This window comes from Parachlamydiales bacterium, from assembly GCA_041671045.1.
GTDB lineage: Bacteria > Chlamydiota > Chlamydiia > Chlamydiales > JABDDJ01 > JABDDJ01.
Genome location: JBAZCF010000002.1, coordinates 1 through 57,671, shown reverse-complemented (window position 1 = coordinate 57,671; position 57,671 = coordinate 1). Strand labels below are relative to the sequence as shown.

54 protein-coding genes and 1 tRNA gene (1 of these 55 running past the window's edge) are annotated in these 57,671 nt (G+C 41.2%); 32 read left to right on the top strand and 23 right to left on the bottom strand.

Annotation, left to right across the window (positions count from 1 at the left end; translation table 11 throughout):
• Both dusB and WC222_03415 read left to right on the top strand, forming a co-directional pair.
• Nucleotides 1-561: the 3' portion of a tRNA dihydrouridine synthase DusB gene (gene dusB / locus WC222_03420; GenBank protein MFA6915421.1), read on the top strand. 462 nt of this gene lie to the left of the window's left edge; only the last 561 of its 1,023 coding nucleotides appear in the window; its start codon lies beyond the left edge, outside the window; it ends in the stop codon at nucleotides 559-561.
• The gene (locus tag WC222_03415) at nucleotides 554-838 is read left to right on the top strand and encodes an acylphosphatase (GenBank protein ID MFA6915420.1); all 285 of its coding nucleotides are present in this window, start codon (nucleotides 554-556) and stop codon (nucleotides 836-838) included. The genes dusB and WC222_03415 overlap by 8 nt, the downstream gene beginning before the upstream one ends.
• 10 nt (nucleotides 839-848) lie before the next feature.
• Here WC222_03415 and WC222_03410 read toward each other — a convergent pair whose 3' ends face one another.
• The 4 genes from WC222_03410 to WC222_03395 all read right to left on the bottom strand — a co-directional run bounded on the left by WC222_03410 (nucleotide 849) and on the right by WC222_03395 (nucleotide 7,376).
• Nucleotides 849-2,432 (bottom strand): protein kinase, encoded by a 1,584-nt coding sequence (locus tag WC222_03410; GenBank protein MFA6915419.1) that lies wholly within the window; start codon nucleotides 2,430-2,432, stop codon nucleotides 849-851.
• Between the two features lie 49 nt (nucleotides 2,433-2,481).
• Nucleotides 2,482-4,659, bottom strand: coding sequence for a hypothetical protein (locus WC222_03405; GenBank protein ID MFA6915418.1), 2,178 nt, complete (start codon nucleotides 4,657-4,659; stop codon nucleotides 2,482-2,484).
• A gap of 17 nt (nucleotides 4,660-4,676) precedes the next feature.
• A complete protein-coding gene (locus WC222_03400) occupies nucleotides 4,677-6,656 on the bottom strand; it encodes a hypothetical protein (protein ID MFA6915417.1) in 1,980 nt (659 codons plus the stop codon).
• A 165-nt stretch (nucleotides 6,657-6,821) separates the two neighbouring features.
• On the bottom strand, nucleotides 6,822-7,376 hold the full coding sequence (locus tag WC222_03395; GenBank protein ID MFA6915416.1) for an HD domain-containing protein: 555 nt from the start codon (nucleotides 7,374-7,376) through the stop codon (nucleotides 6,822-6,824).
• A 78-nt stretch (nucleotides 7,377-7,454) separates the two neighbouring features.
• On the opposite strand from WC222_03395, the gene WC222_03390 reads away from it, so the two are divergent.
• From WC222_03390 to WC222_03315, 16 genes are all read left to right on the top strand, one after another.
• Nucleotides 7,455-8,909: a TolC family protein gene (locus WC222_03390; GenBank protein ID MFA6915415.1), complete on the top strand. Its 1,455-nt coding sequence runs from the start codon at nucleotides 7,455-7,457 to the stop codon at nucleotides 8,907-8,909.
• Nucleotides 8,900-10,381 (top strand): efflux RND transporter periplasmic adaptor subunit, encoded by a 1,482-nt coding sequence (locus tag WC222_03385; GenBank protein MFA6915414.1) that lies wholly within the window; start codon nucleotides 8,900-8,902, stop codon nucleotides 10,379-10,381. The genes WC222_03390 and WC222_03385 overlap by 10 nt, the downstream gene beginning before the upstream one ends.
• Entirely contained in the window at nucleotides 10,378-11,082 is a 705-nt protein-coding gene (locus WC222_03380; GenBank protein ID MFA6915413.1) for an ABC transporter ATP-binding protein, read from the top strand. The genes WC222_03385 and WC222_03380 overlap by 4 nt, the downstream gene beginning before the upstream one ends.
• Complete coding sequence (locus WC222_03375) at nucleotides 11,079-12,317, top strand: ABC transporter permease (GenBank protein ID MFA6915412.1); 1,239 nt, start codon at nucleotides 11,079-11,081, stop codon at nucleotides 12,315-12,317. The genes WC222_03380 and WC222_03375 overlap by 4 nt, the downstream gene beginning before the upstream one ends.
• 80 nt (nucleotides 12,318-12,397) lie before the next feature.
• Nucleotides 12,398-13,531 carry a hypothetical protein gene (locus tag WC222_03370; protein MFA6915411.1) on the top strand — a complete coding sequence of 378 codons (1,134 nt, stop codon included), beginning with the start codon at nucleotides 12,398-12,400 and terminating at the stop codon, nucleotides 13,529-13,531.
• Between the two features lie 179 nt (nucleotides 13,532-13,710).
• Nucleotides 13,711-17,262 carry a leucine-rich repeat domain-containing protein gene (locus WC222_03365; protein ID MFA6915410.1) on the top strand — a complete coding sequence of 1,184 codons (3,552 nt, stop codon included), beginning with the start codon at nucleotides 13,711-13,713 and terminating at the stop codon, nucleotides 17,260-17,262.
• Between the two features lie 85 nt (nucleotides 17,263-17,347).
• A complete protein-coding gene (locus tag WC222_03360) occupies nucleotides 17,348-17,587 on the top strand; it encodes a hypothetical protein (protein MFA6915409.1) in 240 nt (79 codons plus the stop codon).
• Nucleotides 17,588-17,754: 167 nt separating this feature from the next.
• Nucleotides 17,755-19,593 carry an FAD-dependent oxidoreductase gene (locus WC222_03355; protein ID MFA6915408.1) on the top strand — a complete coding sequence of 613 codons (1,839 nt, stop codon included), beginning with the start codon at nucleotides 17,755-17,757 and terminating at the stop codon, nucleotides 19,591-19,593.
• Nucleotide 19,594: 1 nt separating this feature from the next.
• A complete protein-coding gene (locus WC222_03350; protein MFA6915407.1) occupies nucleotides 19,595-19,741 on the top strand; it encodes a cbb3-type cytochrome oxidase assembly protein CcoS in 147 nt (48 codons plus the stop codon).
• A 6-nt stretch (nucleotides 19,742-19,747) separates the two neighbouring features.
• Entirely contained in the window at nucleotides 19,748-20,260 is a 513-nt protein-coding gene (locus WC222_03345) for a Rieske 2Fe-2S domain-containing protein (protein MFA6915406.1), read from the top strand.
• A gap of 18 nt (nucleotides 20,261-20,278) precedes the next feature.
• Complete coding sequence (locus WC222_03340; protein MFA6915405.1) at nucleotides 20,279-21,604, top strand: cytochrome b N-terminal domain-containing protein; 1,326 nt, start codon at nucleotides 20,279-20,281, stop codon at nucleotides 21,602-21,604.
• A gap of 26 nt (nucleotides 21,605-21,630) precedes the next feature.
• The gene (locus WC222_03335) at nucleotides 21,631-25,638 is read left to right on the top strand and encodes a c-type cytochrome (protein MFA6915404.1); all 4,008 of its coding nucleotides are present in this window, start codon (nucleotides 21,631-21,633) and stop codon (nucleotides 25,636-25,638) included.
• Between the two features lie 2 nt (nucleotides 25,639-25,640).
• Entirely contained in the window at nucleotides 25,641-27,101 is a 1,461-nt protein-coding gene (locus tag WC222_03330; protein MFA6915403.1) for a cbb3-type cytochrome c oxidase subunit I, read from the top strand.
• A complete protein-coding gene (locus WC222_03325) occupies nucleotides 27,098-28,357 on the top strand; it encodes a cbb3-type cytochrome c oxidase subunit II (protein MFA6915402.1) in 1,260 nt (419 codons plus the stop codon). Before WC222_03330 ends, WC222_03325 begins: the two co-directional genes overlap by 4 nt.
• The gene (locus WC222_03320) at nucleotides 28,357-28,539 is read left to right on the top strand and encodes a hypothetical protein (GenBank protein ID MFA6915401.1); all 183 of its coding nucleotides are present in this window, start codon (nucleotides 28,357-28,359) and stop codon (nucleotides 28,537-28,539) included. Before WC222_03325 ends, WC222_03320 begins: the two co-directional genes overlap by 1 nt.
• Entirely contained in the window at nucleotides 28,515-28,775 is a 261-nt protein-coding gene (locus WC222_03315; protein ID MFA6915400.1) for a hypothetical protein, read from the top strand. The genes WC222_03320 and WC222_03315 overlap by 25 nt, the downstream gene beginning before the upstream one ends.
• Before the next feature lie 31 nt (nucleotides 28,776-28,806).
• Here the strand turns inward: WC222_03315 and WC222_03310 are convergent, their stop codons facing one another.
• Both WC222_03310 and WC222_03305 read right to left on the bottom strand, forming a co-directional pair.
• On the bottom strand, nucleotides 28,807-30,225 hold the full coding sequence (locus tag WC222_03310; GenBank protein MFA6915399.1) for a hypothetical protein: 1,419 nt from the start codon (nucleotides 30,223-30,225) through the stop codon (nucleotides 28,807-28,809).
• Nucleotides 30,226-30,511: 286 nt separating this feature from the next.
• Nucleotides 30,512-31,183 (bottom strand): UDP-N-acetylglucosamine diphosphorylase, encoded by a 672-nt coding sequence (locus tag WC222_03305; GenBank protein MFA6915398.1) that lies wholly within the window; start codon nucleotides 31,181-31,183, stop codon nucleotides 30,512-30,514.
• 218 nt (nucleotides 31,184-31,401) lie between these two features.
• On the opposite strand from WC222_03305, the gene WC222_03300 reads away from it, so the two are divergent.
• The 7 genes from WC222_03300 to WC222_03270 all read left to right on the top strand — a co-directional run bounded on the left by WC222_03300 (nucleotide 31,402) and on the right by WC222_03270 (nucleotide 37,055).
• A complete protein-coding gene (locus WC222_03300) occupies nucleotides 31,402-31,665 on the top strand; it encodes a helix-hairpin-helix domain-containing protein (protein ID MFA6915397.1) in 264 nt (87 codons plus the stop codon).
• A 99-nt stretch (nucleotides 31,666-31,764) separates the two neighbouring features.
• Nucleotides 31,765-32,094, top strand: a complete 330-nt coding sequence (locus WC222_03295; protein MFA6915396.1) for a hypothetical protein — start codon at nucleotides 31,765-31,767, stop codon at nucleotides 32,092-32,094.
• Entirely contained in the window at nucleotides 32,087-33,169 is a 1,083-nt protein-coding gene (locus WC222_03290; protein ID MFA6915395.1) for an ImmA/IrrE family metallo-endopeptidase, read from the top strand. Before WC222_03295 ends, WC222_03290 begins: the two co-directional genes overlap by 8 nt.
• A gap of 181 nt (nucleotides 33,170-33,350) precedes the next feature.
• Nucleotides 33,351-34,235 (top strand): hypothetical protein, encoded by an 885-nt coding sequence (locus WC222_03285; GenBank protein ID MFA6915394.1) that lies wholly within the window; start codon nucleotides 33,351-33,353, stop codon nucleotides 34,233-34,235.
• Nucleotides 34,232-35,167, top strand: a complete 936-nt coding sequence (locus WC222_03280; GenBank protein ID MFA6915393.1) for a hypothetical protein — start codon at nucleotides 34,232-34,234, stop codon at nucleotides 35,165-35,167. Before WC222_03285 ends, WC222_03280 begins: the two co-directional genes overlap by 4 nt.
• Nucleotides 35,155-36,315 (top strand): hypothetical protein, encoded by a 1,161-nt coding sequence (locus tag WC222_03275; protein ID MFA6915392.1) that lies wholly within the window; start codon nucleotides 35,155-35,157, stop codon nucleotides 36,313-36,315. Before WC222_03280 ends, WC222_03275 begins: the two co-directional genes overlap by 13 nt.
• Nucleotides 36,316-36,329: 14 nt before the next feature.
• Nucleotides 36,330-37,055: an SDR family oxidoreductase gene (locus tag WC222_03270; protein MFA6915391.1), complete on the top strand. Its 726-nt coding sequence runs from the start codon at nucleotides 36,330-36,332 to the stop codon at nucleotides 37,053-37,055.
• A 9-nt stretch (nucleotides 37,056-37,064) separates the two neighbouring features.
• Here WC222_03270 and WC222_03265 read toward each other — a convergent pair whose 3' ends face one another.
• From WC222_03265 to WC222_03255, 3 genes are all read right to left on the bottom strand, one after another.
• A complete protein-coding gene (locus WC222_03265) occupies nucleotides 37,065-38,315 on the bottom strand; it encodes an MFS transporter (GenBank protein ID MFA6915390.1) in 1,251 nt (416 codons plus the stop codon).
• A 69-nt stretch (nucleotides 38,316-38,384) separates the two neighbouring features.
• Nucleotides 38,385-39,113: an HAD family phosphatase gene (locus WC222_03260; GenBank protein ID MFA6915389.1), complete on the bottom strand. Its 729-nt coding sequence runs from the start codon at nucleotides 39,111-39,113 to the stop codon at nucleotides 38,385-38,387.
• A gap of 164 nt (nucleotides 39,114-39,277) precedes the next feature.
• Nucleotides 39,278-40,159 carry a hypothetical protein gene (locus WC222_03255; protein ID MFA6915388.1) on the bottom strand — a complete coding sequence of 294 codons (882 nt, stop codon included), beginning with the start codon at nucleotides 40,157-40,159 and terminating at the stop codon, nucleotides 39,278-39,280.
• Between the two features lie 263 nt (nucleotides 40,160-40,422).
• On the opposite strand from WC222_03255, the gene WC222_03250 reads away from it, so the two are divergent.
• A complete protein-coding gene (locus tag WC222_03250; GenBank protein ID MFA6915387.1) occupies nucleotides 40,423-40,863 on the top strand; it encodes an HIT domain-containing protein in 441 nt (146 codons plus the stop codon).
• A 386-nt stretch (nucleotides 40,864-41,249) separates the two neighbouring features.
• On the opposite strand, the gene WC222_03245 is transcribed toward WC222_03250, so the two are convergent.
• The 6 genes from WC222_03245 to WC222_03220 form a co-directional block, all read right to left on the bottom strand.
• Nucleotides 41,250-42,245 (bottom strand): aldo/keto reductase, encoded by a 996-nt coding sequence (locus tag WC222_03245; GenBank protein ID MFA6915386.1) that lies wholly within the window; start codon nucleotides 42,243-42,245, stop codon nucleotides 41,250-41,252.
• A complete protein-coding gene (locus WC222_03240; protein ID MFA6915385.1) occupies nucleotides 42,238-42,582 on the bottom strand; it encodes a TIGR04076 family protein in 345 nt (114 codons plus the stop codon). Before WC222_03240 ends, WC222_03245 begins: the two co-directional genes overlap by 8 nt.
• A complete protein-coding gene (locus WC222_03235) occupies nucleotides 42,540-43,781 on the bottom strand; it encodes an MFS transporter (GenBank protein MFA6915384.1) in 1,242 nt (413 codons plus the stop codon). The genes WC222_03240 and WC222_03235 overlap by 43 nt, the downstream gene beginning before the upstream one ends.
• The gene (locus tag WC222_03230; protein ID MFA6915383.1) at nucleotides 43,771-45,138 is read right to left on the bottom strand and encodes an FAD-dependent monooxygenase; all 1,368 of its coding nucleotides are present in this window, start codon (nucleotides 45,136-45,138) and stop codon (nucleotides 43,771-43,773) included. Before WC222_03230 ends, WC222_03235 begins: the two co-directional genes overlap by 11 nt.
• Nucleotides 45,139-45,778: 640 nt before the next feature.
• Complete coding sequence (locus WC222_03225) at nucleotides 45,779-46,948, bottom strand: hypothetical protein (GenBank protein ID MFA6915382.1); 1,170 nt, start codon at nucleotides 46,946-46,948, stop codon at nucleotides 45,779-45,781.
• A 15-nt stretch (nucleotides 46,949-46,963) separates the two neighbouring features.
• A complete protein-coding gene (locus tag WC222_03220) occupies nucleotides 46,964-47,713 on the bottom strand; it encodes an SDR family oxidoreductase (protein ID MFA6915381.1) in 750 nt (249 codons plus the stop codon).
• A gap of 91 nt (nucleotides 47,714-47,804) precedes the next feature.
• Between WC222_03220 and WC222_03215 the strand changes: the two genes are divergently transcribed.
• Both WC222_03215 and WC222_03210 read left to right on the top strand, forming a co-directional pair.
• The gene (locus tag WC222_03215) at nucleotides 47,805-48,260 is read left to right on the top strand and encodes a DUF5681 domain-containing protein (GenBank protein MFA6915380.1); all 456 of its coding nucleotides are present in this window, start codon (nucleotides 47,805-47,807) and stop codon (nucleotides 48,258-48,260) included.
• Entirely contained in the window at nucleotides 48,257-48,460 is a 204-nt protein-coding gene (locus WC222_03210; GenBank protein ID MFA6915379.1) for a hypothetical protein, read from the top strand. Before WC222_03215 ends, WC222_03210 begins: the two co-directional genes overlap by 4 nt.
• A gap of 7 nt (nucleotides 48,461-48,467) precedes the next feature.
• On the opposite strand, the gene WC222_03205 is transcribed toward WC222_03210, so the two are convergent.
• The gene (locus WC222_03205) at nucleotides 48,468-50,054 is read right to left on the bottom strand and encodes an RNA-binding domain-containing protein (GenBank protein ID MFA6915378.1); all 1,587 of its coding nucleotides are present in this window, start codon (nucleotides 50,052-50,054) and stop codon (nucleotides 48,468-48,470) included.
• 59 nt (nucleotides 50,055-50,113) lie between these two features.
• Complete coding sequence (locus tag WC222_03200; GenBank protein MFA6915377.1) at nucleotides 50,114-50,350, bottom strand: helix-turn-helix transcriptional regulator; 237 nt, start codon at nucleotides 50,348-50,350, stop codon at nucleotides 50,114-50,116.
• Nucleotides 50,351-50,442: 92 nt separating this feature from the next.
• On the opposite strand from WC222_03200, the gene WC222_03195 reads away from it, so the two are divergent.
• The gene (locus WC222_03195; GenBank protein MFA6915376.1) at nucleotides 50,443-52,404 is read left to right on the top strand and encodes a zinc-ribbon domain-containing protein; all 1,962 of its coding nucleotides are present in this window, start codon (nucleotides 50,443-50,445) and stop codon (nucleotides 52,402-52,404) included.
• 33 nt (nucleotides 52,405-52,437) lie between these two features.
• Here WC222_03195 and WC222_03190 read toward each other — a convergent pair whose 3' ends face one another.
• From WC222_03190 to WC222_03180, 3 genes are all read right to left on the bottom strand, one after another.
• The gene (locus WC222_03190) at nucleotides 52,438-53,127 is read right to left on the bottom strand and encodes a hypothetical protein (GenBank protein MFA6915375.1); all 690 of its coding nucleotides are present in this window, start codon (nucleotides 53,125-53,127) and stop codon (nucleotides 52,438-52,440) included.
• Between the two features lie 174 nt (nucleotides 53,128-53,301).
• A tRNA-Pro gene (locus WC222_03185) sits at nucleotides 53,302-53,376 on the bottom strand.
• A gap of 8 nt (nucleotides 53,377-53,384) precedes the next feature.
• Nucleotides 53,385-53,660 carry a hypothetical protein gene (locus tag WC222_03180; GenBank protein ID MFA6915374.1) on the bottom strand — a complete coding sequence of 92 codons (276 nt, stop codon included), beginning with the start codon at nucleotides 53,658-53,660 and terminating at the stop codon, nucleotides 53,385-53,387.
• 83 nt (nucleotides 53,661-53,743) lie between these two features.
• Here WC222_03180 and ung point away from each other — a divergent pair, with 83 nt between their 5' ends.
• Both ung and WC222_03170 read left to right on the top strand, forming a co-directional pair.
• The gene (ung, locus tag WC222_03175) at nucleotides 53,744-54,424 is read left to right on the top strand and encodes a uracil-DNA glycosylase (GenBank protein MFA6915373.1); all 681 of its coding nucleotides are present in this window, start codon (nucleotides 53,744-53,746) and stop codon (nucleotides 54,422-54,424) included.
• A 129-nt stretch (nucleotides 54,425-54,553) separates the two neighbouring features.
• Complete coding sequence (locus tag WC222_03170; GenBank protein MFA6915372.1) at nucleotides 54,554-54,892, top strand: hypothetical protein; 339 nt, start codon at nucleotides 54,554-54,556, stop codon at nucleotides 54,890-54,892.
• Here the strand turns inward: WC222_03170 and WC222_03165 are convergent.
• Nucleotides 54,852-55,745, bottom strand: a complete 894-nt coding sequence (locus WC222_03165; GenBank protein MFA6915371.1) for a glycosyltransferase family 92 protein — start codon at nucleotides 55,743-55,745, stop codon at nucleotides 54,852-54,854. The genes WC222_03170 and WC222_03165 overlap by 41 nt on opposite strands.
• Nucleotides 55,746-55,910: 165 nt before the next feature.
• The gene (locus WC222_03160; GenBank protein ID MFA6915370.1) at nucleotides 55,911-56,309 is read right to left on the bottom strand and encodes a hypothetical protein; all 399 of its coding nucleotides are present in this window, start codon (nucleotides 56,307-56,309) and stop codon (nucleotides 55,911-55,913) included.
• A 137-nt stretch (nucleotides 56,310-56,446) separates the two neighbouring features.
• On the opposite strand from WC222_03160, the gene WC222_03155 reads away from it, so the two are divergent.
• The gene (locus WC222_03155) at nucleotides 56,447-56,863 is read left to right on the top strand and encodes a hypothetical protein (GenBank protein ID MFA6915369.1); all 417 of its coding nucleotides are present in this window, start codon (nucleotides 56,447-56,449) and stop codon (nucleotides 56,861-56,863) included.
• Here the strand turns inward: WC222_03155 and WC222_03150 are convergent.
• On the bottom strand, nucleotides 56,860-57,671 hold an 812-nt coding region (locus tag WC222_03150), incomplete at its 5' end, for a twin-arginine translocase subunit TatC (protein ID MFA6915368.1). The genes WC222_03155 and WC222_03150 overlap by 4 nt on opposite strands.

Below are 57,671 nucleotides of genomic sequence, written 5' to 3'. Positions count from 1 at the left end.
GACTCTATTAATTGTGCTGAAATTGCAAAAATTGCTTATGAAGCAGGTGCTCATGCCATCACTGTCCATGGAAGGACAAGACAGCAAGGCTACCGCGGTCCAGCTAACTGGGACCACATCCGCGCTGTAAGGGAAGCCGCGCCTAATATGGTAGTTATTGGAAATGGCGATGTTTTCTCTCCTCGTGCAGCCCTAGATATGGTAGAAAGAACAGGCTGCGATGCCATTCTCGTTGCGCGTGGAACAATGGGAGCACCTTGGATCGCGCAAGACATACTCCAATTTGAAAGAGGCGAAGAAATTCCAGTAAGAGGCGTTGACGATATTCGGCAAGCCCTCTACCGCCATTTTGAATATACCTTGAAACATCAAAGCTTACGACATGCCATACTAGACATGCGCCGCGTTGGCTGCTGGTACTTTAAAAAAGCTGCCGGAACAAAATCCTTCCGCGAACAAATGAGTCATGCCACAGATGCAGGAGTCATTCGCAAACTTATCCTGGAATACCCCTTTGAAATTGCTGATGATGCATGCGAAGATGGAAGTTGCGATGAGTGAGACAAATCCCGTCTATCACCTTATCGTGTCCGGAGATGTGCAGGGAGTAGGATATAGAGCCACTGTACGGCGTCATGCGCAGCAACAGCATGTCACCGGGACAGTACGTAACTTGCAGGATGGCAATGTGGAAATCATAGCCCAAGGTACATCGGATCAGCTTGAAAAGTTTTTCAGAAAAATCGAGCATGAACCCGGTGGCGGCAACGTAAAAGAAATCCAAAAGAATAAGCTAAACGCATCCATTTCGTATGATGTGTTTAAAATAGAATATTAGCCTACCAAGCTTAAGCTTTGACGCTTCTCAACCCTCGGAAGAAATTTTTGGCTTCCTTCGCTGTTGAAAACCTTTTTGACGGATCAGGGTGGGATAACTTCCAGATCCCCCAATCGTAGGAATCTCTGTCCTTGGGCTCAGGGACAAGCCTCTCATAGTCCTTTTGGAATTTTTCTATGACCCGCGCTCCTTCCCTATTCTCCGGATAACTTTTCCAGTGATTTAGATCGTTTGTGCCCCGCAGGGTTATTCCTACAGAATATAAGTCTGATCTTTCAGTGGGCACAGGGTTATGGGTCCCTATATAAAAGGTTTTTAGATCTTCAGGAGCTATATATCCATTTGTTCCTACAATAGAAATTTCGCCGGAGTCGGGAGCTATAGAGTTTTTGTGCTTGGATAAATCATAGTCAGCGATTGTCACTTCAAAACGTTTATTTTTGATCCTGACAAATATATTATCCGGCTTAATATCGAGATGAAGGATACCCATTGCATGAAGATTTTCCAGCCCTTGTAAGATTTGGATCGTAACCTTAACGCGTGTTTTTTCACTAATCCCAAACTTCAGTAATCCGGAAAGATTACCTGAGTATAAAGTCATATCAATTTTGGTTTTGCTCTTTATTCCCTCAGCCTTCTCAAAAATGGAGGTAGCGACACTTTTATGCTTGCTAAGGTGTTTTCTTGCCTTTTTAGGATGACTTTGTATTTCTGAGCTGATCTCAATCTCTTTTTTTAGTGTGTCCTCCGCTCCTACAGGTAGTTTTACATAGGTACTAGCACCTAATCTATTTTTCTCATAACGTAGAACAGAATAGGCCTTCTTTGTTGCTCCGGAGCCTAGAAAATGAAATCGAACATCTATGCGGCCTAACTTCTCGACTTTTTGCCGGTTAGAAGGAAAAATTTCTATCCGAACATCACCTACACCCGCGATAAATACCTTTTTCTCAATCCATGAGCCTTTTTCTTCGGCTTCTTGCAGCCATTCTTTTTTATTCTGTTCTATCTCAGTCACAAGTTGCAATTTTTGGGATTTATCTAACGCAACAGTCTTTTTTTCATTGTTTTCAAGTACCCATTCACCCCCTAGGTCATTTCCTAAACTGGTGGCGACATTCTTGGGTGTGACTTTAATGTCCAGCTTCTCCAATTCGGTAACTTTGAAAAAAACCGCTTTAGATAGTTCTAAAGATTGATGTGATTGAATTTTCATGACTTCGCTAAAAAGCGCATCTTGCTTTGAAAAAGTCGCGAAGGTTGTCCATCCCGGTAAAAGTGGGAAAAGCCTGTCCTTAAATGCTGAATTTCCCAACTGGATAGTATTCACACGCAAAAAAAGTTTTTGCTTAGTTTCCTGTAGTTCACGGTCCAATGTTTGGGATATTGTGAGGACTTCTACTTCGACAACGTTATCAAAATAGTTGCCAAAATAGCTTTTATTGGCTAATTCTTCTGCAGATAAGACTTCTGCATGGATGATTTCACGTCCTAGAGAATCTGTAACGGTTAGCTCTTTCCCTTTCCCTCCATTTTCGATAACACTGCCTACTAAATGAGGAGTAGGGCTAGAGCCGCTTACAAATCCCATAATAACTCCCTAGATGTATTTAGCTACAAAATCCGGGGTAATTTTCTTCTCAAGTGAGAACACTTTCTTCCAGTTGTTTGGTTTGGGAAAATTTATGCATTGCCATATCCAGCTCCATTGTCGTTTTTCCCTTCCTTGCTTCAGCAATTTTGTCATTTAAATTCTGATGATGTTTTTCTAACTTTCGAATGACTTCATTCATTTTGGAAGGCAAAGTTCCGCCCCTGCTAGCAATAAACTTAATTTGGAACTCCACACTGTCCCTTAAATCAATATATTGCTGGATAGAATTTTCTAGTTCTGGCCCTCTAATGGCTCTGCTAGCACCATATTTGATGATACGTCTTAGATTATCCGTGAATAATACGCTTAAATTCTTCTCAAACGCCTCCAAATTACTGCTTACAACCGAATTTCTAAGCTGAAGTTGGGGGTTATCTTTTAGCTGCTTTTGTATTGAGTGATATGAATTGGAGAGCTTTGCGGTTGTGGAAAGGAACTCACGGTCAGAAATAGATCCTTTCTTAACTCTTTCTGCAACGGTCTTACTTAATTCTGCAGCTTCATTGATGCTTTCATCTAGTTTTTTCTGCTTATATTCCGGAGTGCTTGAGATCTGAATTTCTCGTTCATTATTAATGTACTCATCATTGACAAGTGCAACAACTTCACCTTTGCTGGTTCTGTCTGCATTTTCATTTAAGAAGGACACTTGAGCGATCACTTCTTTTCTTAACGACTCTAATTCTGTTCTTTTAGCTTCTAGGGTGTTTCCTTTGATCAGTGCTTTTGGTCCCTTTTCAGCTATAAAATTAAGATTATAGGTAAATAATACCTTCATATTATCTTGAACCCTACCCAAGTTTTTAGCATTCACCTGGAAGCCATTTTTCTGAGCATCGTGAACGCGCTTTTCAAGTTCCATATAATCGCGTGTTAATGCTGAAATCTTAGTAAGGTATTCTTCTTGAGTAATTTTCTTAGATTTGAACTTTTCAATGGTGCTGTGACTATCATGGCGAAGTGCAATAAGAGTATTATCATAATTTTGCTGTGTTGCGGCAACTGTGAAGGTGGATTGTGAGTTAAAATTGTTTGCCAGCTGTTTTCTTGCCTTCATTTCTGGAATATTTAAATTATTAGTGACTGATTGTTGTTGAATAATGTTATAGCGAGCAAGTAGGGGTTTAACTTTCTCAAAGGATCGACGAACTTCTTTTAATAAATTGTCTTCTTTGGAAGTTACACGTGTTAATACTCTATTGAGAAGAAGTGACGTACTCACGTTAAGGCTTGTCGTTCCACTGCTAGAACTAGATGTACTATGTTTATTTTTTTCTTCCGTCGTCCCAAATTTAGTAATCAGTTCATCTGAAATACTTCCCATATGCAGCATAGATTCGGAACGTCCGTTAAGTTCACGAAGAATATCAATAGACGTTTTAGAGAGAACCGAGCTTTTTTCAGTTTCAAACAATTTATTGATATTCTCAATTTCATTATAGATCTTATCAAACACCTTATCCTTAGCAAAAATATACTCGTGTTCTGAAATCTCGCCATTTTTGAACTTATTCATTAAACCTTGGACTTCTTTATCTGCATTTTCAATTTTGTTATTCAATTTTTCTGTAAATGACTTGGAGAGTTTATTTAGTTCTCTTACCTGAACTTTGAATTTCGTATTTTGCTTCTTAATAGATTCAAGGGTGTAATTGGTATTATTTTTAGCATTAAACTCAGCTAGGATGGCTTTTGCTCTTCGAGGATTTTTTTCTATGATCTTTTCAACAATCGCAGCCCTTTCCGATAAAGGAGTGAGAGCTTTACTTTGGAAGCTTTCCTCAAATTCGAGATAGGAAAAAATTGCTGTTCTTTTTCCTCTTAAAACGCTATCCATCTCTTTATGAATTGAATTTAACTCCGTGAGAATATCTTCTTTAATTTGTTCTGTATGACTTTGATTCACTACCTTTTGGAAGGAAACACGTTGAACAGATGCCTTAGGAGGATTGGGTTGAGGACGAAGAATTCTTCTGCTTGTTGTGGCCTCTGGCAAGGGTTGTGGTTTAGGAAAGGGCCCGGTAGGAGCTCTCTGAACAACAGATGTTCCTATCATTGCCCCGCTTAAAGGTGTGGCAACTTTAGACTGGGGTCTATCTTTTCCACTAGCGGTACTTGGACCCTCTGCAGGAGGTTGTGTAGGAGTAAATTTTGAAATAACCATAATTCTCTCCCTTAAAATTACTTAGCTTTTAATATTTCCTGAGTGCTTTCGAACTCTTTTTTAAATAGATATTTGATATCGATGGGTTTCTTCAAATCGTCTAGGACCTTTTTAGATTTGATACGGTCGTTAATTTTTCGAAGAGACTTTTTCACCTCTCCTAAAGCTTTGTTGTATGCATCAGGAGGCAGCAAACCGGGGCTCTTTTTATTGACTGTCGTTAGGTAGCTATGAAGGCTTAATAGGTGCTTCCAAGAAGACTTTTCTTCATCCTTCACTATACCGTCCACACCCTTCTTCAAAATATGATCGATAAGCATTTGGGCAAACTTGACGTCAATAGTGTCTCCTTTATCTTTGGATTCGTCAAAATGAACGAGAAATTTACGTATATCTGAAAGATCGTGCGGAGAAAATTGGCTTTGCCTAGACAAGGCGCGTACATGGAGCCGTGGATCAAAACTATTCATTTTCATGAGTTTATCATTTAACTCAGTCAAATACTGCTGAGCCTTGGATTTATTTGGCTCGGGCATCTTTCCAACAATCGGATCAAAAAGGCTTCTATAACGTGAAGTGGCGCTTGTCACCTGGATAAAATCGGTGTTAGGGCTGCTAGAGATATTTTTGGCAAGGACTTTAGTATCATCATTATAAAGAAAATTCTGCATATCAATGTAATGGGCATGATTAGCAATGGAATTCACAGGAGTGAAAATAGTATCCTTATGCTTGGAAAAGACGCCCAATAATTCTAAAACAATGGCATCCGTCATATATTTATCAGAAGTGATTCCATGTTTATTTAAGACGGCAAAGAGATCTTTGTTGAGTGCAGATAAGGCTTTTTCAAGGACAGTAATCTGCACTAAAAAATGATTTAAATCTGCAATGTGCAAGTTACCACTATTAGCCTCATTAAATTTATCCAACATAGCATTTTGAAGCGGTTCAGGAAGTTTCAGTATTTGTTCAATAACCTGCTTCGAATTGCTCATCTGCCTTTGAAATTGGATGTTAGTGGTAATAAATCCAAAGACTTGACTGTCTCTATAATTAGCAGCTACATCTACTTCACGCGGAATAATCTTCAAATTTTCATGCGTATAATTTGTTTGAAGTAGCGTTTCAAAGGTATAAGGCGCAGGCTTTGATGCAGAGCTAGTTGAAGGAAGCGGCCGTGCAACAGCTCCTGCAGGGGCAGGTCTAAAGGGAGGACTTTTCAGGGGCTGCGATGTTACGGCAACTTTTTGCTGAGAAAGCGGCTTGCTTACTTGCTGTGGTGGAGCTCCGGAAGGTACAATATGTGGAGGCACGGTACTCATCGGCTTTTGTGGAGTAGGTAATGCACGTGCAACAGGGGTAGTCCCGTCCGTCTTTGGTAATGGACGTAATGGTTGAGCAGGAGATCTTTGTAGCTGAGGTGTAGGGCGTAAAGGCTGAGGTGATGCAGGTGTAGGAGGAAGCGGCCCTCTTGGTAACGGCTGTGCCGGAGCAGATCTTTGCAAGGGTGGTGCAGCTCTTAGCTGCTGGGAAGAAGAAGCAGGTGTTGGTGGCAAGGGTCCTCTAACTCCTGGTTGCGCTGCTGGTTTTGAAAAGGTTTGAGGCCCTCGGATAGGTTGTGAGGGAGGTGATCCTAATCCGGGTGCTGGGGGGAGGGGACGTCCAACCTGAACACCGCCAGGACGAACAGAAGGCGAAAGCGGCCCTTTTACTTGTGCAGGAGGTAATGCAGGTAATTGTTTTTTTGCAATGACACCCGGGGAACCGGGAAGCGCTCTAGTCATCGGAGGGGAAGCAACGGCTTTTTTAATGGGAGGGCTTAAAGGAGCAGGTACTGAAGGTGTAATAAATTTCTTTAGTTCTGGATTAGATTCCAAACCTTTTTTTTCTTTATTCCAGGCTGCTCCCTTTCCTACAACTTGATGCGCAGGTTTGCGAGGTAAGTAAGGCTCTGGCCTAGGATGGGAAGATGCTGAATTTAAACCATTTGTCATAACAAATACCCAAATAAAGTTATTATCTTACAATATTATTATATGAATTAAATTGTAAAGTTACAATTCTATTAATATTAATTTTATGTAAATAGTAACTATTACTCAGTATAGTAAATAATAATAAAAAAGATTTTTTGCCCTAATAGTGACTTTGATCAGAAACTAGACAAGTCTCTGCCACCAAGAATCATAAGATGTTGTTCTTAAAACAGTTGCCAAATCTTTGGCCTCCGCAGTAGCTAGACGTTGCTCCACTTTATTAAACCAGCGTTCCGCTGCTTTATTTCCTAAATCCCATTCCTTCTTTAGCACACAAAGCAACTCCAACTGATCTGCATCGTGCGCTATTTTAGCTTCGATTGTCTCTCCTTCATCGTATTCTTTTAATAAAGCAATGATTTCCTGGCTAAAAGGGAGCTCATTTTGATAATCTCCATAAAGCTTTGACTCGTCGACCCGTAAATAGCGTTTATTCACATAATTATGATCTGCGGTACGCGCTTCCGGAAAATCATGATGCAAACAAAGCAATAGGAGCTTTTCTCTATTCACCGGAGCTTTACTCCATTTAGCCAAATAATAGGCTATCATCGTCATTCTATAGCTATGTTCAGCAACAGATTGCTGGCTTGATCCAAGGAAAGCAAATCCTGAGCGCGGAGTGTCAGATAACATCCCAATTTCTTGAAATAAGTGGACAAGATTTAATTTTTCCATAGAAAGATGCCTATAAAAATATTTCTTTGTGTATAAGACACCCTATAATCTTTTCCATTGTGAAAAATGAGTATAAGAATGCGTCTTCTCATAGTACTATTATTCAGTTTTACGTCGATTTATTCCTCTCTATTCTCACAAGATTGCATCGAAGTAAACCAGTGGGACATCCAAAGCGCTGTTACCCGTGCAATGGAAGCTAATCGCAATCTCATCAATAGTATCGATTCCGTTGCCCGAGCTAATATCAATCTTGAATATGAATATACCGAATTCAATTGGCAATACGGACCTAACGGCCGCGGTGGCGTTGCCGGCGGCGGCGGCCGAGGCGGGGGATTAAGTACAACCCTAGGCTATGACTTTAATAAACGCTGGACAACCGGAACCAGGGTAAACTTAAGCCCGGGCATAAGTTTAGAACGAAAAAAAGTTTCTTTTGCATTAGGGGCTTTTATCAGCCAGCCCCTTTTTAGAGGCAGCGGCTATTGGTATAATACCAGCCGTATTCAGGCTGCAGCCTTCACACAGCGCGGTGCTATCCGGTCTCTTTATAGCGCACAAACCAAGCTCATGGTGCGCGTTATTGCCGCCATGTATGAAATTGTTAAACAAGAAGAAATCGTGCGGTTTAACCGCGAATCCTTTGAAAGGATCAAAGGTTACGCACAAGCAGCAAAACTCAAAGAAAAGATCGGGCTTTCAGATAGCTTGGATGTCTATCGTGCTGAAACAGAGCTCCGCCATGCAGAAGATAATTTGACAGGAGCGGAAGAAAGGCTGGAAGAAGCCTACGACATTTTCCGTGAGCTTCTGGCTCTCCCCATGGATTTGCCTGTCAATGTCTCAGTGCCCATGATGTACACAGACATTGAATTCACCGGTGAAGAAGCCGTAGCTGCTGCTCTAGATCGTAGAATAGAATTAGATCAAGCGCAGGATATTATTTGGGAAAGTAAAAGGCAGCTCAACTATGCAAAAGAAAATATGCTGCCCGATATTAGCTTATTTTTTGACCATAAAGCCTGGCTCGGCCGTGTCGTTCAATCCTATCGTGATACGGACCCCGCGTTAGTCAATGGATATGCACCCTACGGCAGAGAAATCCTTTCTTATGAATGGAGCAATACCAATACCTGGGGCGTAGGTCTTTTAGCGAATAGTAATCTATGCCGGTATTCCGAGAAAAACTTCTATGAAAATGCCCTGATGAATTTGGATGCTTCCTATCGTAATTTGGAGCAGTCAGAAACCATCATCACAATGGAAGTTAGGAGAAGTATCCGCATCCTCAATCAGGCAAAAAAAAGAATACTCCTGCAGGAAGAACAGATAAAGAATGCCGAAGGGGAATTATACCTTTCCCAAATCAAGTTTGACCGCGGATTTGCCAATAACTTTGATGTCATACAAGCCGAAAGAAATCTAAGAAACGCACATATCGCATATCTCTCCGCTCTTGTGGAACACATCAATGGAGAATATATTTTTACTAATAACCTTGGGGTACTGGCGGAGAAACCATGTTTTTAAAGAATAAACTGAGGCGTTTTATCCTGTGGTCAGGACTATTTACCTTAACCCTTTTCCTGATAGTTAACTCTCGAACGTACTTTAACCAAGATAAAGACCCTGGCGAAGATATTGTCTTGCTTTCAGAAGCCCAGCCTAGAAGCTTTGCCGTAGAAGTTCCCACAGTAGGGGAATTAGAAGCCGCACGTTCCACTATTATAGCCTCTTCAATCAGAGGCGACCAAGGTAAAGTTATCTATCTTATTCCCGATGGCATCACGGTCGAACCCCATCAGATCTTAGTTAAAATGGATCCGACACCCTTCGAAGAAAAAATCGCTGAGCTCAAAACTAAAATCAACGACCAGTCAGCGATCATCAGTATGCAAATTCAAACGCTTGAATGGGAGAAAAACCAAGCGGATGTCGAAGAGAAAACTTGCGAATATGAAATCGAATCAGCCAACTTAGAACTGCAGAAAACTGTAAAAGGGGATGGCCCCCTGGAACTTTTCCGTCTGGAATCTGCGATGCAGAAATCTTGGTCAAAATACGAAGAGCTGAGCGCATATTCCGATGACCTCATCAAAATGGAAGAAGCAGGCTATATCAATCATGCCGAAAGGAAACAGGCCGAAAAAAAGCTGCAGGAAGAACGGGAAGCTTATGAGAACGCCAAGCTCCAATACGAGACATATAGCGAACATGTCCACCCCATGATCGTAAAAAAAGCTGAAACTGCACTCAGAAGATGCCAACTGCGTCAAGATGAAGTTATCAAAGGGGGGCAATATAAAATAGAAAAAGCCCAAGCTGCCCTACAACAAGCTGAACATGTCAAAAAAGACCTTCTCTCACAATTGCATGCAGCGCAAATGGAGCTGGCCCAAACAGAAATACGCGCCCCTACTCATGGAATGATTGTCCACCGTGAAGAATACCGTACAGGACAAAAGCGCAAGCCGCGTGTGGGCGATATCCTCGTACGCAACCAGCCCATTTTAGATCTTCCCGATCTAAATACTATGATTGTTAAAACAAAAGTACGCGAAGTAGACTTATATAAGGTACAAATCGGTAAATCTGTATTAATTGAAGTCGATGCCTATCCCCAAGTCTTCTTTAAAGGTAATGTCCAATCCATCGGTGTCCTCGCTTTAGCCGACATGGCCCGCAACGGTGTAGAAAAATACTTTGAAGTAAAGATAGCCATGAGCAATACAGACGAAAAACTACGTCCCGGCATGACTGCAAGGGCTACTATCTTAACCGATAAACTTGAAAATACCCTCACTGTACCTGTTTCAGCAGTTTTTGTAGAAAATAAAAAATCCTGCTGCTATGTGGCACGGCAAAATTCATTTGTAGTTACGCCCATAAGGATAGGTGCACATAACGACCAGTGGATTGAAATTACTGAAGGCCTCCAGTCCGGCGATCAAGTCGCATTAACAACGCCCTCTCCAGAATACATACTTCCAGGTTCACCATGAGTCAACCTGCTGACCTTCCTCTGGTAGATATACGCAAGCTCAGCAAGTTTTACCGCATGGGCGACACTACCGTTGAGGCCCTTAAAGAAGTAGATTTAACTATTCGCAAAGGGGAATCTGTTGCTATCATGGGCCCCTCCGGATCAGGCAAGTCAACGCTCATGCACCTCTTGGGGTGCCTGGATAAGCCCTCACAAGGAGAATATTATTTAGAAGGCCAAAATATTGCCGATTTGGATGACACTTCGCTCTCCTCTCTCCGCGCTTCTAGCATAGGGTTTGTCTTTCAATCGTTCAATTTAATCCATCAGCTGAACGTATATGAAAATGTTGAAGTCCCTTTCCTATACCAAAAACAAAAAAGAGCTAACTCTCATCAACGCATCCTCGAAAGTATCGATCGTGTCGGCCTTTCTAAAAGGCTTCACCATGTTCCAAAAGAACTTTCCGGCGGCGAAATGCAAAGGGTTGCCATTGCTCGCGCGCTAGCCATTGACCCCCTAATGATATTTGCGGATGAACCCACCGGAAACCTGGATAGCGCAACAGGGGAAAACATTTTACAACTTTTCCAAGAACTCAATAGCCAAGGCGTGACCATCCTAATGGTAACCCACGACAAAACCGTAGGCAACCACTGCAAAAGACTTGTACAAATGAAAGACGGACGAATTATCAGTGACAGCGCACAGGTAATATGAATATTTGGAATTCTCTAAGCAAAAGCTTCCGCACATTAATGATGCGCCGCCTCCGCACTTTACTAAGTACATTAGGCGTTCTATTCGGCGTCGTGGCTGTGATTGCTATGCTTTCCATAGGCGAAGGAGCCAAACAGGAAACTTTAGAGCAAATTGAACAACTAGGCATGAACAGTATTATCGTCCGCCAAATCGACTTAACAGACGAACAACAGCAGAAGGCCCACGAAAAACGCTCCCAAGGCCTGAGCCCCAAGGATGGCATTGCGATTGCTCAAGCCTACAAAGAAATCAAACACGTTGCTCCCGTAAAGGTCATAGAAGGAATGATAACCGGCGCTTCGACAGAAGTTGTTCCGGAACTTCTCGCCGTCACAGGCTCTTTCGCCGAAATTAAAGGTCTCATTCCGCAAGAAGGCCGCAACCTCTGCAACCTGGATGTGGATAGAAAACAGCAAGTATGCGTCCTCGGACACTCCATCGCCCAAGCCCTTGGCCTTCAAGGTCATGTAGGCCAAACTATCCGCATTGAAAATACGCAGTTTAAAGTTGTAGGCATCCTAGCGCCAAAACAATGGAGCCAAGGCAAATCCAACACCCTTTCCTCAAGAAACCTAAACACCTGCGTCCTTATTCCTTTAGGGTGCGAATCTTCCCTTCCCGCACGCCCCACCTCTCTCCCTAAAAATACTTTGAATGAACTTATCGTCCAACTCTCACATAGCGACCATATAATAAAGGGTAGCCGCGTCACCCGGAGGGTTCTGGAACAAACACACTACGGGGTTGAAGACTATCAAATGGTTATTCCTCTAGAGCTTATGCAGCAAGCCCACCGTACTCAGCAGACTTTTAATCTTGTACTCGGCAGTATCGCAGCCATCTCCCTACTGGTTGGGGGAATTGGTATCATGAATATTATGCTAGCCACTGTCTCTGAAAGAACACGGGAAATTGGCATCCGACGTGCCGTAGGAGCTAATAAAAGGCATATCCTAGTTCAATTCCTCTTAGAAACACTCCTTCTTACTCTCACAGGCGCACTTTTGGGCATCGTGATCGGAATATTTTTTTCTTGGGGCATCAGCGCCATCGCCGGATGGCAAACAATTGTCAAACCTTGGTCCATTTTGCTGTCTTTGGGAATGGCTTCCGGAGTCGGCATTTTTTCAGGGCTTTACCCAGCGATTAAGGCTTCTTCGATGAATCCAATTACCGCACTTCGACACGAATAACGTAAAAAATATTTTACTTAAATTTATTGTTTGCCACATAGTTCGAAAATGAACTTATTACAACGTAATCGAGGTATATCATGAAACGCTTGCATTGGTGCCGATCCCTGGTGGGAATCTTTGCCGCAGCATGTTTTACATTATCAACATGGTCCCCAGAAAGCGCTCTACAAGCAGGCTATTATTATGATGCCTGCGGTACAGCATATTTCCATGACGACAGTTCTAGTAATCGCCCTGTAGTAGTTGCCTCCGGTGGCGGTGACTGCGGATGCAGCATTGATTGGTGCACATTCCTTGGCGCTGCAATAATCGGAGCCATTGCAGGCGGTATCGCCGGTGCATGCTCAGCCCATGACGGCAAAAGAGGCCACAGAGGTGAAGAAGGACCCACTGGTCCTCAAGGCCTTCAAGGTCCTTTCGGTCCTCCAGGCCCTGCTGGCCCAGCCGGTCAAAACGGACAAAACGGTGTTGCAGGTCCTGCCGGCCCATCCGGTGCTCCAGGTGCAGCAGGCCCAGCCGGTCCAGGCGGCGCTCCAGGTTCAGCCGGCCCATCCGGATCTAACGGTACAAACGGAACTAACGGTACTGATGGCGCTCCAGGTGCCCCAGGTGCTGCAGGACCAGGCGGCGCTCCAGGTGCTCCAGGTGCTGCAGGTGCTTCAGGTCCAGGTGGATCTAACGGTGCTCCAGGTGCTTCAGGTGCTGCAGGCCCAGCCGGTCCAGGCGGCGCTAACGGTGCTAACGGCGGAGCAGGTCCAGGCGGCGCAGCGGGTGCTTCAGGTGCGGCAGGCCCAGCCGGCCCAGCAGGTCCAGCAGGTGGCTCTCCAGGTTCACCCGGTTCTCCAGGTTCACCCGGTGCAAGCATTGAAGCTCCAGAAACTGTTGTGACTATCAACTTTGAAGGCACTTCAGTAGATAACGCAATGGGAACATGGCGCGGAATCGTTATTTCTCCTGACCATCAGATCTTGTCCAGCGCACCGATTCAAATTGGTCCAATGGGTAATAAAACTGAGACAGTCAGCTTCACAGCTCCTGTATCCGGAAGTTATAAAGTTATCTTTATGGTAGATGAACAAAGCGGCATGGGTTCAACCCTTGGTAGCGCTTCCATCTCCTCGAAAGATGGCGCAGTTCAACACTTTGCCCCCACATCTGCGCTTCATGGTGCCGGTGAGCAAGTGGGCTTTGAGTTCGAATTAAGCAAATAAGCCTTCCTCACAAATCCTAGCCTTTGCAAAAGGGCTAGGATTTTTTTATCCCTCAATTTTTTCTAAGTTATACTTCATATACTAAAATTATAAAATTAATATTTTATTTTTTAAATAAAAAGCTACAAAACAATTACTAACATTAGTATAATGATTGTAATTAATTTAATAGTTAGCTTATGTCTTATATTTTGCCTCGTTTAACAACATCACAAGATCCATCCTTTGACAATATTTCATCCCCAGCAGATGACCTTGTAGAAAGTTTATTGGAGGATACTCACCTCCTTCAAGAGGCAATACTTCAAGAAATACGTAGTGATATCCTACCAAAACCCTTATTAAATAGAGTTTGTCATTTATGTGAAAAATCCCTGGATTCAATATTTCATGAAAAAATAGATTCAGTATGCAGAAATATACTTGGAGCTATTCAATCAAATGAGGATATAAATAAAATAGAAATATTGGGGATATTAAAGTTAGCTATCGCGAATAAATCCGAAAATACAATTAATGAGTGCACAAGAAAATTAAATAAAATTAATAATGACCTCAACAGACCGTTAATGTATTGTTTTGATAAGGATACCTTATTTGTATATTTTACTAATGAAGTACTCCCTCGACACGTCAAATCTGATTTAAGATTAATTGGCGATCAGATACCCGTTGAATTATTTCTTTCTATTAAAAAGTACAATCCCCCCGAAGTTCAAGCGCTACTATCTGAGGTTGGAGAGAAAATTTCAGCCCTGCATATTAATTCATGTAACACGAATGACTTAAAAAACGCTCTTATTCTCTGTCCCAATTTATATTATCTGGATATTTCTAAATGCAGTAAATTTTCTTTAGCGGACATTCCCTCATTAAAGAAACTAAAGGAACTCTTTATATCAGATTGCGAAGATATTGAATCCTTTCCTGATTTTTCTCAAATGGTTAAATTAGAACAACTTGCAATTATTAATTGTCCCGATTTTAAAATTGAACATTTAACTTCTTTGCCATCTCTATTAGAATTATCACTATCCGAGCTGAAGATCACAGCTCTTCCTGACTTCAGTCATTTCCCCTCGTTAAAAAAACTATTCATACAATCATGCAAGATTACTGAATTGGATATCACTTATCTACAAAAGCTGACCCATTTATCACTTAAAAAATGTAATAAAATTAAAACGTTTCCTGATTTCAATCAGCTTATCGACCTAGAAGAGTTAGATTTGAGCAAGACTAAAATTACCTCACTAAACATACCGGATTTAAAAAAACTTACGATTCTTTTACTTGCATCTTGTGAGAAATTGACGCAATTTCCAGAATTCCAAGCATTGACTCAACTTAAAGAATTAAATCTAAAATGGACTCAAGTTAAAAAAGTAGAATTAAGTGGTTTGATTCACCTTGAAAAGTTAAATCTTTCTCGATGCAAACATCTTCTAAGTCTTAATTGCTCACCCTGTTTGAATCTTAAAAAATTAAAGTTGGCAGGATGTCTTTTCGAATATATAAATTTAAAAGGATTGAATCGACTTTCTTATCTTGATCTTTCTTACAGTAAAATAAAAATAAAGTTTAATTCTTCTCATTGCCCAAATTTAAAGAAGCTAAACCTTGAAGAGTGCCTTATTGAATCTCTTGAACTTGTCGATTTTATGAAGTTAAAGAAATTACAATCATGGGGTTGTCCAAACTTGAAAAGCGTAGTGTTGGAAAATTTGCAGCAGCTTTCCGATGTTTCCCTGGGTTGTAGTCCCTTGGAAACCCTACGCTTTGCCAACCTACCTAATCTATTGGATCTAAACATTCAGGTTCTTTCTTGTTTGATTAGGATTGAGTTCAAAAATTTGCTTTTCTTAAAAAGCCTAAGAATTTCGAATTGCCCTCAACTTCTTCAATTACCAAATTTGCAAGAAACACCCCGACTGAAAATTTTAGATTTAAAGGAATTAAATCTGCCTACTCTGAAAATTGAAAATCTATCAAGTTTATCCCATCTCAGATTGAATGATTTTGAAACAAGCAATCTGTCAATCGCAAATCTACCAAAATTATCCGGACTTAATATTAGAAATTTGCACTGTGGAAACGACTATTCAGGCTTAAGGAACTTACCTTCTTTAGCTGAATTAAGAATTGTAAAATCAGGCCTTGAGAATCAAAATTTAAGCTTTTTATCTCAATTTCCAACGCTTAAATTGTTAGATTTATCTTATAACTGGCTTACATATTTACCTCACGAATTAGCTGAGCTAACTCGCCTCCAGGTATTAGATTTAGATTTTAACCAAATCGTTTCAAGTACTCTGTCGAACCAAATATGGGCATATCTCTCCGGTATGTTCAGTTCAACCCCCTCTAGACCGCAGCTCTCTCACCTTAGAAATTTGAGACAATTGTCACTGCGTGGAAATGAATTAACGTCTGTTCCTGAAGGAATAGAAAATTTAACAGAGTTATACTATTTGGATCTTAGTAAAAATCAAATCACTTCTCTTCCCCAAGAAATGATCTTACTTCAAAGGGTCTCCACACTCCGTGATGAGCTTTTAGATACTCTTCTCAAAGATTTACGAGGTGCTTATATGCTAGCTGCAAATAAGGGTAAAACTCTAAAAATAAAGCTGGCCAGAGAAGACTTCGAAACAAAACGTTATGATCTTATTACAGAATTAGCATCGACCCTTACAGAGGAACATTCAAAACTGAAGATAACCTATGAAAATGAAATAGGGGATGACATGTCGGGTCTTTCCAAGGATTATTTCGCACAGTTGTTTCATGCCTTTGCGGAAAAATGCCTCAATCAAGGGTATCCTTCCTGGTCATTGGCTTCAAAATTAGGCGATCCGGAAAAATTATTTTTATCTATTGGAACCATTCTGGCGTTTGTATTTAGGACTGAGGGACGTTACCCCATCGGTGATAAATTTTCTGAAGGACTTTTCAACAGTATAAAAAATTGCACAAATGAAATCATCGACACTCCTTATGAAAATCTATCGGTACAGCAGTTAGATGCATTAGCACACCCTGAGCTTAAAAAGGCTGTGAATATGCCAGCCCTCCTAAAATTTCTGGATGTGGAAGATAAAGAGGAAGGCAAACAATACATTTCCGTGGTGAAAAATTTACTAGACTCCTCAGGAGAGGAGGTTCCTGACGAAATCAAAAGCTACTTTGGCTACGAATTAAAGCCTGAAGTGTTGGAAATTGAGGAAGAAGTATTTTATGTTTTCAAAATGCAAGCGGATTTAGAGAGCATTAAAAAGTATGTCTTAGATGGATTAAGAAACTACTGTGAAGATGAATTAAAAGCTGTTCATGCAATTATTCGCGGGTTCAGAGAGATGAAACCTGTATGGGATGCACGCCCTAAGTTCACCGTTGAGCTACTGCAAAGCACTATTCAGGGCAATTCAAAACGGGAAACGATCCTGGCAAGCTTAAATTGCAAAAAGGTCAAACCTAAGTATCAAAAATGGATTAGAAAATGGATTAAGAATGCGAGTCCAGCGCAACTACAGTCCTTTTTAATATACACTGTCGGTTCCACAAGCTTAAAAGCAGGGCAACAAATTAAAGTGAAGGTAAGGCCTGGTCTAGGAATGGCATCACGTACTTGCAGCGATACTTTGGAGATTCCCCCCAAAATGAAAAAAGACATGCTTTACTTCTATTTAAACGGACTAAAGGGTGAAAAACAAACATTCACCATAGTGTAACTGAATTTAGATCCTCTTGCCCAAACAGAATTCCTCGCTATGTATTTTCCACCAAACGCCTACCTGAAATCTTTATAACGCGCTAATGATCCGTTGGCTTGAAGACGCTGATACAACACGCCTGCAATCCTTCCTAATGTATACTGTCGGCTCTCCTTCTTTAAAGGCGGAACAAAAGATCCATGTTAAATACTTAAAAGGGGAGGGAATGGCCTCGCACACCTGTTTTAATACTCTTGAAATTCCCCGCGAAATGGATATGAATATGTTCAATATCTATCTTGATGGCCTTAAGGGAGAAAAACAAATATTCGACATTGTTTAAGTACACTTGTCGCAATTTTTTATAGCCCCCTCTCCAAGGGCATATTCTTTCTAATAATGTTGGCCGTAAATCCCGCTAAATTCTCTTTGTTATTCATCACCTGCAAACGTTAATTGATAATTTTTATTTGACTCTGTAAGATTTATTTTATTCCGGAGACAAAACTAATGTCCTATGACGAAGATATTCCACCTCCTTATCGCGAGCTTTACGATGTCGTCATCCCTGACTTAGACTACTATTTACGGCAAATCGATTGCCGCGACGGATGTCCCGTGAATACAGACCCTCGCGGCTATATGATCGCCCTCCATGCCGGAAATTTAATGGAAGGCTACAAAATTGCGCGCGGCCCTAATCCATTTGCTTCTATCTGCGGGATGATCTGTGGCGCCCCCTGCGAATCCACCTGCCGCCGCGACCGTGTAGATAAAACCCTGACTATCCGCGCCCAAAAACGATACCTGGACGAATGGTTCGGACTAGGTAAGGAGGCGCATATACGCTCCCTAGAGATGAGCTATGCACGCGGTTCAACCAACCCCGCTCCGAATGGGTTAAAAGTCGCTTGCATTGGGGCAGGTGTTGCTTCGCTCACCTGTGCGCACGATCTGCTCCGTCTAGGCTATGCTGTCGATGTCTACGAGATGATGCGGATGCCGGGAGGTATGCTCACCTATGGAGTTCCTACCTACAGGTTGAAAAATACTGTCGCCCTAAACGAGATAGCTGCCATTGAACATCTAGGGGCTAAAATCTATTATAACATGAAAGTCGGCCGCGATATTACGCTGAATCAAATGGAAGAGCAGTATGACGCTATTTTTATCGGAGTAGGTTTATGGAAGAGCCGCGAACTGCCCATTCCCGGGGCTGACGGGCCCGACATTATCCGCGGCATCGAATACCTCCGCGTCTTGTGCGCTGAGCAAAAATGGAAAATTAAAGACAACATGGTGGTGGTTGGCGGTGGAAACGTAGCTTTCGACGTTGCCCGCTCTTCGCGACGTAACGGTGCAACCAAAGTCACGATGGTGTGCCTAGAATCACGGGATGAACAAACCGCTGATGAATTTGAAATTGAAGATGGCATTGAAGAGGGGATTGAGCTGATCAATCGCTTGTCTCCTATTGCTGTGGAGAGAGATGAATATGGCAATATCACAGGATTGCGAGTGCAGCGTATTTCCTCCCTATTCGACCATAACGGCCGGTTTATGCCTAAGCTGATTCCGGACACCCAATTCGTCATTCCTTGCAACACGGTAGCGTTAGCCATTGGACAAGCCACCGATACCAGTTTTATGAACGGCTGGGACAACAAAGATAAATTGGTGCTAGATCGAGGCATCATCAAAACCGAGCGAGGATCGGGCCGTACTACTGTTCCCAAAGTCTATGCCGGTGGCGATGCTGCCTTTGGCCCTGCGTTATTCATCACAGGGATCAGACACGGCCAGGAAGCCGCGCGCGCGATAGACTCCGACTTACGAAATACACAGCCCTACCAAGAGTTTGTGGGGGAATTTACCGAGTTAACACCTATACGTGATAAAGAATACCTACGCACTCAATGGTCTCTCCCTCAAATGCAGCCTGCAAATGAAAGAGTCAATAATTGGGATATGGTTGAACGCAACTATACCTCCGAAGAAGCGCATCAACAATCAAACCGTTGCTTACAATGTCATGTCAGTCCTGTTTTTGATGGAACTCTATGTATTAAATGCAATGGCTGCGTGGATGTCTGCCCTACCAACTGCCTTAAGCTTGTCCCTATTGAAAAATTGAATGTCGACTATGGCGAGGCTGTACTTAGACAGGCCGTAGATAATTTCTACGGGGTGGATTCAGCATCAATGAGTGATGAGGAATTGCATAAAATGGGCTCTGCCATGCTAAAGGATGAGGATTTATGCATCCGCTGCGGGTTATGTGCTGAAAAATGCCCAACACAAGCTGTGACCATGGATTCGATGAATTATTCTTTCCGCTGGATCGGTTGATATGCTGTGGTTTTTAGGCACATCTTTAGCTATGGCGGGCATCGGAATCATTGTATATTGCTATTTTCACTCTAAAGGGCAGTTTGACGACAACGAAGATGTAAAATACATCCTATTTAGGGATGAAGAAAACGAAAGAAAAGGTTAGTTACTGATGCCAAAATACCGCAACTCACTCAATGTCGACCCTGATGATAAAGACCCGGCCATATCGCGGCGCTCATTTCTAGCTTTAATGGGAGTAGGGGCCTGCATTCTCGGTGCCGGGCAATTATTTGGAGCCTCCTTCTTAGGGTTTCTGTATCCGAATGCAATGAAAATTCCCCCTAGCGTATTTGCCATCGGCAGACCGGATGAGGTTCTGGCATTAGAAGGGAAGGTATTTAACCCGCAGCAAAAAGTTTTTATTGAGACGCAGGCGGGGAAAATCCGTGTGCAAACAGCTGTCTGCACTCACTTAGGCTGCACAGTGAATATGGTAGCTACAGGGTATGCCTGCCCTTGCCACGGATCAACATATGATCAATACGGCAGAAACACAGGCGGTCCTGCACCCTTACCATTGGTCTATTTCAAGGTATTCTTAGGTGCTTCAGGCGATATTATGGTAGATAAGTCAAAGACAACACTGGATTGGGCCGACGCTTGGTTCTCTCCCATAGCTTAACGATTAGGATAGTTTAATATGGCAGCATTTCAAGGTAAAAAAAGAGAATCCTGGGGAGAATATCTTCTCAATCTACCCTCTCTATTCGTTAGGTCCATCTTCCGGCATAACTACCCTAACAACGATGTGGATCGGTCAGAGATAGTATTTAAAAACTTCTTCCTCCATTTCCATCCTGTCAAATGTCATAAGCATTCCTTGGACCCCTTTTACACCTTAGGATTGGGCGCGATCACTACCAGTCTTTTCCTACTTTTGACTATCACCGGCGTTATTTTGATGTTCTTCTATATTCCGACTGAAGACCGCGCGTACGACATCATGAAAGATTGGCAAACCACGACACCGTTTGCGATGATGTACCGCAACATGCACCGCTGGTCAGCCCACTTAATGGTTTTGTTTGTTTTTCTGCATATGTCCCGAGTGTTTTATACGGGATCCTATAAAAATACACGCCGCTTTAACTGGGTCATCGGGTGCACTTTGATGGTGCTGACTTTACTCCTTTCATTCACCGGATACCTGTTGCCTTGGGATCAATTAGCTTTCTGGGCGATTACCGTGGGATCGAATATTGCAGGCTATGCGCCTAACCTTCCGGGTTTTGAATATAACGTCAATAGGGTCATGCTCTTAGCGTCTACAAATGTCGGCCAAGATGCTTTGATCCGCTTCTACGTATTGCATGTGGCTTTCCTGCCCCTTTTAGCAGGAATCCTCATCGGTGTGCATTTTTGGCGCATCAGAAAAGACGGCGGACTCTCCCGTCCACCCGATAAATTACGTCCGGATCCATTACGGGTCATCCAAAGATCAGACACAAAAGAATCTTTTGCCCCGGGAGTAAAAAGAACCTATGGCTTGATGGAACTTGTGCGCGGCACCTGTCCCACTGTCGATAAGGGACCTTACAACTTTGTTTTCACTTGGCCGCACCTGCTACGGGCTGAGATGATCTGCTTTTTGTTGACGACAGCGCTTATACTAGGGCTATCATTTATTGATGCTCCCTTGGAAGAGCCGGCCAACCCTACAAAACCGCCCAACCCTTCTAAAGCCCCTTGGTATTTCTTAGGACTGCAAGAAATGGTTGCATACAATGCATTTTGGGGTGGTGTAGGCATTCCGGGATTAATGGTGTTGGGCTTGATGGCGATTCCTTACCTCGACCGCAACCCTAAGGGCGAGGGAGTATGGTTTCACCGCAGCCGTTACCTAGCCATCTTCCTTTACACACTTTTTATGATATCACAAGCCCTTCTGATTATTATCGGTACATATTTCAGAGGCGCAAACTGGGGCTGGATATGGCCATGGACAGAGAATTTTGCACGACACTAAGACACCTAGGTAAGGAATATTAATACATGCGATTGCGATCGAATACATCCCAATGGATCCTCATAGCTTCAGGAGTGCTTGTCACTGCACTTTTTGCAGGTTTTTTGTTGAAAGAGCTTTTTCCTGAATATAAAATCTATCAAGATGCCTATGTCGAACTTGAAAATTTCCGTGCTGAATACTCACATCAACCTCCACCGGATTTTGCCTTAGGGATCAAACAAATTGTGATGGAAAAAGCGGATAAGGGAAATCCAAATATCGATCGCTGCATTTCCTGTCACGTCGCTTTGCAGTTTACCCACTTCTCTCCCACCAAAATCGCTAAAGATATCAACGGCAATACTATCTATAACGCTGACGGTACGCCTCTACTCGTTCCTAATGAAGAATACGTCTGGGGTCATTTAGATGCAGCCATCGCAGAGTTGACCGATAGCAAAAAAAACGAGCAGTTGAATGCTACCGGCGAATCAGCCCAAGTTACACAACGGCTAAAACAAGCTGAAACCTATCTAAAATTAAAAACGACTACGGTAGGTGAACATACCTACGATATGACTAAAGTCCTTGCCATGCACCCCTTGATCGGCAAGGAAACACGCCCTTTTGAATTCCACTCTTTGGATGATTACGGGTGTACGTCATGCCACAGCGGAAACGGTCGCGGCCTGACAACCGTAAGCGCCCACGGCCCTGTATTTGATGGCACTTACGAAGAACAATACCTTGGACCCGAGCCGGATTTTTTAGAGAAAGATCCCCAGAACGACCCCAAATTTGCTTATGTATTTAATCACAAACCAGGTCACGACCTATTATACCAGACAACACCCTTGTTTCCGGGTGGACTGATCGAAGCAAAATGCGTCCAATGCCACCAGCCCTCATCACAGGCGCTGCAAGCATTAACAAATACTGCCGGATCCTTAGCTCAAAATAGGTCAAAGATTGCTAAATCGATCCAAAAAGCATTGTCCAATGAAGAGCAGGAAACACTTTCCCTCCTGACATTGTTGAACAGTCTGGAAAAAAAGGGATTAGATACTACATTAAAAGACCTTCAGCTTAGCGTCCAGGATTACTCCCAATCTCCTGAACAGCAGCAATTTAAAACAGCTCAGCTAAGCTCTTTAAAGCATATTGTAGATGCTAATCCTAGTAGCGGATTAGAATCTACAACCCTATTCTTACAAAACAGGCTAATACAAATTCTAGGGAATGAAAAGCTCATTGTATCTCTTAATAAGGCCATTGCCAAAAATCAAACCCTAGAAGAATTCATTGCAGCAACCCGTAGCAACTCCGATGCTAAAGGATCTTTATATCAAAAATGGGATGCTGTCCAATATGAAAAAGACCTCGTCAAACATGCCGGATTAGCTGACCTGTCATTTAGACAAACTGTTCAAAATACGGAAACAGCCGAGGCCCTTTCATCTGATATCGATGCCCTGTTAAATACCTACAATAAAGGCTATTCCCTCTACTTAACCCAAGCTTGCTATGCCTGCCACCGTATTGCCGGTATGGCCCGCGGAGGCGTGGGTCCCGAACTAACCTATGCAGGCTCATCCTATCCCTGGTTTGTTAAAGAATCTATCGTATGGCCCCAAGCTGACCTGAAAACCTCAACGATGCCGAACTTCCATCTCGACCATAATGAACTAGAAGCATTGGTAACATTCTTATTGGGGCAAAATGGACGTAATAAAACCGTTTCTGATGCTGCCTACAAGATAGCCATACAGCAGTGGGAAGCCGGAAAAAAACTGGATTGGGAAAAACCTGTTTCACCCGAAAAAATCCAAGATGTGCGTTATGGAATGAAAGTCTTTGCAACAGAAGGATGTTCTGCCTGCCATCGCCTGGAAGGGTTTGATTCCAACGTAGGATACGCCGTACAAAAAGACGAAAAAGTCCCTTTCGAAAAGGTTTATGCCGAACAAAAATGGTTTCGCTCTCTCTTTCCAGAGGTTATTACAGGAAAAAAACTCATAGAAGTTGTGGAGGCCTATTCTGCAGAGATCGATAAGCACATCGTCGATAATGTCCGTAAAAACGGCATCATTGAAGAGATCGAAGCATCCTCACCCGGAACAATAGAAGCTCTCTACCCCTCTTTCATCTTTGCTTCACGCGCAAAAAACAATGAATACCTCGATAAGGGTACCGACAGTGAAAAAGAACTCCATGCATGGAAAGACCGTATCCACCGCGTCTTAATGGTTTATATCCAAGAATATGGTCTAGGAAGATTGATAGGACCGCGTCCCAACTGGTCGGGTGTATACCGCTCCGATACTTGGCTCATGGAACACTTCCGCAATCCTTCCTCTTTGGTTGCTAAATCGATCATGCCCGTCTTTCCTTTTGACGATACTAAATTTTACACTCTAACTTACATGTTGGATGCTCTTGGACGTAAAAACAGAGACGCCGTCCACGCTATCTGGAATGCCACCGGGTTTAATCCTGAACTAGCCTACGACCTGCATTGCTCGCAATGCCACGGAACCTATAGGCAGGGTAATGGCCCCGTTGCGGAGTGGATCTACCCCATTCCCAAAAACCTCCGCAACCCCGAATTTATGCGTAATTTAACTCCTAAACGGGCTAAAGAATCTATCCGACTCGGAATACTTGGAACGCCGATGCCGTCTTGGGGTGAAACACCCAAGGACAAACTTGGTTACGATGGTATACCTGTACTGAATGAACAGCAGATCTCGCTACTTGTTGATTGGATGTTCAACCAACTGCCGGGGGGCACAGTAATCCAAAATGAACAGGATACGCCTAAGTGGGAATACTCCCCTCAAGATGTCATAAAAGAGCTGAAAGACGAAGGCGGCCAAAAGAAGATAGAGCCTAAGCAAAGTCAACTGAGCGCCAAGCAGCCTATTGATACGCGCTACCTGTTTGCGGCCTTAACGCCCTCTGCCGGTAAAGTACAAGAAGACAATTCCATCGCTCAATATTTCGACACCCTTCCTAATGATCCACATAAAGCAGACGCTGAAAGCTATTATATTAAGAAAAAATTCTATACTCCCCAGAATCTAGAGGAAGGAAAACGATTCTACGAAATCCATTGCGCTATCTGCCACGGACGTGATGCTGACGGCAGCGGCATCCGCGCAGCTATAATGACAGAAGCGAAACCACGTATGCTTAACAACTTAAACTGGCTGCACACCCGCGACGACCTGCGTCTGTTACGGTCCATTAAGTATGGCGTCCCGGGTACTGCTATGACGCCCTGGGGTGATCAGACAACATCTTTACTGCGGATGCAATTAGTAATGTATATCCGGACCCTAAGTGAACAGGCAGACCACCGCTCCGAGTTACTATCAGCTTTGTATCATACGTATGATAGATCTATCCAAACTGTCACCCTTGCGCGAAAAGACAGTTCTGAAAAACTGTCCCAAACAGAAAAAACCTATTACAAATTACTTACTGCGCGGCGGGAAGCCAATCAATCCGTAGCAGAAGGCAAACTTAGCCCTGAACAGGCAGCAGAAATATACAAAACAGAACTGCAAGCCCTTAGTCAGCTGAACTCACTAAGAAATGTCGACAAGACCTATGAAGACATACGCCTTAGCCTTCTTAAACAAAAAGATATGATGCTTAATCTCGGCAGCAAAATTATTAACAACCTTCAGACCATTCCTTTATTAGAGACATACATTAAAGCGATCCACCTAGGCTCTGATAACTTCACTTTAACCAAGAACGGCTTAGTTGTGGAATTAGGGGACGACGCAGAGAAAAGAGAACAGTATAAAAATGAAATTATCGCTTTTATCGACCAAAAAATTAGTGGCTTTCTGAAAAAAGCAGAGGAATTAGAAAAATTACCTGAGGAACCGGAAACTCAGAAAAACCTGCATGCACTTAAAGCCGACCAAGATAACTTACTCAAAATTAAATATAGGGTGATTAGTGACTTTGCTGAACTTAACCGCATGGATATTCAACAAGTTCAACTGTACCAATCACTCTTTAATAAAAAGGCCCCCTGACTATGACCGCAACTACGGCTCCTACAAACTACTCGCAATACGAGGATACGCCTGTTAAATGGATGGTCTATCCTGCAATCCTCTTCATGATCCTAGGAATGTCCGTGGGCGTTTTCATGGCATTCAACTCTTTTGTTTTTCCTGACTACTTCTCCGGTGAATATATTCATTTTGGCCGCGTCCGCCCGGTACACGTAGGCAACGTATTATTTCTTTGGCTTTTGTCCGCAGATATCGGCCTGCTCTACTTCCTTGTTCCCCGCCTTTGTGGTGTGCCGCTATGGAGCCCACGTTTAGGAGTTGCCTCTGCCATATTATGGTGGGTGACGCTTATCCCTACAATCTACTCTTATCCTCTCGGAACTAACTCCGGATGGGAATATGCTGAATTTCCTGATTATCTTTGGATATATCCTGTGAAAGTAGGGTTTGTCGCTTCCTGGATGATGGCTGTAGTCAACCTAAGCATGACTATCGTGACAAGGCGCTTCCCCAAGCTCTACGTCTCCCTTTGGTATGCTATGGGAACTATGCTGTGGACGACGATTACAGTTATCCTTGGCTTCTGGGCTATCTGGATGGTTCCCGGCGGCATGTCGCGCGTCAACCTTAACTTCTTTTATGTCCACAACCTTGTAGGACTAATTTTTACACCTATGGGATTAGCTCAGGCTTATTATTTCCTACCCAAATTTGCCAATACACCTATTTACAGCCATAAGCTTTCCATGATTGGTTTTTGGACGATCGCCTTCACCTATGCATGGGTAGGCTCACACCACATCCTCCATGGTCCCATGTCCCAATGGCTTCAGACGACTGCTATCGTCTTCTCCATCTGGCTATTTATCCCCGTCTGGACAGCGGTAACTAACCTATTCGCTACTCTTAAGGGAGAGTGGCATAAATACAATGAAAGCGCACCCATTCGCTTTATCCTTATGGGTGTTATTTTCTATCTTTTGACCAGTGTACAAGGGTCATTCCAAGCACTCAGAAATGTTAGCGAGCTGACTTCTAAAAACGACTGGATCATCGGTCACTCTCACATCTCCCTCTATGCGACTTTTACGTTTTTTGCTATTGCCGGTATATACTGGGTTATTCCTTCAATGTCTCGTAAACCCCTATGGTCTAATCGATTGGCAAACTGGCACTTCAACCTGAATATGCTGGGCACCTTCCCCTTTTTACTTCCTCTTTGGATAGGGGGATTCATTAGAGGCATGTTATGGGCTACTTGGGCGGACGGCACCTCCTATGCAGAATACCACGCAAACCTTGCCAACTTGACGTTCATTGATACTGTAGCAGAGATGCATATGTGGTGGGTCTTAAGAGCTATAGGCGGTGTCATTATCCTGAGCGGTAACATCCTCTTTGTTATCAACATGTTCAACACCATCCTCCTCCCCGCTAGACAAGAAGAACCTGCACTTACAGCTAAAGAGGCCGTCGCATGACAGACAATACCCCTAAAAAAGGCTTTTGGAATTCTGTAGAACTTTCAGCTGTTTTAACCATCGTGGGCATAGCCATTTTGTTTGCCTCTGCTGTCCTTGTGACACAAATTGCGCCTTATTTTATTGATAAGGAATGGACCCAGCCCTCTACACCTTATCAAGTACAAATGTATGAGATCTCCGATCCCCATATGTACATCAGTAGCTCACCATTAACCCCTGGAGAGCTACAAGCTGTCTACCACCTGAAAAAGGACTTCTCTCTACTAGCTTTTCAGGAAAGCGAAACTACGCGCATTATCGCGCCACCGGAATATGAAAAATACATTACTCGTTACCAAGATCCGCAATTAAAACTCACCTCCCAGCTATTTCTTTTACAGCCCCCGCAAGGTGAAAACCTAACAAAAGCCGATACTTTAATCAAAAAGCTGAAGCAGCAATGGCTAGCGGAGAACAAGGATCAGAAATCTGCACCGGATTTTGTGGTGATGGAACTATTCGCACCGAAAGGGGAGGAAGCCTTTGCTGTCGCCCCTACGCAAAGCCAACTAGAAAACTGGATCGATAAAGACTATACGATATTAGACCCTTCCAAAGATGTGCTCTACCACCAAAATCTAGGGGTCATATTTATTAGCAACCCTGTGGAATACCGTATTATCGACTATACATACTATGATAAGAAAGGATGGATGTACGATCCTAAAGGTAAACCCGTAGAGTCTTTAGCCGCCCTTAGAAGTAGCGATATGGGTTTTCTTTCGCGTAAGGAACTGATCAGAAAAGGGGAGCGCATCTATGCTCTGGAAGGTTGCTGGTACTGCCACACTGACCAAACACGTACGCTTGTCCAAGATGTGGTTTTGAATGGATCAGACTCCTATCCTGCCCCGCCTTCATCGCCTAATGAATATATCTATGACAACGTGACCTTTCCAGGCACCCACCGCATTGGCCCCGACCTATCACGCACCGGCATCAAACGGCCTAGCCGTGACTGGCACCGCGCCCACTTCTGGTCTCCTAAAACAGCCAGCCAAGGCTCTATTATGCCGGCATTCCAGCACTTTTTTGACAATGATCCCCGCGGAACGACGCATCGAGTCTCCGGTATACCCAACTATCAATTTGAAGCCATCTTCCAATATTTAATGACTAAGGGAACACGCATCACACCTCCTTCTCAAGCTTGGTGGCTAGGCAAAGACCCCATTAAAACAAAAGAAATCATTGAAGGGGGCCGTACACTTTAATGGATACCATTGGATTTTTTGGCGGGGCGCTGGCTTATGCCACGATTATTTTTTTTGCGACGACAGCCTTTTTGCTGTTTTTTTATCTCATGCGGAAAGGACGTCTGGATTTTGACGAAAGCGTAAAATATCAACTTTTTGAAGACGAGAACGATACATGGAACCACACCACGAAGAAATAGACACATTTGGGGATACAGGAATAACCTCTGCCCACGCGCCCGTTCCGCGCTGGTTAATGTGGTCGTATGTCATTATTCCTTTATGGGGGGTGTTATGGTTTGCTTTGTACTGGAATGGAAGCTGGGGTTGGCTGGACAGGGGATTTTGGGAGCAACTACAAAAGGCCTCCAATACAACCTATCCTTTTGCAAATCATATGGAAATTAAAACAGATAGAAAACCTCACTCGAATTAAGAAATTAAGATATTAAGATATTACCTCTTAATTAAGATTCTTTTTCTAGTTTTCTCAATCGTTTTGAATAGTCTACCGCCATCTCAGGCTTAGAAATTCGGTTATAGTAATCGATTAATAACTTAATGCTTTCCACATCATTTTTTTGCGCTGCTTTTGTTAACCATCCTAAGTCTTTCTGATTCCTTAATCCTTTACCCATCTCTCTCATCGCATCTATATGCCCGAATTCCGCCGCTCTTTCTAACCAAGAATGTATTTGTGCCTTATCAGTAGGTGTCGGTTTTGCTTTTACTTTATATTTTTGAGCGGCTTCAAACATAGCATCCTTATTTCCACTACGCGCTGCAATCAGCAGACATTCAAAAGCTTTAGCTTCAAGCGCTTTATCTTTGGGAGATTGTGCATTTGCCTTTTCTTCAAAGGCTTTACCTAGAGCAATAAATCTTTCGGCAAGTTCTAAACTAGGAACATTATAATTTGTTTGCTGCGCTATTTTAATTATCTGTTGATATGTTCTTAGTGCTAGCTCCAGTTCGCCTCTAGCCACACATAATTCTCCAAATGCAACAAAAGTTTTTAATCCAGTTTGAGGAGCACGTTTAAAACATTTATATGCATCTACAAAATTATTATTATCTACATATCTCAATGCAATACTAATATATTGATTTTCTGATTCGACGGTCCCTGATTTAAGCTGACGTAGATCTGCGTCAATTTCTTTTTTATGGCTTTCAGGATCAGAAACAAATGAATTGCCGGGAAGTTTTTTTAACAACTCCAACGCAAGGCCTGGATTTTTTTCTACTCCCACTCCATTCAAAAGCATTGTCGCCAATTGCACAATGGAAGGGCGGTGTCCATTCTCTGCAGCTGCATGAAACAATTCATAAGCTTTTTTTTCGTTCTTTTCTACGCCTTCCCCACTTAAATACATTGTAGCAAGTTGATGGGTGCATTCGGGATCTTTTTTTACGGTAGCTCCTAATAAAAATAGATCCGAAGCAAGAGTTTCATCTTTTAGATTATTTGGTGCGTTTAAATAAACTAATCCTAATTTTAGAATGTCATTTCCGGAAAATTGATCTAAGGCATCGTGAATTTTTGTTAGTATCTCGGATGATTCATTAGTGACGACTTCAGGTTTTTGAATCTCTTTTTTTTGTAATGATGCTTCAGATTTCGCAGCTTTTTCTGCTTTTTTGGTGTCTAATTGCTTTTTTACTAAGATAGCTACATTCCCAAAAACGGGGATAAATTCGGATAGACTACGATAAAAGGATTTGGTGGTCGCTTTTTTAAGATAGGGATCATTGACCTTGCTTTTCGCACTATGAACGGCGATACGCTCAATCGTGTTGAATATGATATTTACAGTACTTACGCCTGGAATTAAAGCGATATAATCATCTGCTTTAGCTGCAAAATCTGATACTTTATTAATCATAAACATCCTTGTTTTATAACTTTAGTATAATAAACTGAATATTTAGTTAAAATTAAAAGTATATTAATTATATATGAAGCTCAACGGTGAACATTCCACTTCTCTTAAGTAATAGATATTTATATATAACATTTCTCATTCTCATAAGAGAGGGTGGAAATGTTCATAAACAGCCTGTTTTCCTAGAGAGATCTTATGTTTAAGGGAGGTTTGCAAGTTGTGCATAAAGGGCAAGTTATGGACATAACCTGCCCTTGCGAAAGTTTACTGACAAAGTTATCGACGATTATTTAACAATGCTGCCGGCTGCAATGATTCCACCTTTGTTGATACAAGGGTGCCAAACAGACTTTTGACCCACTAATGTGCCTGGATTGCACACTGCATTGCACCCAATTTGGGATCCATCGCCAATGATAGCGCCGAATTTTCTAAGGCCTGTATTTATCTTATCGTCATCCGACTCAATGATGATCTGATTTCCATCCAACCGCAAGTTAGCTAATTTGACTCCAGCGCCCAAATTAACGTTGTTCCCAAGGATGCTATCACCTATGTACGCGAAATGCGCTGCATGGACCGCATTAAGCAAAATAGAGTTTTTTATCTCGGTAGTATGTCCGATCACGCAATGCGTTCCCGTGACTACGTTTCCTCGAATGTAAGCTCCATTGCGGATGATTGTTCCACGGCCGATGTAACAAGGGCCCTGAATATAAGCGCCTGGTTCAACAATACAATCTTCTTCAAAAAATACTGTTTCTGGATGGATGATCCAAGAACCAAGCGGAAGATCATACTCCTCAGCATTTCCACGTACATTCTTCAGATACTCTCCAATTTGGCTTAAAGCTTCCCATGGATAATGGCAGCCATTGAATAGCTTTTCGTGGATATAGCCCCGTGTTTCAAAAAAGGCGGATGTTGAAAGATCTTTCATAAGTGCGTTCCTAGACATTTTACACAGCTCCTTTAGAGGATAAATTAGATATATTCTTTTTCTCTTCCCCTAAGGGGGTGTGGGAAAGTTTATAACTAGGGGGTTTTCCCTGGTAATTGATTTGTTTATATCCTGTTTACAACTTGTCGGCAACTAGCTAAGTTATCTACGATGGATAGGTTGTAGCAAAGTTATGAACAAGATTTCGTAGATAATTTCAATAAAGCAGAAAGGTTATGATAAAAAAAGACAGCCTCAAGGATTTTCGTCGTATCCCCGGTGTAGGAAAGGAAATTTCCGAAGATCTCTATGATTTAGGCTTCAGGTCGGTCAATGAATTGAAGAACCTGGATCCGGAAGAAATGTATGAAAGGCTATGCGATTTGCAAAAATGCAGAGTTGACCGCTGCATGCTTTATGTCTTCCGTTGCGCTGTCTATTTTGCATCGCATTCTTCCCACGATCCCGCATTGCTTAAGTGGTGGAATTGGAAAGATTAATCATAAATTAGGCTTATCTAAAAAAAGATCTTAAAAATTATATACCAATTTGGTATATTAAATTTATCGACAACGAAATCAGCTTCCACAGGTGCGCTTGTGATTATTGAATTTGCCACGCGTGAACTTAAAGATATTTGTGAAAACGAAAAATCCATGCGGCGTAAATATGGGAGCCTATGTGCCGAGAAAATTAAAACACGATTAATGGATCTACTATCCGTAACAAATGTAGGAGAGCTGATCGCGGGAAGACCGCATCCACTTAAAGGCAAGCGATTGGGACAGTTCAGCCTTAGTCTCCACGGAGGGACAAAGCTGATCTTAGAGTGCGCTGATGAACCCATACCACGCACTTGTGACCATGCGATTGATTGGAATGCCGTTACCTGTGTCTGCATACTCTCCATAGAGGACTATCATGACTAGACATAAACAAAACAGCTTTAAACCCGATTGGATAGTGCCTCCCGGAGCCACTATTGCCGACGTGTTGGAGGAAAAGGGGTGGTCCCAAGCTGAATTTGCACAGCGCATGGAATACACCACAAAGCACGTCAACCTTCTCATCCAGGGAAAAGCCTCTATCACAGAAGATGCTGCAATCCGTTTAGAGCGTGTGCTTGGAAGTACTGTAAATTTTTGGCTTAATAGAGAAGCCCTTTATCGCGAAGCCATTGCACGAAAAGAAGACTTGCTAGGATTGAACGGAAAAGTGAATTGGCTTGCACAACTTCCGATCAAGGAAATGTTAAAATGGGGTTGGGTGAATAAGTGTTCTGAAAAAAGCGCACTAGTCGCTGAATGTTTGAAGTTTTTTGGCGTGGCGTCAGTGGAAGCTTATGAAGCACGCTATGCTGTACCTGTCGCCGCTTTTAGGGCATCCCGCCTAGAAGATGGAAGTAGAGGCTTTCTTACTGCTTGGCTAAGACAGGGCGAACGTGTTGCAATGGATGTTCCTTGCAAGCCTTACAACAAAGAAGGTTTTCTTGCTGCGCTAAAAGATCTGAGAAATCTTACATGCGAAGTAGATCAATCAGTATTCATTCCAAGACTCATTGAAATTTGCGCTGCAGTGGGCGTTGCTGTCGCTATCGTACCCGCACCCAAGGGTTGTGCTGTCAGCGGAGCAACTCGCTGGCTGGGAGTCGATAAAGCCCTTTTACTGTTAAGCAACAGATATAAGACAAATGATCAATTCTGGTTTTCATTTTTTCATGAAGCGGGCCATCTCCTATTGCATGGCAAAAAGCTAATGTTCATTGATATCGAAGGGCAGTTTGATGAGCAGCTTGAAAAGGAAGCCGATGTATTTGCAGCTAAACAATTGATTCCTTCGGAAATGATCTCCGAGTTATTGCAATTAGAACGGAATGAAACAGCCATTAAGCAGTTTGCTCAAAAAGTAGGGATAGGTCCTGGCATAGTAGTGGGAAGACTGCAAAGAGAAGGTTTGTTAACATGGCAAGAATGCAACCATCTGAAAATTAAAATTCAGCTTTGAGAGGTATGACTCATCATAAACAGGATGATTTTTTCTGCCCCAGGGTGATAAATTACGGCGGCATGTTCTTTATAGAAGCCGGAATCCAAAAATCAGATAGCTTTCTCTAAGTCCTTTCATTTGACTTACATCTAATAAAAATTTTAATGTACAAAAGTTTAACCCTATCCAAAGTCTGAGTGTGGATGAGATCATTCTTGAAATACTTCCTCCGCCACAAAAATGGAATTCCGAGCAAAGGGATAGTTACTGCTGTAGCGTAACACAAGTTATTAAAAATCAAAATATTAGGTATGTTGGAGTGCCGGAGGTTGTTAACGAATCGCGTGAGACAGAACGCACTGTTGCGTACCAACATAAAATAGATAATATCGAGTTCATCGAACAACTTAAAGAATATGCCCCAGACTTAATTCCTATTCCTTACAAAATCTGTGTGCGCGCAACAAAATCGAATTTTCAAGAATGGATCAAACAAATTTATGAGAAAGGATACCGACACATAGTTTTAGTAGGGGGAGAAAACCATAAAATAGAATATCCGGGTTATACAGTCTTAGAAGCAGCCCGTCACATCAAAGAGCAATTTCCTCTAATGAAAATGGGCGGCATAGCCATTTTCACACGGCATGGAGAGGCCAAGCGTATTCTTGAGAAGTCACAGGCCGGGATCGACTTTTTCTTTTCCCAAATTGTGATAGAGCCCTTCAACATGAAACAAATTTTGCATAATTTATCTAAGCTATGTAAAGAACATAAGAGAGGGCTTCCAAAAATCTATGTCTCTCTCTCGCTAGCCTCACAACCTAAAGACATCGAGTTTATGAAGTGGCTAGGAGTAGAATTTCCTACTGCAGTCCTGGATTATTTTACGTGCGAGGAAGAACGGCAAACCTTGGAAGAGCGCTCTATTGAAACGGTAGAGATGATCTTAGATGAAATATTTCATTTTATGAAAAATGAAGGTTTCGACATCGGATTTAATATTGAACATATCATGTACAACAACTTGTATTTGAGCCAAAAGTTGCATGAAAACATCAAACAAAGAATAGCATCCGCATGAATATCTTATTGCCCGGACAGTATCCCCGCAGTGAAGCATTAGTTGCTGCCAGCAGAGATTTGGACCGTGAACGCATACTGCCTGCAGATTTAGAAGCAGTGCGCCAGCATGACATAGAATCACTGAAAGAGCTGCAGAAGGGGTTTTCATATATCACTACAGGGTTCTTTGAATGGCAAGATTTGATGCGGCCTTTTTCCACACTGCTACAAGCAGAAGTAGGAACTCTAAAACGCTTCTATGAAACGAATACGTTTTGGAAAATATTGGAAATTCATTCGCAACAAATCCCTGCAGAAGATGTTTGGGATATTTGGATCCAAAGAAATTTCTTTGGTAGCGGTGGTCAGTATAAAGATAATCCCTTGGTATTTACTCTACCTTTTCTCTTCCTATTTAAAGAATATTCCAATGGAATTTCTTTAGAACACATTGCAGATATCCTAGTAAAAACAGCACTGAAACTAAGTAAATTTCCCCATAAACTGATTTGCTTTTACGAACCTACCTTTGGGTGGAGGTCTATAACCCCTGAAGAAAAAGAGATGGGATTGGAGCTGATCCAAAAGATAAAAGCGCTTACATCTACTCCTATCTATATCTATAGTAGCTTTTTCCCCCTGGAAAAAGACTTAAAGTATATTTACTCCCTTCCCGCCGACGGCTATGGCATAGATTTCTACGCAAATTCCCTGCAAGAGACTTTGCCCTCTTTCCCCAAAGGTAAAACCCTTCTAGCAGGTATTATCAATACGCAGTCCACATTGATAGACCCGGAAAATGGATTGGAAGACTTTTTGCTGCAAGCTGTGAATTATGTCGAAGATAAAAGGATCTATATCACTCCCAATGGTCCCGCAGAATTGCTTCCCAGAGCGATCATGGATCAAAAGGTAAAACATGTTAAAAAGGTATGCCGATGCCCCGATTAATAACCCACGAAATCGGTTCCCTCGCTAAAACACCCTGGAGGGTGAAAGTTTTTTCAGGACACCCTCTCGATCCACATGATTTAATGGTTGCAGAATTCTGGGGTAAAAGACTAGCTATTCCCGACTATCAGAACCTTCTAACCTTGCTCACTAAAAATGACAGTTTTACTCCTCAAGATAAGCAGGAAATACTCCGTTTTTCGTCGCTCTACGCAACTAAAATGTTAGAAAAATCAGGTCTTGATCTGATCTGGGATGGTGAACAACACAGGGTAGAGATGTACGAATATGCTGTGAGAAGAATGCAGGGATTTACTTTTCATGGGCATGTACGCAGCTTCGATAATAAATATTACTGTAAAGCCTCCTGTACACATGCGCCAAGTTTTAGCGAGCCATTCCATACACAAGAATACCTGCAGATAGCTCAATTTACAGAAAATCCCGTCAAAATTCCTATCACAGGACCCTATACCATCATGGACTGGTCTTATGATGAACACTATCTGTCTTCTGTTATTCCAGGAAAAGAAAATGTTAAAAAACTCGCCCATCAAGCACGACAGAACTTCCTTAACGACGTAGCAAAAAAAGTCACCTATCCTAATATACGCGCCTTGTATGACAAAGGAGCGCGCTACATACAAATCGATGAGCCTGCAGCGACCACTAAACGTGATGAAATTCCTGAATTCATTCAGGCCATGAAGGATAGTATCGGCGACCTAGCAGGAAAAGCGTTTTTTTCTGTGCACATCTGTTTTTCCGATTATCATAGGCTTTTCCCGGCCATCCTTGAATTGCAGGGGATTTTAGATGAGATACATTTCGAATATGCGAATAGGGACACTAAGGAACTAGGTGTAACGGCTGACCAAAGAGTAGGATATGAGATCCTAGAAAAGTTTAAAGACACGCAGTTTAAGATTGGCCTAGGGGTATTAGACGTCCATACAGATTTCATTGAGCCTCCTGAGCTAATTCGGGATCGTATACTGTATGCAGCCAAGGTCATAGGAGATCCTAATAGGCTCTATATAGCCCCTGATTGCGGCTTAAGAACACGTACTTGGGAAGTTGCCTTCCTTAAACTGCAAAATATGGTGGAAGGAACACGATTAGCTGAAAGAGAATTGGGCTTAGCATAATTTAGGGGGCTCTTATGAAACATTCCAAAGTTGTCATCATTACCGGCGGGGGAAAGGGCATAGGTGCAGAGTGTGCTAGATATTTACATGCGCAGGGAATGAGCATCGTCATCGCAGAGCTAGATCCTAAATTAGAAAAGGATTTTGCATTGGATGCCGACAAGTTTCTGTTTTTAAAAACCGATGTCAAAGAAGAAGCTTCCGTAAAAGCGCTGGTTCAAAAAACGGTAAAAAAGTTTGGAAGGATTGATGCGGTCATCAATAATGCCGGACTTTTGCCCAACAACCTTCCCAGTATAGAGAAAATGAGCTTAAAGATTTGGAATGATTTTATTGAAACCAACCTAACAAGTGCATTTCTTAGTTCAAAGCATGCCGTGCCCTATTTGCGTAAAAGTAAGGGCTCAATCATCAATATAGCCTCTACCAGATTTTTGCAGTCGGAAGGGGATGATCTTCCCTATAGTGCTACCAAGGGTGGCCTAGTATCTTTAACACACGCCCTAGCCGTACAACTAGGACCGGAGATAAGAGTAAATTGCATCAGTCCCGGCTGGATCAACTCTCATCATGAAAAGTTTACCAAAACAAACCATCAACAGCATCCTGTAGGAAGAGTGGGCGAACCCCGCGATATTGCCGCTATGGCTGCCTACCTGATATCGGATAAAGCAGGATTTATCACCGGACAAAACTTCATCATTGATGGAGGAATGACTGTGAAGATGATCTATAAATAGTTAATTCTTCTAATGCGCTCTTCTAAAGATATAATAGCCCATAGCAAAGATAGACATTCCTGCGGCTGCAACTAAGATGATCTTGGGCGATAGTAGTAGTAATACACCGCCTAACAAGCATATCACAGCATCTCCCAATACCCTTAAAGAGACCTGGACACCCATGACTTCTCCTTGAATGGAATCTGAGACGGAGTTGGAAATTTTTACCGTGATCAATGTAATCGCCAAGCCGATAAATAAACCGCTGATTGCAAAAAACAGTGTCATAAGAAACGAAGAGTCTGTCCACACTATCCCCATTAAGCAGAGTGCAAATGCCCCCATAGAATAGATGATAGCGGTACGGTTTGAAACTTTATCTGAAAGGTATTGTGGAAGCCATCCATTACCTGCCGCAAGTGTTAAACAGAGCACCCCATTATAGATCACCAATTCAGACGGGGTTAAATCCCATTTAACCGTTAAATAGACAGGGCCAAATTCATACAAAATATCTACAGCTAACGTAAAGCACGTAGAAGTGATCATGAGGAACTGCAAATACTTATTCGCAAATAATTGCGAAAGTCTTTTGAAAAGGTTGATACGCTGCCAAAAACTACGTATTTCCTTAGCCGTAATGTTACTGTGATCAAGCACCAAACCAGACAATACCGCAAGACCCAAGAAAAGCACGCAGATGCAATAAAAGGGGGTCGAAGCAGTCAAACCTTCAACGACGCTTTGATCGGTCATCAGACCGCCAATGAGCGGGCCTAACAGGAATGCAATCGAGGACATAGCATTAATTTTTCCGAACGCTTCATGTTTCGAGATTGTTGTCAGGTCTGTGGCTAAAGCACGTGCAATAGCAATGTTTCCTTCCATTAATCCCACCATAAAGCGACTGAAAATCAGCAGTCCGATCATTTCAAAAGTAATTGCAAGACCGGTGATCAAATTAAAAAGTGCTGAAATAATAAGGCTTCCTGCAAGTATATTTTTTCTTCCATAGTCGTCAGAAAGTGATCCTAAAATGGGCGATCCAATAAACTGTCCTAGAGGGTAGGCTGCAAGAGTGATCCCCAAAAAAATTGCTTTGTAGGAATAATCCCAGCTTGGATGGATGATAGAATAATCAGGGTTCAAAAACAGGACAGGAAAAATTAGATAGGGCATTGATATGCCTATAAATCCCAGAAAAACAATCACCAGGATGACCCAAAATTGCCGTTTCTGCTTTTTACTTACTGTGGGAGAGTTTTCTAAAGAAACCATTTTTATATCATGTGAGTGCACTAACAATAATCTAGCATAAAGCAGACTTACGCGAGGAGGTACTAAACTTTATTTCTTTCCTGCAGCGCTGACTGTTTGCAAAAAGTGATCCACGCTAAAGCTTGAAAGATTTTCTATCTTCATGCTTGCTTCTGAGAGATCTTGCATTTTTGTAAATTCATTGGGTACGGCAATCGTGATGCATCCTGCGGCCATTCCTGCCAACACTCCCGTGGTACTATCTTCAATGACAACACATTCGGACGGCAGCACGTTCAATAGTTTTGCAGTATGTAGGTAAATATAAGGCTTGGGTTTGTTCACACCCTCAGGATCTGAGTATTCCTTAAGATCGTCTTGGCCGGATAAAATAATGTCAAAATGCTCTTCAATGCCTAAATGCCTTAAGTTGCTTAATATTTCATCCTTGGGAGCTGCGGAAGCCACTGCCAGCTTAAGGTTTAAACGTTCTTTATCTGCTGCCAAACGTTTTAGAAATTCGACCGTTCCCTGGATAGGGGGCAATCCTTGTTGGTGCAATTCGCGATAATGGGAGCGTTTTTCAGAAAGAATATCTTCTGAGTTGTCATGACCAATAGCCTCGGCAATAAGTTTAGCAATAAAAGTTGCAGGTTTTCCTGTGTAAAGAAGGCATTGTTCAAAAGTCAATACATGCCCTCTATTCTCTACAGCTTTGCGCCAGGCAGAAAGATGAGCATCTTCGCTATCGACAAGTGTACCGTCACAATCAAATATAATCGCTTTAATAGATTGTTCTGAGAAAAGAAAATTTGTCATACATAACCCTATCAATAGTAAAAATCTGATCATAGAGATGATAATTGTGTGCGTGGGAAAGATAGTCTTTAAAATGCCGACTATCTTTCCCAAAAAAATAATCTAATTAAAGATAATACATGAAATAATAATATGCAAAAATAGATTGTTTATTTTTTATTCTATTATTTAGCTAGAAAGCCGCTGATTATTTTAGTTTCCGTACCATTATCAATGAAAATTGAGTAACTCATTTCTTTCAAAAGTTCTTCATACGTCGTAATAGGCTCTGCAGCTTCCAATTTAGTTCTAGAGTCAACCATGGATTGGTTTAAGGATGTGGACGAATTTTTTATCAATTTAGTAAATTCAGACTGAAGAAATTCAGAAATATTGCTTAAAACTTTTAAATACTCCATACGGTAAGAGAGCATAGAGTTTATAAATGATTTACTTGTTGTAGCTCCGTTTTCAGATTGCCATTGGTCTACCATAATAGAGAAAATCTGAGGGTGTTTAACGAAACTCATTTTTAGATAATCTTGGAGTAGCTTCTCACCAACTATTACAGGAAAATTTTTTGTCGTTTCAGCTAATTCCGGCTGATTGCTGAACCGAGCAATCGTATTAAATAAGTTCAATGGTTTGGATTTATCTACATCATCTGTAACGATTCTAATGAGAAATAGGTACTCTTCTGAGTCCGCATTACTTGGGTTAGCAGCTAGTTTAAGTGCTTCTTTTTTGATTTCAGTGATACAAGCTTTTCTAATGTCTTCATCAGGTTGCTGAGCAAGTAGAAACATTGCACGCGAAAACTGGGTAGCCGTTTTAAGTTTAAAAATATTTCTAGAAGTTTTAATAAGTTTATTATTATTTTCCAATAGCTCTGCCCGAGTTACTTTTGCTTCCGCTATGCAAGTGATTGCAATTTCTGTGATGATAAATGCATCCGGCTTTGAAGTTTGATTCAAATCCTTAAGAGTAGTTTGAAGTAGGTCCCCCACTAAAGTTGGGATGCTTTCTGCTGTGTTTCTAATGGATGCTTCTACTGAAAAATCTCTCATCTTTACTTCCTTGTACTTAGTTATGACTTAGTGTTGAGTTGTTGAACGGATTATTAGCGAGTGTATATTAAAGAAAAATTGGTTTAATAACCAATCTTGAGGTGTATTTTATAAAAATCTCCCTCTATTTGTGAAGAGACACTTGTAAAATCCTTTTTCAAAGAAGCTGGCTCTAAGTATCCCATAAGGGCAGTTGGAATAAATATTGCACGCTTTATAAAGTATGTCTAATATTGTCTAACATCACTTCCTTTGAGGAATAAATGAATAAATTTGATTTAAACCTTCCTGCAATAAAAGACAGGTTGCTTGCTGAAAGTGAATATGCGTTTGCTTTTCTCACTAACATACCTATCGTCCCAGGTCACACCCTCATCTGTCCCAAACGTTCTGTTACATACAGTAATGAGCTTGTAGAGGAAGAATTAAGAGATATATTCTCGCTTAAAAGTATGGTGTGCAAAATTTTGCAGCAGGCATTATCAGCAGAAGGATTTAATTTTGCTTGGAATGAAGGGAGTGTCGCAGGCCAAACAGTCCCGCATTTTCACTTACACGTCGTTCCTAGAAAAGAAGGGGATGCTGGGATAACGGGTTATGAACCACGAGTCTTTCTATATCGACCTGGAAGCAGGGCTAAATCTCCACATGAGGAATTAACATCTTTTGCAACGGAGTTGAGGCAATATTCTAATAACCTATGAATGCAAGTCCTTTCATAATCATCCGCTCCTATGAACTTACGAAACTCTTCTTCAAGAGCTTTCTGAATCAAAGTTTGAACAGCCTGCTTTATCTATAAGTGCTTCTTGCCAATCGGAACCAATACTGCTACGATTCATATGAGTCATCTCCTTTGTTTGTTGTTTCGTCAAAAACAAACTAACATAAGGTAAGATGACTCACGATTTCTTAGTGATTTACCAATTTACACAATTTTACGGACTCAACCTGTACTTTAGAATATCACATATAATCGTTCACAAGTTATTTTAAGAGCGTTATGAAGATAATAACAAGGCGTATACTCTCCTTATCTCACCCATTCTCAGTGATCTCGCCGGCACAGTGGTGAATATATTATTAATGTTCACTCAGCATTCAGATTGTATTTCATCACTTTTGCATGAACCCCACTTTTGTCCCTTTCTTCATCATAGGCATCCCCTTGTAGGCTGCACGTCCACTTTTCCATTTCTTGCACTTCTTTTGCCTTTATGAGGGGAAGCTTCGCTAATCTGCGGTTTTGTGTGGAATAGTTGTGAGGGCTAAGCCCAACAATAGCTGCATTAATTTGACCACCCTGGATCAAGGCTGCAATCGCTATGCTCGCTATGTCTGAATGATATTTGATGGCTAGATCGTTTAAAACTGTGAGGCGTCGTTGAAATTCTTCCCATCCGCACGCTGCATCAATGAGAAGCTTGTACTTTACTAGGGAACGGTTTTCTAACAGATCCAGTGCGGGCTCTTCTTTCATCAGCCATTTCTCGCTGAGAAAGCCTCCAAGCACTGTGCCGTAGGCGAAGATTTTAATCTTTTTTTTACAGCATAAGGCTCCAATTCCACGTTCTACCCTTTTGTCGAAAAGTGAGACTTGAGTTTGCAATGAGGCAATATCAAACCGTTCCGCAAATTCCTCAAGATATTTGCTATTCACGTTGGTCATACCGATTTCAGCTATTTTACCTTTGGCCTTGAGTTCTGAGAGAATATCCATTGCGAAAAGGTAGTTTTTAACTTCCCAATCCCACCAGTGAAATTGCACCAGATCTATGCAGTCCACTTGCAAACGCTTCAGGCTGCGATCGATAATGTGTTCGACATATGTGCGGTCGATCTGCTGCAAGCGATCGATATCGGGCACAAATTTCGTATGAATGCGTAGCTTCTTTTTTGGATTAGCTTTTATAGCCTTTCCCAATAGCTCTTCGACCCCAAGATAAATATCTCCACAGTCGAAAGTGGTAAATCCGTATTCGATGGCATCCAGAATAGGTTGAATAGTTACATCATGGCGGGAATGATCCGCAGCAAGCTGCCAACATCCCCTAATGATATTTGATGTATTGATCTCTTTATTCATGATGATGCCTTGTAGTTGTAACTTGATGATGGTAAAACGTCGTTTTTCCTATTCGCGAAATTTTAAAAATACCTCCACAATTCACATCGGGACAAGCGACAAGGTGATCTGTACTGATCCAGTCGTTCGGATGTGTGAACCTCTGCTTGATGGTAATGATGGGAATCAAGGCAGCAAGGCAGTAGATGGGAAAGCTTTGACCAGTCGGCAACGAAAAGTTTTCGCCTGAAAGGATAAAATAGTCCCCTACCTTGTGATTACAGACCATAGGTTTTAGGCCATTATTGGCCACCTCTACCTTGATGTCATAGAGTTCAAAAGAGTCATTCTGTTGCATACATCCTCCTTTTTAAGGATAAAGCCTGTTGCCAGTGCAGCCAACATAAAGGGTACACAGATGGCAAAATTAGTGTTAAATAAGACAATACTGCCGTGGCATATTGCGGGCGCTAAAGCTGAAGTGAATGAGGCGCCAAGAGAATATGTGGTCGAGATAGCCGTATTACGCGCTTCTCCTGAAAAAAGATCCCCGAAAAAGCGGGGTGTACAAAGCGCAAAGATCATCAGGAACAGGTGCGTAAGAATTTGCGTCGTCACCACAGCTGTATAGGATGAGGACACTAAAGCTACCCCTAAAAGGGGAGCGCTTAAAAAAACACCCATAGCGCCAAATCTCATCAATTTACGATAAGAGATAGCAAGCTTATCGGCAATATAACCGAAGCAGGGCGGGAGGACGATCCACAGTCCAAGCAAAACCGTGTTTGCTTTAAATATTTCAGCTCGAGAAATCTCCAGATCTTGGTGTACGCGTTCATTGAGGTAGATCAAAGATCCGTAAAAGACGAGGACCATCGTGGATGCGACAATCAAGGCACTCAAGATGGCTTTCTTGTTTTTTACAGATTTTGCGGTGATTTCGGACACCTTTTTTGCAGTGGCTACATGGTATTCTTTCATCAAGGAACGGAACAGTAAGAGAAAAAATCCAACTAATCCCCCAATCAGGAATGTCACACGTACATGATCCACATACTGACTGGCAAGGAAGCTGGCAAATACTCCTCCGACATGTGTCGAAGAAACCACACAGGCTCCAAAGAAAGTACGGTATTTAGAGTTAAGTTCGTATGCGTAGGTCATCGCCGTTCCATACTCTCCGCCGACAGCTAACCCTTGAGCAATGCGGCACAGAAGAAAAAGCAGTGTTGAGGTCACACCAAGTACTTGTACACCCGGGATAAATGCCAAAGCGAGAGTGGCGGCCGACATCAAACACATAGAACTCACAAGCGAGGTTTTTCTCCCATAGAGATCTCCAATGCAGCCGAAGTAAAACGCACCCAAAGGCCGAAATAGGAATGCAATAGCATACCCTATATAGGCGAAGAGCATTTTTAGAGCCGGGGTGGAGGCGCCAACGAATTCTTCCACAAGAGAACTCGTCAGCAGACTGACGAGCATCATATCAAAGTGTTCGAAGGCCACCCCCAACGCCATGATGAGAAAGCTTAAGTGTGATTTGCTAGATTGCATTGCCTGCTTCCTTACTTTGTGGAGAGCCTTTTAACTCCAGCACAAGAGATTGATCTTTCTCGAAAATCCCTTGGATGACTCCTTTAATCGACACTGACTTGTCAATCCATTTTTTGACATAGGCTTGTGAATACGTTTTAAAGTTGCTATGTAATTCATCGGATCCTTTCAGGTGGTCATCTAAAAGCTGTTCGACTGTATATGGAACAAGGGTGAGACCCAATGTGCCGCCCAGCCCTGCAAGAGGCGAACTGTGGCCTACAGCATCGCCGATCCGGAATACATTCCCTCTTGAACAAAGAGACGCTATTCGATTTGTAATGTGTACCGGTTGTTTAACTGTTTCTAAAACTTTGGGTACTTCTGTGATCCCTTCATAATTGAAGGCTTTTTGGGTTGTGTCTAGTATCAGACGATTAATCTCATCTTGGTTGAGATTTCCATCCGAAGTTACAGCTACGTTCACAACTTGGCTTTTGGCATTGAAAATCACGTTTGCTATTTGCAAGATTTTTTGTGAAGTAATGATCATGGAGAGGACAAAAGTTTTATCTCCATGATAGTTAAGGTTTCCAAAGATCCAGTTTTCACCCGTGCAAGCATTGTTCACCACGTCGTCCAAATCATTCACCATCTCGAGTTGTTGAATGGATGTTGAGTGTGTGCCTTCGGCTATAAAAAACAAATCGGGTTCAAGGGTTATAGGAGGGGAACCATTTTTTTGAGTAATCTCAATTTTTGATACCTTTTCCCTTTCTATTGGATTTACAATTTTAATTTCAGATTCACTTAAAATTCGAACTCCGAGCCCTACTACTTTTTGTGCAAGAAAAGCTTGCAAATCCTTTATATGCACGCTGTAGATTCCCTCTTCCTTGAAGAGATCCTTAAATTTCATAGGATTTTTGTTCAAACATCCCTCAAACTTTAGTTCGCTGACATCGGAAGTTGCGATGGATTGAGTACCCCCTTTTCCAAAGAGCACAATTTGATGATCATTAATTCTTGCCGCAACAGATGTTTCAAACTCTTCTAAAAGGTTAAACTTTCGTAGGAAAGCTTGTGCTTCCCTATTGAGATTAATAATATTGAAGCGGGAGAAATCGTCGCGTTTTTCGGTGATGACAACGTCATACCCTTTTGCATTTAATTCAAAAGCTGCCGCTAACGCGGCGATCCCGGCACCACTTATCAAAGCAGTTTTTCTGCCGCTTGATTGTTCAGGACTAGCAGTTTTCGCTTTTCCTACGATATTAGCGATTTTGTATGAACCGTTGTTCCGAACAAATTTCTCTGTATCAGGAGTGATTTGTCTTTTTTCTATTTGTTGTACTTTTGATGTGGATAAAACTTTCATAATTCCGTCGAAATAACTAAATTTATTTAAAAACAGCGTATAGGTACGCTTGAACGTAGTTATTGTTTTTTAAACTCGCAGGCAGTAAATCCTTGAGTAGTTAAAATACAAACGTCAGACAACTGAAAAAAAATCATGTATCCAGTTGACTAAACAAAAAACTGTTTTTGATAAATTAGGATGGGCGCCAACGCCAGAAGGACTTTTTGAAAGAGTGGGAAAGAAGGCAAGAGCAAGCAGACATAGTCGAAGCTGGTTCAGCGACGAGAGAATGCTTTCGACATTGTAGTAGAGCAGTATTTTTACAACACAAACGAGTGCTCATATTTATCTCTGGTTAACTTCCTAATTAGGAATCTTCACTTAATGAAATCTGAAGTCGAATTTTAAAGCAAGTGATTTTTGTAGTTTTTATGAATTTCTAATGTAAGAAACATCCTCCCCCTAGCTATCATATGAAATGGGTGGAAAGGACGAAATTCAATTCGTAGTTACTTCCGGAAATTCTGTTAATATGCTTTTGAACTTTCTTGATTTTTTCAACATCTGTCCAATAACGTATTTTCCAAGTAAAATCGCTGTTTTATGATGTGAAATTGTAATGCTTTCTCATAAAACATATTCTTTTAGTTGTTTTCTTCTAATCTGTTATTTGAGCTAAACGAAGGATTGCTTGAGCAAGATTTTCTTTTGAAAGCATTTCGATGTTGCCATTGGTGTAAGTTAGATAGCTTTTGTTAAAACACATGAGCCTCCAATTATGGTGGGCTCGAGGGTGATTTATCTGTGCAGGTGGATTAAATACCCATTTTGTAAACTTTAATTTCTTTTGGAATCCATCTAAACAACTGCTTGAAACTAGTCCAGCAGGGCCAGGATATACCGAGTCCTCTTCAACTCCTGTAATGATACAGGTGCTCTTTTGTAAATTTAGGTAATCTGCTACGGCACATCGATTAAAAAAAGATGTAATTTCTCGGTCGACATAGAAAGTCAATCCACTCAATTTTGCGATGACATAAAGTAATTTTCCAAACCAATAATGACGGCTTGCTTCATAAATTGAAGAAGGACCCCTGTCAAAATGTAACATTGTAGGAAGCAGTTCTGGACCGCTGCATTTTAATAATGCCGCAAGGGTAAAGCACCCTGCTGATTGGGCAAATATTAAGTTAAATTTGCCAAAGTGTTCTTGCAATGTTTCAAGAGTGCGTTTCAAAGCTTTGCCACATGCCTCAAAACTTGATGGTTTATAGACGGTAGATGATTTAGACTCTGCTTCGATTGTCATTTCATAATGGCCAAAAATAAAAAATCGGCCAGGAGAGCTATTTTCTTGGCTAGCATGTGCCACAAGAAAGTCATAAAAAATGAAAAGATTGTTATCGAGCGTGGATAAACTTCCAGGTAACAAGAGGGCATTGAAAACACCTTCTTTTGGACATTCTTTAGTTTCGATCACCCGACAAACAGTTGTAATTTTTTTACCGTTTTTCGCCAGTATTATCACTGGCTGATCATAGATAACATATCTTTCTCTAATGATGTCTGCATATTCAAGATTTAAATCTTGTGGCTCTTGGCCAGTCCAAAATCGTTTGTAGTATGCTTCTTCATGTGCTAATTTTTTGGAATTTTTGTTTCCGTTGTTTTTAGCGCCCTTATCACGAAACCAATATAGCGGATAGTAAATGATATCTCTAATTAGCTTCCCAAGTATATTAACTCTTTTCTCCAACTCATGGCAGTTTTCTTGGGCTCGAGAAGAGACAAGAGGAACCATGGATTGAATTGGTAAATGTCCAGACATAATTTCCTTAAGAATTTAAAGAGGGTAAATGGAACTTCCCCCACCATCAATAACTAAATCGACACCAACGATATAAGAAGATTTTGATGATGCAAGAAATAGAGCAGCGTTGGCAACTTCAGAGGGTTCAGCAAATCTTTTTAAAGGAACTGTATTGGCTAATTCTTGAATTTTTTGCGGATAAGCTTTCTTTAGCTGATTAAAGATAGGGGTATTAGTATATCCAGGAGAAATAGCATTGACTCGTATTTTTCTTCCCACTAAGTCTGCTGCAAAACTACGCGCCAACATACTGACAGCAGCTTTTGTTGAGGAGTAAACGCTGTCATCACTAAACCCGACATGACACGCTGCCGATGATATTAAAATGATGGATGAATTGTCCATTAAGCTTGGCAGTGAACGTTGAACAGTGAAATAAACACCTTTGAGGTTTGTATCGACGATAGCATCAAAAAAGTCTTCGTTGACTTCCTCAAGAGCTTTTTTACCAGCTATTCCAGCACTGGCTATCAGTACGTCAATTTTACCAAAGACATGTTCAGTTTCTCGATATAATTTCTCAATATCCGCTATTTTCCGTACGTCGCCTTGAATAAAAATGGCTGTTTTAAGTTTTTTGCATTGGGCTTCTAATTTTGATGGATCAGCTCGATCAAAAATCACAATCTTAGCTCCATGCTCATCAAACTTTTGAGCAATGGCTTCTCCGATGCCGCTATTACCGCCAGTGATTACGACAACTTTATTGCGAAATTCATCCATATCAAGTCTCCCTACGCAGCAAAGGTTATATCATTTTTTCTGTCAGAATGTAAATCGTAGATTGTTTCAGACCAGACCAAGGAAATAAACAATGGATAGACTAGCAATACTTGCAAATGCAGAAAAAATGCAGGGAAATCAAAAATTTCAAAAGGATCACTCAGGTAATCCAAAAGGGAAAATAAAGGGCACTAGAAATAAGGCGACATTGGCTGCAGAAGAACTTTTGACTGGACAATTGGAAACTATCTGCCAAAGGTTAATTCAAGAAGCTTTATTAGGAAATATGCAGGCAATAAAAATGATTTTAGATCGCATTTTGCCTATAAAACGAGATCTTTCTGTTAAGATTGAAATTCCAGCTCTAAAAACCACGGCCGATGCTTTAGAATCAATGAGTGTGATTACTCAAGCTGTTATGAAGGGAGACATTTCTCCAAGTGAAGGAGAAGCACTATCCAGAATAGTTGATATCTATGTAAAAGCTATCGAAGTGCATGATCATGAAAAATGGTTAAACTTATTAGAGAAAAAGAATAAACCATGAAATCCTCTATCGAAAAAAGATTAAAAAAATTGGAAGATTCTTTAAATTATAAGCTTAAATGCGCTTTAGTTTTATGTGACGCTGAAATACTTCATTCCCATGACTTTTCATTTATTGAAGCTGATAATCTTATCCTTTTACCATATAAAAATGACGATGAACTAAATAAAAAAGATTCTTACACAATCAGATACTTTTAATCTCACTTTATATTGCGGCTATATACGCTTGATTTGGTGAGCTTCCTCTTTCGGGATAGACATATTTTAATATTCCATCTTTGACTAAGGGTGTTAAATATTTTCTGACTAAGTGTTTTTTATCTTTTCTACTGAGAAATTCTGCGATTTGTTGAGCCGTAAGAGGTTGCCAAGCGCAAAGATTGTAAATCATTGATTTAAGTTCTTCGCTTTTAGGTCGTTTTTTCAGTTCTTCAATTTTAAATTTTAAATCGACTGGAAGATTTTCATTTCTTGAAATCTCTGCTGGCTGGTGTGTTTTTAACTCAAGCTGGTGTGTTTCGTCCTTTAACTGGTGTGTTTTGCTTTCAGGCTGGTGTGTTTTATCTTCGCTTAGCGGTAATTTTTCATCTAAAACGGGCGTTTTTCTAGAAGCTTCGGTGTGAATAAGTAAGGTCACCAAAAAGAAACTATGATTTTCGTCGGTTTTAAATATTGGGGGCGGCGACCCGTTGGACTGCATTGCATTATGAATTTTAAGCACGCCTGTACAGCGCCCTTCTGTTAAATGGAGCTCCTTTAGAAAATCGCCTATTCGTCTGTTTCTGTAAGTTCTTACTCTCACAAATCCTTTATTTAAATCTTCAATTTTGAGTGGAGGCAAAGGTCCTGGAAATGACAAAACTTCAATTCGGTCATTATGAATGCTGATTTCAATCGGTTCTCTTTGAGCATAGTCTTTATGATAAATAGCATTTGCCAACACTTCCTCTAAAGCCTCATAGGGGTAGTTATAAAAGCGATCTGCCTCCGCTCTATCTGGACGTTTGCGTACCTCTTCTTTTATTAACATTGACTGGATATAGCGCAAGGCCTCTTTCAATTGAATGTGAATAGGGCCTTTAAAAATCTTTTCTGAAAAGCTATTTCCGATTTCATCATGAAAATCGACAATATCTATTTGAGCACACGGGAAAAATCTCTCAGGCTGATTATTGAACATCATTAAGCCAATATTTAATGGCTTTAAATATTCGTCTGGGCCTTGAGCAATTTGCATTTGTCTGCAAAGATGGGGAAAAGGTATTTTATCCACTTCGGAGAGAAGATCACTTTTGATTTCACGAAGAAAGTCTTTGATTAACCCTATATTTAGATCCGTGAGCTGAGCTTGATGACAAATGCGATCGTCAAAAGGCACTTGATTTGAAAGTTCATGAAGTTTTTGAATATCACTTGTTTGAGCTTTCACCGTCGAAGAGTTTCGTCTAATAAAGTAAGCATAAGGTGCATTTTTTGCTAATGCCTCTGGAGCTTGGTAGGGTCTTGTTTGACCGCCTGGACACCAAATGACAAGAATCATTTTTTCTTGAAATACGGTGGGAGATACGACAGGATGATAATGAGGTCGAATTCTATTACCAAGCTCTAAGATTTCCTTTTGAATTGCGTCTATTGTATTTGGCGCCAAGCCAATTGGAGGGGAAATTGGTTGTCCATTAGATTCCTGTACGCCGATGATAAGATAACCGCCGCCCCAATTGTTGATATCGTTCGCAAATGCAGAGACAGTCCGCAGAAAACCCTCGGGATTCCAACCTTCTTTGAATTCCAAACGCTCCCATTCGACAATCTGTCCTTTGAGTAGTTCATTAATATTGATTGGAAGAGCTGTCATTTCATTACCTTTGAAATCAACTTACTTTGATTAGAGTTTTTCTTCTTGAAAGTTAAAAAGAGTTTTTGAAGCTTTTGATAGGCTAATGGTGAGGGTTTTGCTTTTTGATTTTCCCATCGATTTACGGTGGGAAAAGAAACACCCAGTTTTGCAGCAAACTGCTCTTGGGTTAAGCCCATTTCAAGTCTGATTTCCCGTACTTTAAGAGATATTTCTTCTTCACAGTTTAACATAACAGATTGATCTTTTCCTTGATTTCTTCGGTCTTATCGATATATCATGCTTTATAAATAATGATATATTTACCAGCAAGAGAAATTTGTTAATGAATGAATTTATCACAGATGCCCGCTTATTAGAAATTTTGCTGGAAAACAATTTTAATCAGACGGCTTCAGCACGTTTTCTAGCAAACACCTTCGGTAAGGACTCAGATACCTATGAAAAATTCAGATACCACATCAAAAAGCGCATCGATTCATGTGAATTCATTAACGAAGCAAATAAACGATACAAAGCAGAAAAAGACAAAGAAAACTTTGACAAACTTCACCCTTTAATTAAACAACAGTTTTGTAAAATTAGAAATAAAGGAATTGAATTGCGAGGTTTAACTCCGGGTGCTCACACTTTGATTCAATTTATCTGTTGTAATTGTGGAGAAGTCTTTTCAAGCAAGGTAAAAGATCTCCAAAACAATCTTGAGCGCGCAAAAAATAAAGAGGTGACTGGTTGTCCCTATTGCGCAAATAAAGCGGTTAATAAATCTAACAGCTTTGGAGCTTGTTATCCTGAATTAGCAAAATATTGGGATTACAAAAAAAACATAGATGTAACCCCGTTTGACGTATTCCCAGGACGAGATGAAAAATTTTATTTTACATGTGAGTTCGGGCATTCATTTAACGCTCTACTTTATAATGTTACAAATAAAAGACGTCCAAGATGGTGTCCAGACTGTAAATTAAAAGGAACATCTTACTTAGAAATAGTGCTTTATTGGGAGCTCCAGTATTTATTTGGAGATGTTGTCATTTGGAATAAAATTTCAAAAACCGGAAAGCAAAACTATGGCGTCGAGTGCGATATCCTATTAATGCACCTCACCGCGGGGACGATTTGTATTGAGCTTGATAGTAGATACCACCTTTCGGAAGCAAGTATTCGTAGGGATCAAAAAAAAAATGAAAAACTACAAAATCAAGGAGTAAAAGTCATTCGTCTTAGACATGAAAGTCTAATAGCGCTTTCTTCATCTGATGTTTTTTTTAAAGATAATGATGACTACAAAAAAATAACATCAAACCTCTTTCTAGCTCTCTTAAAAATATCTGGTTTTCAATCTCAAGACCTTAAGAATGTGAAAGCATATATAGATTTTCCACATTTAGTTAATTTAGACAAAATTAGAGAGAGTCATAAACATCTTTTGCAGGGATCATATGACAATCTTCTTTTAGATGTGAGACCAGATTTAAAAGAATATTGGGATGAGAAAAAAAATCACCCATATTCCCCTAAATATTTTACAGCAGGCGTGCATTTTGAGGCACATTGGAAATGCCCAATATGCGGGACAGAAGACCAAGTTTCCGTTAAAGACATGGTAAAACGTAAAAATTCTTGTATTACTTGCTACGAAAAAACAAGAAAAACTGCAGAATATCAAGACTCAGTTTATAATTTATTTCCTGAATTATTAAAATTGTGGGATTCAGAAAAAAATCAAAAAATTGGTCTGGACCCCACTAAAATTAATCCATGGTCAGAAATTGAAGCGTTTTGGGTCTGTTCTTTAGGTCACCCTTATACTGCTTCCATCAAAAGCATCTCCGATGCACATAAATCCGGAAATTCAGGTTGTCCTGCATGTAAATATAATCAAAACTTAATCGACATTGATGGAACTTATGTATCAGCCGCAGGCTTAATTAAAAAAATTAAAAGTGAAAACAAAAAAAATAACATTCATATGAATTCAACAATTTTATTGGTTCAAAGAGGGTTCACATCGCTACACTGCCGCGCTTTTGCGCTTCTCTCTCGAGAAGACAAATTAGTGGCAGATCTTTTAACAAAAGAGGCTCCAGCAATTCGTCTAGAGGAATATTTAAAAAAAACAATCCTCGGGATATTCTCAGAAAGAATCGAGCCGGAATTGCATCGACTGGAAAGGGCTATTAGACAGTGCAATGGTAATGTAAGTCGTGCAGAAAAACTGTTAGGACTTCGTAAATCTTATATTAATGATTACTGCAGGAAAAAAGGTGTCAAAATTCCAAAATAAACTTACGAGTTATGGATAATACCCCAAATTAATTTAAGGAAACATACTGTAAATAGTAGGTTGAAAAATTTGCCATATTGCATGTAAAGAGCTAATTCCACTTAGTATTTCTTGTGTATTTTTTAATAGGGTTTTTATCACTGTAAATCGTCGCTTATCTTTTGGTGTACGTACTTCATCTGATATTGCGCTCATTAATTCTAGAATGGCTTCTTTTTGTTCATTCGATGCTTCAGTCGATCTTAGAACTGCTTCAGTAAAACTTTTCAGAGCTTCTTGGAAAGATTGAATGGCAGGGTCCTTGCTAGTCATGCTGAGAGTAGCGTCAATATTTTCAACAGATCCCCCAATGGATCCTGTATTAATAAGGCCGATGGCACTTTTTTCAATTTTAATATTATTCAACGTAAATTCTCCTATTACGGTTGTGGGTTTAGGAGGAGCAACTTGGTACCTACCAAAAAAACCTCTTTGCATTCCAGAAGCATCTTCCATTTCAGTTAAAGCAAAATTAATACCCCTAATATTTCTTTCTTCCATTTCGCCAAGGGTTTTTTGATGTAATGTCCAGCACTTTTGACATAGCGGATGTCGAATGTCAGTCCAACCCCCATAAAGGAAAAAAGGACCGTTACATTGCGAGCACTTTAGATCTTTCCACGGTTGGTCTTCAAGGGGGTTCAAGTGTACTACTTCCTTAGCCTGTTTGATTGTTGTATGCATGAAGAGTCGTTGTTGAAGAACATAAGGGATTTCATCCAATCAATACTTTTCCTATCTTTAAAGTTAATATGGCCTTATTTTCGAGGAGCCATCCGCCACATATCCGCCACACGAGCCTAAATGCACAAAGGGCAATCTCAACGAGATTGCCCTTAAGTGACTTAAAGAAAAGAATCTGAGTGAGAGGATTCGAACCTCCGACCCCTTGCACCCCATGCAAGTGCGCTAGCCAAGCTGCGCTACACCCAGGTAAAAAACTAGTTTGAATACTGCTGAGCGAGTTGCATTCCTTCGAATTGGAACTCTGCTCGCTGAATCTGTTTGACGGCAAGCTTTGCGCATGCTTCTACAATAATTTCTAAAGGATCGCCGAGGTCAACTTCTGCAGATGAGGTATCTACAGAAATGGAGGCGCTGAAAGTTGTCCCTTCGCGGATTCCGCTGACGCGGAAGTTTACAAAAAGGCCTTCTTTTTTCTTCGACACACTTATAAAACGTATCAGGTTGTTCTCTGCAAGATTTTTCAGTGCCATAATCTGTGTCGATCCTTAATTGATGCATTAATATTATGCACAGGATACTATTGGAGTCAATCCAAAATAAATAATCGCTACATATGTTTAATCTTGAACCTTCCTGGAAAGATGAGCTGAAGCAAGAACTCATCAAACCCTATATCTCTAAGCTCTCGGATTTTATCGAAAGAGAAAATCAGCAACCTACACCTATCTATCCGCCGCGGGATTTAGTTTTTAATGCGTTTTGGCATACTCCCTACGATGAGGTTTCTGTAGTAATTGTGGGCCAAGATCCTTACCACGGACAGGGGCAAGCGCATGGTCTGAGCTTTAGTGTCCCTCAAGGTGTTCCACAGCCGCCTTCTTTACGCAATATTTTCAAGGAAATTAAAAGCGATCTGGACATAGCTCCTCCCGATCATGGTTGTTTGATCCCTTGGGCAGACCAAGGTGTTTTTTTGTTAAATGCCCTTTTAACGGTACGTGCAAAACAACCGTTATCCCATCAAAACCAAGGATGGGAACAGTTTACAGATGCTGTCATCCTGGCACTTGCAAAAAGGGAAAAGCCTATCGTATTTATGCTTTGGGGTTCGCATGCACAAAAAAAACTTCAGGGCATTTTGCAAGATGCACAATATAGCCGCCACCTTGTCCTAAAGGCACCGCATCCGTCGCCTTTTTCCGCTTACACAGGCTTTTTTGGCTGCGGTCATTTTTCAAAGGCGAATCAATTTATCATCGATACACAGCAAAAATCGATTGACTGGAAAATTTAAAGGGTTTTACCTAAGTCTAGGCCTTTAAAGATTTTTCTTTGAGACTCAAAACGGAAAATTTTTCCGTACGTCGAACGAGTTTTTAGACATGGCATTTGTCTTGCATACTTATGACAGGGAGTTACAGGTATGAAAGTATCCACAGAACATCTTATACAACAAGAAGAAGAGGGTTTAAATCAAGGAACCCGTGTGCATGTGAAGAAGTCGCTGTCTTCGCATATGCCTGCCAATCCGCGTGCTGCAAGGCATGACACGTCGTTAAACACTTTAACACGTCATTATTCTTCCCAAAGAGGGCATATCCAATCAGAGTTGGAAGCGCCGGAAATTCACGCGAAGCGTGAAGCTGCAATGCGCGATGCCCAAGAGAACTATGAAATCATGATGGAGTTCTACAAGGAACTTAGTGATGCTTTCAGTAAGATTATTGGGGAAGACCCATCCGTTGTTTCAGAGCGTCGATAAAGCGGAAGATGGTGTAATCTTCGTAAAGATTGATGTTTGCTAATCTTTGCAGCTGTCCACTAGGACCTTCCGACCATTTCTGTCTTCGCGGCATTTTTCGCTCTTCAAAGAACTTTCTATCTCTGCTCCAATAGTGATTGATGCGGAGTTTATTCACGATAATATAGGGACTATGTGAATGTTTGACGTGGTTGAAGTCTTGACCTACTGCGTAATAGGGGTGTTTGTACTCAACAAAATGGGGATCCTTCATCGAAGAGACTCTTTCAGGGCGTACGATGGATTTGATGAAGGCATTTTCTCCATACGCGGGGTCTGCTTGCCGGACGAGTACTTCGATCATTAATTTATTCGGGGGGACAACATCCACATCAGAAGTTCCGAAAAGCTGCCAGTGGGCGACTACACCTCCGAACTGCTCGAAATCGCGGAGATAAGCGACCATATTGGGAGCAATGGCAGGGAAAAGGAATTCATCCGTATCTAAAATCGCCAGCCATTTTACTTTATCTTTTTTAGCTTGCTTGATGGCATCTAAGTAAGCGCTTGTCTGTATTCTGGTCCAATCTGTCACATCTGTAGCCGCGTATGGCCATTGTGTAAGGACGACTTCTTTGGTAGCGATATAGGGCCGCAGTATTTCTAGATAATTGTCGTCGCTGAGATTGTTATATAGATATATCCTCGTCGCTCCCATCAGCTTATGAAATTCAATCCATTCTTTTAGAAAGCGGGCTTCGCTTTGAAAAATGGCACAGACTGCAAACGGGTGCTGATAGTTTTTTTTTGCTTCAAGGGGAGCTTGGATAAAAAATAGGGCAAAAACAATGAGTGAATAAAAAAAGCGAGTCATAATTTACCTCGAAAGGAAAACTATACTCGCTCAATAATTATTTATAAACCCTGCTTGCGGCCCTTTTGAACTTAGGTTCGATGGGTAGCAAGCAGGAATGAAAAAAATATCCTGAGTTACATCAACTCAGGATATTCAGAGGGTAGTTTCATTTGAAGCTACCCTCTAACGTTTATTGTAGATGTACACTCGGTCGTTATTATCCATATCATCTAAAACTTGTCTCCAGTCCTCTGCGATTACAGCGAATTCTTCTAAGAGGACCTTAAGTTGTGCAGGGTGCATTCCTTCTAGTCTGCCTAGATAATGCAATGTAATGCGGTAATCCTCTTCATCAACATTGATATAGGTAGGAATGGATCCTTTTGGCAGGGCTTTTGACAGTGAGCTGCGCACGCTTGTAGGAATATACGAGCTTCCTTGGTAAATGGTTGTACTAAAGGAGAGTTTTGTGGACTGATCAATAGCACGCACCATCACTTCGCTGCCTGCTAAAGCAAATTCTACTATGGTTTGATTGTTCAATTGATTAAGAATTTTGTAGACTTCTTGATCTTTTACCATATTCCACCTACTCTTTACCCCTTGTTACTAACGTTTAGACACCTTTAGGCTTGTATATTGTAATTGCTTTTAATTTATAACTTTATTATAATAATAATCTAATTATTTTAATATATATTAAGGAAAGAATTTTAATTATGGTTAAAAATATTTTTAATTTACTAATTGTTTTACTGACATTTACTGGTTCTGTTTATGCGGATGAGCTTCCTAAAGATATTCCTACTGAAGTGGCGACAGATGCTGAACTTAAGGTCTTTTATGATGCTGTCCAAGATGAATTGGAACTTCAAGAAGGACGAATCGCCGCGTTAGCTGCCCAGCTTAGCGCACACCGTGAGATTCCAAGCGACATTATTTTCGCACAGTATAAATTGGCAATCTCCATGTTGGATGTTAAAGAAACGCTGGCCGGAAACTTCTATCATTCAACTTGCTTGAACTATGATCACTTCCGTCAGAGTTTTCTAAAAATTTTGTGTAAGGAAGTGATTACTCACATTGACCTTCTGGAACTGCAGATGCTGGCAAATATATACCGTAAAAAGGACTAGGCTTTTCTTAGCATCCTGCCATAAAGGATGCTTCCTTCATAAAGGAAGCAAAGAGGAAGTGCTATCAGGAATTGGGTAAACACGTCGGGCGGGGTGAGGACGGCAGCAATAACGAAAGCTGCAACGATCGCATGGCGTCTGTAATGTCTAAGTGTCGTAGGGGAAATAATTTCCAAGTGCACAGCAAAGAATAAGCACGCCCCTAATTCAAATGCTATGCAACAGGCAAGTATCAGCATCAACGTATAGTCAATATACCTTTCAAAGCTCCAAAAGTTTTCTCCTAAGCTCGCATTAAACCAAAGAAGGTATTGGTTTGCTGCAGGGATAAGCATATAAATTGCTGCCACTATTCCAGCTAGGACGCATAAAAAGATAACTATTGCAAAAGCTAGGAGTGGGTATTTTTTCTGTGCTGCCAAGGCGGGGGAGATAAACTGATAGAGAAAATATCCCCAAAAGGGAGCGCTAAAGAGCACGGCCGTCCAAAAGGTAATCTTTAAGATCACAAAAAAACCTTCTGCTGGGCTGAGAAAAACTAAGTTGATGTCCGGTATACGTTGGGCGACGATAAGCTGTTCTCCGGGTGGAATAACAAATCCTTGGGGTGTTTTTACTGTTGGCTTGTCCCACCACAATCCTACTTCTTTACAGTCTTCACAATCATAAGTGATCGGAGCACTGGTATAATTGGTAATGGTATAGGTTTTTAAGGCGTGCTTCGTGAGAGTTGTCTGCGATGTCAATACGGATTGGGAAAACGGTTGCTTAAGTAGTTGTAATACAGTCTCATAAAAGAAAATGAGGA

Coding starts and splice junctions, on each gene's coding strand:
- WC222_03415 (MFA6915420.1), top strand. CDS start 554: ATGAGTGAGACAAATCCCGTCTATCACCTTATCGTGTCCGGAGATGTG.
- WC222_03410 (MFA6915419.1), bottom strand. CDS start 2,432: ATGGGATTTGTAAGCGGCTCTAGCCCTACTCCTCATTTAGTAGGCAGT.
- WC222_03405 (MFA6915418.1), bottom strand. CDS start 4,659: ATGGTTATTTCAAAATTTACTCCTACACAACCTCCTGCAGAGGGTCCA.
- WC222_03400 (MFA6915417.1), bottom strand. CDS start 6,656: ATGACAAATGGTTTAAATTCAGCATCTTCCCATCCTAGGCCAGAGCCT.
- WC222_03395 (MFA6915416.1), bottom strand. CDS start 7,376: ATGGAAAAATTAAATCTTGTCCACTTATTTCAAGAAATTGGGATGTTA.
- WC222_03390 (MFA6915415.1), top strand. CDS start 7,455: ATGCGTCTTCTCATAGTACTATTATTCAGTTTTACGTCGATTTATTCC.
- WC222_03385 (MFA6915414.1), top strand. CDS start 8,900: ATGTTTTTAAAGAATAAACTGAGGCGTTTTATCCTGTGGTCAGGACTA.
- WC222_03380 (MFA6915413.1), top strand. CDS start 10,378: ATGAGTCAACCTGCTGACCTTCCTCTGGTAGATATACGCAAGCTCAGC.
- WC222_03375 (MFA6915412.1), top strand. CDS start 11,079: ATGAATATTTGGAATTCTCTAAGCAAAAGCTTCCGCACATTAATGATG.
- WC222_03370 (MFA6915411.1), top strand. CDS start 12,398: ATGAAACGCTTGCATTGGTGCCGATCCCTGGTGGGAATCTTTGCCGCA.
- WC222_03365 (MFA6915410.1), top strand. CDS start 13,711: ATGTCTTATATTTTGCCTCGTTTAACAACATCACAAGATCCATCCTTT.
- WC222_03360 (MFA6915409.1), top strand. CDS start 17,348: ATGATCCGTTGGCTTGAAGACGCTGATACAACACGCCTGCAATCCTTC.
- WC222_03355 (MFA6915408.1), top strand. CDS start 17,755: ATGTCCTATGACGAAGATATTCCACCTCCTTATCGCGAGCTTTACGAT.
- WC222_03350 (MFA6915407.1), top strand. CDS start 19,595: ATGCTGTGGTTTTTAGGCACATCTTTAGCTATGGCGGGCATCGGAATC.
- WC222_03345 (MFA6915406.1), top strand. CDS start 19,748: ATGCCAAAATACCGCAACTCACTCAATGTCGACCCTGATGATAAAGAC.
- WC222_03340 (MFA6915405.1), top strand. CDS start 20,279: ATGGCAGCATTTCAAGGTAAAAAAAGAGAATCCTGGGGAGAATATCTT.
- WC222_03335 (MFA6915404.1), top strand. CDS start 21,631: ATGCGATTGCGATCGAATACATCCCAATGGATCCTCATAGCTTCAGGA.
- WC222_03330 (MFA6915403.1), top strand. CDS start 25,641: ATGACCGCAACTACGGCTCCTACAAACTACTCGCAATACGAGGATACG.
- WC222_03325 (MFA6915402.1), top strand. CDS start 27,098: ATGACAGACAATACCCCTAAAAAAGGCTTTTGGAATTCTGTAGAACTT.
- WC222_03320 (MFA6915401.1), top strand. CDS start 28,357: ATGGATACCATTGGATTTTTTGGCGGGGCGCTGGCTTATGCCACGATT.
- WC222_03315 (MFA6915400.1), top strand. CDS start 28,515: ATGGAACCACACCACGAAGAAATAGACACATTTGGGGATACAGGAATA.
- WC222_03310 (MFA6915399.1), bottom strand. CDS start 30,225: ATGATTAATAAAGTATCAGATTTTGCAGCTAAAGCAGATGATTATATC.
- WC222_03305 (MFA6915398.1), bottom strand. CDS start 31,183: ATGTCTAGGAACGCACTTATGAAAGATCTTTCAACATCCGCCTTTTTT.
- WC222_03300 (MFA6915397.1), top strand. CDS start 31,402: ATGATAAAAAAAGACAGCCTCAAGGATTTTCGTCGTATCCCCGGTGTA.
- WC222_03290 (MFA6915395.1), top strand. CDS start 32,087: ATGACTAGACATAAACAAAACAGCTTTAAACCCGATTGGATAGTGCCT.
- WC222_03280 (MFA6915393.1), top strand. CDS start 34,232: ATGAATATCTTATTGCCCGGACAGTATCCCCGCAGTGAAGCATTAGTT.
- WC222_03275 (MFA6915392.1), top strand. CDS start 35,155: ATGCCCCGATTAATAACCCACGAAATCGGTTCCCTCGCTAAAACACCC.
- WC222_03270 (MFA6915391.1), top strand. CDS start 36,330: ATGAAACATTCCAAAGTTGTCATCATTACCGGCGGGGGAAAGGGCATA.
- WC222_03265 (MFA6915390.1), bottom strand. CDS start 38,315: ATGGTTTCTTTAGAAAACTCTCCCACAGTAAGTAAAAAGCAGAAACGG.
- WC222_03260 (MFA6915389.1), bottom strand. CDS start 39,113: ATGACAAATTTTCTTTTCTCAGAACAATCTATTAAAGCGATTATATTT.
- WC222_03255 (MFA6915388.1), bottom strand. CDS start 40,159: ATGAGAGATTTTTCAGTAGAAGCATCCATTAGAAACACAGCAGAAAGC.
- WC222_03250 (MFA6915387.1), top strand. CDS start 40,423: ATGAATAAATTTGATTTAAACCTTCCTGCAATAAAAGACAGGTTGCTT.
- WC222_03245 (MFA6915386.1), bottom strand. CDS start 42,245: ATGAATAAAGAGATCAATACATCAAATATCATTAGGGGATGTTGGCAG.
- WC222_03240 (MFA6915385.1), bottom strand. CDS start 42,582: ATGCAACAGAATGACTCTTTTGAACTCTATGACATCAAGGTAGAGGTG.
- WC222_03235 (MFA6915384.1), bottom strand. CDS start 43,781: ATGCAATCTAGCAAATCACACTTAAGCTTTCTCATCATGGCGTTGGGG.
- WC222_03230 (MFA6915383.1), bottom strand. CDS start 45,138: ATGAAAGTTTTATCCACATCAAAAGTACAACAAATAGAAAAAAGACAA.
- WC222_03225 (MFA6915382.1), bottom strand. CDS start 46,948: ATGTCTGGACATTTACCAATTCAATCCATGGTTCCTCTTGTCTCTTCT.
- WC222_03220 (MFA6915381.1), bottom strand. CDS start 47,713: ATGGATGAATTTCGCAATAAAGTTGTCGTAATCACTGGCGGTAATAGC.
- WC222_03215 (MFA6915380.1), top strand. CDS start 47,805: ATGGATAGACTAGCAATACTTGCAAATGCAGAAAAAATGCAGGGAAAT.
- WC222_03210 (MFA6915379.1), top strand. CDS start 48,257: ATGAAATCCTCTATCGAAAAAAGATTAAAAAAATTGGAAGATTCTTTA.
- WC222_03200 (MFA6915377.1), bottom strand. CDS start 50,350: ATGTTAAACTGTGAAGAAGAAATATCTCTTAAAGTACGGGAAATCAGA.
- WC222_03195 (MFA6915376.1), top strand. CDS start 50,443: ATGAATGAATTTATCACAGATGCCCGCTTATTAGAAATTTTGCTGGAA.
- WC222_03190 (MFA6915375.1), bottom strand. CDS start 53,127: ATGCATACAACAATCAAACAGGCTAAGGAAGTAGTACACTTGAACCCC.
- WC222_03180 (MFA6915374.1), bottom strand. CDS start 53,660: ATGGCACTGAAAAATCTTGCAGAGAACAACCTGATACGTTTTATAAGT.
- ung (MFA6915373.1), top strand. CDS start 53,744: ATGTTTAATCTTGAACCTTCCTGGAAAGATGAGCTGAAGCAAGAACTC.
- WC222_03170 (MFA6915372.1), top strand. CDS start 54,554: ATGAAAGTATCCACAGAACATCTTATACAACAAGAAGAAGAGGGTTTA.
- WC222_03165 (MFA6915371.1), bottom strand. CDS start 55,745: ATGACTCGCTTTTTTTATTCACTCATTGTTTTTGCCCTATTTTTTATC.
- WC222_03160 (MFA6915370.1), bottom strand. CDS start 56,309: ATGGTAAAAGATCAAGAAGTCTACAAAATTCTTAATCAATTGAACAAT.
- WC222_03155 (MFA6915369.1), top strand. CDS start 56,447: ATGGTTAAAAATATTTTTAATTTACTAATTGTTTTACTGACATTTACT.